Source organism: Novacetimonas cocois (assembly GCF_003311635.1).
Classification (GTDB): domain Bacteria; phylum Pseudomonadota; class Alphaproteobacteria; order Acetobacterales; family Acetobacteraceae; genus Novacetimonas; species Novacetimonas cocois.
In genome coordinates, this window is sequence record NZ_QEXL01000015.1 from 1 (window position 1) to 55,839 (window position 55,839).

The window sequence follows — 55,839 nt, forward strand, 5'->3', positions numbered from 1 at the left end:
ACGGGGATATACGGTCACCAATCACCACCGTCAATCAAAAAATGAAAGTTTTTTGGGCCCATCGCCTGCAAAAGGACACACATCCGCAGTTTTCGGCCATTTCAGACTGTTATTTTTTCTCCGCAGATTCACCGGCAGATTCACCGGCAGATTCTGGCGCTTCCTTGCGTCGTTATAATATAACAAAACATTTCCATTGCGATAACTGCTATAACTAAAATCAGAGCAGACCGCCCCTCCCCTCCCCCTTAATGTGAGACCAGACAGAGGGCGGCTCCTTTTTCCTGTCATGAAGGGCCATTCATCTCATTCACGATTCCAGCAGACAAGAGACGCACACCCCAATGCAACCGGCTCCCAAGGCAACCTTTCTCACGCGGCTTAATGACCAGATCGCGGTAAAGATGACTTTCCTTTTTGGAAGCATCTGGTGCGTTTATGCTTTCTTCGTGTTCTCGCTTATCCCGCTTGCGGCCCCAGCCTGGCAGAATACCCTTTTATACATCAGCAACTGCATCCAGCTTGTGGCGCTTCCGGCGCTGATGGTCGGCAATGCAGTGCTGAGCCAGGCATCGGACCAACGCGCGGCGGAAGACCATCAGGCGCTGGTCGAAATCCTTAATGACGTCCGGGCAGAGGTCGCGGCACTACGGACAATGACCAGCGGTATCGCCCAGAAGACAAACGAGGCCAGCAAGCATCCTTCATCCGAAATGATTTCCTTCGCCAATGAGGCCATCATCAATCTGAATGACGAACCGGGCGAATCTGCCCCATCCGCCCCGCAGTCGAAATAACGGCGGCTACTGCAGGCCCGCCAGCATCGACAGTTCGTCCAACAGCGCTACCCCGAACGAGCCTGTGCCGACGGTTCTTGCTCTGGCCCGTTCGGCAGCGGCGGCATAGACGGCATGCGCGGCACATGTGCCCTCCACCACCGTTTCGCTGACGGGAAGGAACGCCGCGACCAGAGCACCAAGCGCGCATCCCGCACCGGTTACGCGGGTCAGGCGAACGTCCCCCCCTTTTACTGCGAACAGGGAGGATCCCGATACGATGTAATCCGTCGCGCCACTTACCGCGACGACCGCCCCCGTCCGACGGGCGAGTGTCTGGATATGCGGGATGGCATCATGCGAGCTTTGCGTGCTTTCCACGCCCTTACCCCCCGCTTCCGCGCCTGCAAGGGCCATCAGTTCGCTGGCATTCCCCCGGATCACGCTGGGGCTGAAATCCAGAAGCTGCCTTACCAAACCATCATATTCCGCGCAGCCTGCCCCAAATGCCACGGGATCGAGCACCCATGGCACCCCGGCATCCTGCGCGCCACGCACTGTTTCCTGCAGATCCCGTGCCGAAGACGCCATCAGGGCGGCCGTATTGACCCAGACAGCGGCGGCCCCCCGGCCGAAAGTCGCGGGCCAGCCCGGCGCGCTTCCGATGGCGGGCGCGGCCCCTACTGCCAGCAGGACATTGGCGCTGAGGGTGGCGGCCACATAATTCGTCAGGCCATACACAAAGGGAGAGCGTTTGCGGATTTCAACCAGTCTCGCGCGCACGACCGGATCGTCCCATGACACCGTGATCATCGACATTCTGCTTCTCCCTTGGGCTTCATGAGGATACATCCAGCCATGCATCGTGGACATCTGCCAAAAAGCTTCATGAATTCATTGTCATATAACGCTGATTGATGCGGTGTGAACGGATCGGCACTTGCCTTTTGCCGATGCAGGCCCGACAAATAGGATACTCTCCAGTCTTCGAGGCTGCGAGGGGGCGTTCCGTCCTTCCGCTGCGTCACCATTCCCCATCCGTGTTTTTCAGGAACATATTGTGCGTCCAGTCCTTTTCCCCATGTCTGCCCTGATGCTCGCAGGCATTTTCACGATCCCGACCGCCCGGGCCGATGATGCGCTGGGGCAGCCCATGGCCAGACTGTGTTTTTCCGTGAAATCCATCGCGGTGGCGGGTGGCTATACCTGGGGCAAAGGGCAGCTGCTGTACGGAACGCATTCCTATCCGGTCAGGATCCGGGGCGGCGGGGCGGTGGGGATCGGCTATTCCCATATTCGTGGGGATGGTTCCGTCTATAACCTGACACGTCTGGGGGATCTGAACGGGACCTATTGGGCGGTGAAGGCGGAAGCCACCATGGCGCGGGGTGGAAGCTGGGCAGTCATGGAAAACAACAACAACATCAATATCAAGATTTCCACCCATAACAGCGGCGCGCATCTGTCGGCCGCGGTCATGCGCCTGACCCTCAAGGTTGATCCGAACCGGGGAAAGACCCTGTCGGGAGAAGGGCTGTCCTGCCGGGCGATCCTTGCGCACCCATAGGGACGGACATCCCCTCCATCCGCCAACGGTGATATGATGGAGGTTTCCATCCCCCTGACCAGGAACAGGCTCCGTTCATGAGTATTTCGCCCGAGACACTGAATATCCGCAAGATTCTTGGTGGACAGCCGTCCCCGGATGGCAGGGACGTCATCCTGAAGGTCGAGGATGCGGATGGCACGATACGTCATCTGTCATTTCCCCCCGGGCAACTGGTCAACTGCCTGCCCCTGTTTTCCAAGCTGGCCTCCGACTGTCAGGCCATTGGGGGCGGCCAGGCCAATCCGGCCTATGAAATCACGCAGTGGGAACTTGCCACCGACCGGACGCGGCAGGAGGTTTTCCTGTCGTTCAGCATCCCGCCGGGCGGAAGGCTGACCTTTCACCTGCCCCAGCCCGCCCCGCAGGGAATTCATGAAACGCTGGGGGAAATGCTCAAGGCACAGGCGAAGGCTACGACGTCTCACTAAGAGGCTGCCTGAACAGGCAGACCCGATAACATACTGAAATTATAAAAGTTTTTGGCAAAGCTTTTTGCAAAAAGCTTCAGAAGAAGCCGTCTTTTTGAAAAAAGACGGCACCCAGAAACTTTTGTTATTTTATCAGGAGGCTGTTTCCGAACACTCTCTCCAATGCTTACGAAAGCGGCATCCCTGATGCGCGGAGCGTTTCGCGACCGCCTTTCCGCCCTGACGGTTACCGGACCAATGCCACAGCGTCCTGCTGCATCAGGACATCGCGATAAATGCCCGGCATGTTTTCCAGTTCCGACATGCTGCCATCCTGAACGATGCGGCCATGATCCATGACCACGATCCTGTCAAAGCCCTGCAGGGTGGACAGGCGATGCGCCACGGCGATCACGGTCCGCCCGGCCTTGAGGCGGTCAAGGGCTTCCTGCACATGCTTTTCGCTCTGGCTGTCCAGCGCGCTTGTCGCCTCATCAAGGATCAGGATGGGGGCGTTGCGCAGGAAGGCGCGCGCGATTGCGATCCGCTGGCGCTGCCCCCCTGACAGCATGACGCCACGTTCCCCCACGATGGTGTCGAACTGCTGCGGCATGGCCATGATGAAGTCATGGCATCCCGCAGCGGACGCGGCGGCGGCCACTTCGGCATCCGTCGCATTTTCACAGCCATAGCGGATATTGTCGCGCACCGAACGTCGCAGCAATGCGACCTCCTGCGCGACCACGGCCATGCAGCCCCGCATGCTTTCCTCGTCAAGCTGCAGGATGTCGATCCCGTCGATCAGGATCTGCCCTTCCTGCAGGAAACGCTGCCGCTGCAGCAACGCCAGCAACGTGCTTTTCCCCGACCCCGACTGTCCCACCAGCCCGACGCGCGTGCCCGCCCCGATTTCGAGATTGAAATGCGACAAGACAGGCCTGCCGCCGGGATAGGAGAAACATGCGTCGCGTATGCTGATGCGCCCGTGGCTGCGCGGCAGCAGGCTGCGTGATGGCAAGCGGGAGACGGTTTCGTGGGGCAGCAGGAGCCGGTCCAGCGTTTCCGACAGGCGGGAGACATGCTGCACGGCCTCCACCAGGGCAAAGGCAAGGTCGCGTGTGCAGTTCAGTATGACAAACCCCAGCGTGGTCACCATCACCACGTCGCCGATGGTGGCGCGATGCAGACGCCACAGCATCACGACCCATATCAGCAGTCCCGCGGTCATGAGCATGGTCAGGCCGGCATGAAACATCCGCAGCTTTTCAAGATAACGCAGCGACCGCCGGTGCAGTCCCGTCTCATGCCGGATGCGCTGTCCCATGTACAGGCATTCACGCGCGGTCATGCCATAGGCGCGCACAAGCGGCATGTTGTTGACGATATCGAGCATTTCGCCATCGTTTTCCGCAGCCTGCGTCGCATACGCACGATGCAGGGTGCGTCCCTTCGTCCCCAGAAGGAATATCAGGCACCCCGCCCCGACTGTCATGCCGACGATGGACAATGCCATCCACGGGCTGACGGTCATCAGCATGCCAATCGACATGATGATGTTCAGGCTGGATGGCAGTAGGGTCCATGCCGTCAGGTTTTCAATGCTGAAGACCGCATTCGCCGCCGTGGAAATCCGCGCGGACAGCGCACCGGACATGCGTTGGGAAAAATAGGCCGCCGAATGGCCTGTCAGGTACCGGAACAGATCGCGCCGGATATCTCCCCCCACCTCCACGAACACGCCCGACGCCAGCCATCCCGCCACCCGCCAGGCACAACCGTCAATCAGGATCACGACGCAGAACACGATGACCATGGCCCAGACCACCGATATGTCCGGCGCCGGGGATGCCGCCATCGCATTGACCAGCCGGCGGATGATGTAGGACGTGCTGACCCCGCAGCCCATCGCAAGGACGATTGCCCCCATGATCAGGACATGCACCCCCAGATGCCGCCTGACGTAACGCGTGACAAACGACACGGGCCGCTGGCGCAACCGCGCCATCAGGCCATCGGGAATGGTCACATCGGTTTCCTGCGTCATGTCCGCGACATTCCTACCTGCTGACGCCACTCGTTTCCTGAACCGTGGCGGTGGCAAGATGGGTACTCAGCGCACTGCGCACGCGCAGATCCCCGTCAGTGCTGGCCTGCGCGCGCGTGACGTAAAGCATTCCCTGGGGAAATGCCATGAGAACCTTCCTGTTGCGCAGGAAATCCATCCCCAGCAGGTTGTACTGCGCCTTTTCCACATTCACATCCAGCGACTGTCCCTTCCATTCACCAATCGTCACGTTGTCAAAGTGATGGCGATGGCCAAGCAGGACGCGCCCGACCACGGTCCGGACACGCGGATCGTCACGCAGGACGGCGTGCGTGATCCCCGCCGCGCGCGCATCCTTCTGCCGCACGACAGAGGCGTTGGAGCCGGGTTCCACCTCCATATGAAGCGGCACATTCCCGGCCGTGACCTCGATTCCCGTCCGCACCCCGCGCTCATTGGCCTGCAGCGGCAAGGATACGGCATCCGGCCCCAGCCACTGCGACATCGCGCGGCAATCCTGCGCCGTCTCCGAAAGACGGAAAAGAATCATCTTCTTTCCCACGAAGTCGAGCAGCACATCGTAATTGCTGAGGATACTGTAACCGACAATCGCCAGGACCGGCCTGTCGCCAATTTTCTCTATCGTGTCGCCCACCACGCATGCAGGCACATTTTCGGCCACACCCTGCGCAAGGTGGAAGGACCTGACCACGGTGGAAAATGAATAGCTTCGTCCCCCGATGGTCTGGATGGGGTACACCTGCCCCTTGGGATAATCCATCCCGCCGAGGAAAACGCCCACCTCTTCCTGCGTGAAGCTGACATACGCCAGACCTGACGTGCCATTGACCTCGACCGGCACCACCGGGCTGCCGCTGTGCGACATCAGGGGGACGGTCATGACATGCGCCACGCATCGCGCGGGCAGCACGCCATCAATCATGTCCTCGCCCAGGGCGGCCCCATGCCACGCCCACACGAAAAAACACGCCACGAGGGAACGGACCGACCAGCGGATGCGCCCGGCGCCAGAACACAGGAATGACGGGACATTGCGGCCCGGACAGGCGATAGGGCTGGGGTGCATGCTGTGTGACGGGACTTTGCTGCGTTTTTAGACCGCCAGAACCTAGCATGGAATATGCGCGGCGGCAGGCCATGAAATGACCCGCCGCCCCCACGCTATCGCATCTGCGCCTGTTCCATTATCGGACGGGCATAGGCGCAGGCCTTCGTGTCGCCAGACATATGCACGTCCGCGCGGGACGGCTGCCCCGCATGATCCGGCACGAACATCACGATCGAAACCGGAGAGGCAGGCGTGGCATAGGCATTGCTGATGCCCCCGGAAAAAAAGAATCCCAGCGTGCTGATCGCCATGCATTTCATGTCGTGATACCCCTTGTCTGGAATGAAGGTATCTCCACACAACGTCGCATCATGAAAATCGTTCAGCCCGGCAGGCAAAAATCCCAATCCGGCCGGCCTTATCCCCGTTTGCGAAACATGCCCCTGATGGCGTCGGATATCTTCATGCGCAGCGCAAGCAGCCGGACCTGAAGGCTCCACCCCCGCGCCTGATGGCTGAACGGGCCGCGCCCGCCCCGAACCCGCACGGAAGGCTGGAACAGGGTGGGTTCGCACAAATCGACCGCGCGGTCATCGCGTGTCAGCTGGCGTTCCATTCCCAGCTGGCTGACGCACCAGCCAATGACGCCCGGCATGAAGCGGGTGGCCAGCGAAAACAGTTCCGTGGTGCCCGTGATGAAAAGCTCGGAATGGTTGCTGCGCGCCGCCAGCCATATCCCCTCCGCCGCGACCTCGGGCTGATAGATCGGCTTGGCAGGGCGCGCGGGCCATCCCATATGGCTGAGCGCATGGCTGAAGAAGGGCGTATTCATGGCGGCGGGGAAGACGGAACAGATCCGCACCGGGCTTTTTTCCAGACGCAGTTCCCCACGGATCGCCTGGGTAAAGGCGCGGACCGCCCCCTTCGCCCCGGCATAGGACGACAGCAGCGGTACCCCGTGGAACGCGATGGCGGAACAGACATTGACGATGGAGCCATGCCCCTGTCGGCGCATGTGCTCCAGGGCAATGCGCGTTCCGTTGACGGTGCCATGATAGGTCACATCCGTCACGCGCTGGAACTCATCTTCACGCACATCGCTGAAACGGCCATAGATCCCGGTCCCGGCGCAGTTGATCCAGACATCGACCGGTCCCAGCGCCGCGATGATGGCGTCGGTCGCGGCCTCCAGCGCGGCGGTATCCGTGACATCGGCCTCGGCAATGGCGGGGATGCCCCCATGTTTGCGCACGTCCTGCGCCGTTGCCTCCATCGCGGCCTGTCCCCGGGCGATGATGCCGACTTTCCACTGATGGGAAGCAAACATCCGGGCAGTGCATCGACCGATCCCCGAGGACCCGCCGGTGATGATGACAACTTTTTCTCTAGAATCGTGCAATTTATCAACCTTGACGCGTTTTACAGACGGGACGTGAAAAAATTGTCCCATGGGAGATAGTCATATCTTCGGGGCATTCACAACCTGATGATCCCCGAAACAGAAGGGGCAGACCAAGTCTGCCCCGCGTTCACCATTCATATGGAAATAAGGTGGAAATTATGGCTGTTCACCCCGGCAGGGGCCGCACCACCATCCGGGCGGTCACATCGGGCCGGCCGCCGGTAATCACGCCGACAGGGCGTCCCTGACGTGAAAGGGTCGCGGTGAAATCGAAATGCTCCAGGTCCCCTTCGATTTCCACATGATCGAATTCCTCCTGATACCCGGCATATTCCAGCTTTTTTCCAAACTGCTGGGTCCAGAACCATGGAATTTCGTCAAATTCGTCCTCCATGCCGACAATCGCACGCGCCGCCACGCGTCCCTGTACCTGCGCGGTGCGCCAGTGTTCGATGCGCATGCGACGGCCCCCATGCATGAACCGGGCGGCATCGCCCACGACATGAATGCCGGGCAGGACGCGCATCCGCCCATCCACATCGATACCACCATCCCCAGCCAGCAGGGATTGCGGCAGGAAGTCCGTCGCGGGCCGCACCCCGATGCCCGCGACCACCGTATCCGCAGCAAGGCTTTCCCCATTATCAAGGATGACACCACCGACGTGATCGTCGCCCACTATTTTCGCAACGCGTCGTCCCCCGCGATAGACAACGCCGTTTGCTTCATACAGCGCACGCAGACGCCCGCCGATTTCCACGCCCAGCACGTTTTCAAACGGTATGGCGGGATCTGCCACGATGGTAACGTTCGCGCCATGCTGCCTCAGGGCCGCGGCCGCTTCCATCGCGATGAAGCTTCCGCCACAGATCACCACCCGCCAGTCCCTGCGCGCCCGTCCGGATGACAGGATCGCCTGTGCATCGCGCGAAGTACGCAGCGTAAAGACGCCCTTCAGGTCATGGCCCGGAACATCCAGCATCCGTGGCGTGCTGCCGGGCGCCAGGACGACATGATCAGCCGACAGGCTTTCACCATCCGCCAGTCTCAGCGTGCGTGTTTCGGGCTCCATCGCCACGACACGGCCCACGCGGCAGACGACATCATGCGTTTCATAAAAATTTTCCGGGCGCAAAGGCGGCGGGGCATTATGTTCGGCCTTGCCTGCCAGCACGTTCTTGCTCAACGCCGTCCTGTCATAGGGGGCGCAGTCTTCCTGACCGATCAGGGTGATCCGCCCCGCGAAACCTGCTTCGCGCAGGAAGACCGCAGTCGCCGTTCCGGCAGCACCTGCCCCGACGATGATAACGGACCGGGTCTCTGCCACCCGTGGCGAAGACGGTGACGGCTCCACATGGGGTGCGACCTCCACCCTTCCCTGCCTTACCCGTGTCGGGTAACGCGGCAGCGGGTCCAGTGCGAGCGGTTCCAGAAGACGCCCGTCATGCGCCGAAAACTCTGCCTTGTGCCAGGGACAGACGATGCGCCCTTCACACACGATCCCTTTTTCAAGGGGCGCGCCCTTGTGCGGGCAGGTGGCGGCAAATGCCCTGACCTCGCCCTCCTGCGAAACCAGGACCATCGCTGTCCCGGCGACCTCCACCCTGACAGGACGCATGCCGCGCACTTCCGATACCGCAATGACATCGAACCATGTGTTTTCAGTATCGGAAATATCATGCATGGAATTTCTCCTGTCAGGATCATGATTTTGCATGACGCGTCACGTCACAGGGGGATGTTTTCCTAACGTCATGATGCTCCGCGTGGTTGCGCACCTGTTCCGTGATGCTCCCTCTTGCGGTTCCATCCGTCAGGTCGCGGCGATGTCCGCGCGGCTGTCGGCGACCGCCGAACGCCAGAGCGAAAATGCCACCGCGATGACCGCCGGCCCGATAAACAGTCCCAGCAGGCCACAGGCATGCAGTCCCCCCAGAATTGCGGTCAGGACGGCAAGAAACGGGATTTTCGTATTCCCGCTGATCAGCTTGGGCCGCACGAAATGATCGCCGAAAAAATACGCCATCGCCCCGACAAGCCCGACAATCAGGGCGGGCGTGCCACCACTGGCGGCAAAGGTGGTCGCCAGCGCGGCAGCCAGAACGACAGGACCACAGAACGGCACGATGCTGACGATCGCGGTCAGCAGCATGAACAGGGCGGGATGCGGCGTTCCCGCCAGGAAATAGCCGATCCCGATGATGACGCCCTCACCCATTCCGACCAGCACCAGCCCCGCGACCGTTCCACGCACCGAGCCCACGATATTGTCGATGGCATCGGTTGCGCGACGGCCGAGGAATTTCTTGCCCACCGCGCGGATGTCACCAATCAGGCTTTCGGCCGAAACCAGAAAGAAATAGACCGACAGCACCGCGATCATGAAGGTTTCGACGATTTCCATCAGGTGATGCGTGACGGATTTGCCGTCACTGCTGGCGAATGTATGGGTCACCGATCCCAGCCAGCTTCGCAGTTCGTCGGGATCCGACAGGTATTTCTGCCACAGGGGCACGATCCTGCCCCCGGCCGGCAGGTCCTTCACCTGTTCAGGGACGGCAATTCCCGTCTGGGACGCGGATTTTACCCAGCCGTAAAGCGAGGGCAGGTCATCCACCGCCTTGGCCACCATGACCACCATCGGCACAGCAAGCAGCGCGAAGATCCCCACGCTGATGATCAGCGAGGCCACCATGTTGCCGCACCCGCGGGCACGCAGGGCCAGGTACAGGGGAAATGCGGTAATGGACAGGATGATGCCCCATACGAACGCGCCCAGAAAGGACTGTTCGATATACAGGGACGCGATGATGACCAGACATACGAATATGCCGGTGGCGACATACTGGACCCGGGACGTATTTCCCATGAATGATGGCTTCCTGATGTTTTACCGAGGATGGTGATATCCAGACATACAATCACCATATCCCCGGAACATACAGAAAACCCTTAACGGCGAAACTTTTCACCGCGCCTTATGTTTCCAGATCCCCCCGCCCGACCGAAAGATAGGTAAAGCCCGCCGCGACCGCCTGTTCCGGGATGTAGATATTGCGCAGGTCCACCAGAATCGACTTGTGCATCAGGCCATGCATCTTTTTCAGGTCCAGCGCACGCAGGGATTCCCATTCCGTGACGATCGCCACCGCATCGGCCCCGGCCACGGCCTCGTACGGGTCCCGGAAATACGTCACGTCCCCCAGTACCTCGCGCGCCTGTTCCATTCCAGCAGGGTCAAAGGCATGGACGCGCGCGCCCGCGTCATGCAGCGTCTGGATGATGGCAATCGAAGGGGCCTCGCGCATGTCGTCGGTGCGGGGCTTGAAGGTCAGGCCCAGCACGGCAATGACGCGGTCGCGTATGTCGCCGCCGCACGCGGCGATGATCCGGCGTCCCATCCTGCGCTTGCGCCGTTCGTTGACGTCGGCCACCGCCTCCACGATGCGGCTGGGAACATCAAAATCCTGTCCGGTCTTGATCAGCGCGCGCACATCCTTGGGAAAGCACGACCCGCCAAAACCGGGACCCGCATGGAGGAATTTCGGCCCGATGCGTTTGTCCAGCCCCATGCCCCGGGCCACATCCTGCACATTGGCGCCAGTTTTTTCGCAGATATCCGCCATTTCGTTGATGAAGGTGATCTTCGTCGCAAGAAACGCGTTGGCCGCGTATTTCGTCAGTTCCGACGACCGGCGGTCGGTAAACAGCGTGGGCGCCTGATTGAGGAACAGGGGGCGATAGACTGCCGCCATCACCGCACGCGCGCGGTCATCCTCCACCCCGACCACGATACGGTCAGGGATCTTGAAATCCCCGATCGCCGCCCCTTCACGCAGGAACTCCGGGTTGGAGGCAACGGAAAACTCGATTTCAGGACGCAGCGAGCGCACCAGACGTTCGACCTCGTCACTGGTGCCGACCGGCACCGTCGATTTCGTGACGATGACGGCGTATCCCTTCAGGTGGGCCGCGATTTCACGCGCCACGTCATAAACGAACGTCAGGTCGGCATGCCCGTCCTCCGGTCGGGAGGGAGTGCCGACGGCGATGAAGATGACTTCCGCGTCCCGGATGCCGGTCGCCAGATCCTGTTCAAAAGACAGCCGCCCCGCCGACACGTTGGCCGCCGTCAGTTCGGCAAGGCCGGGCTCGTAGATCGGCATGCGCCCGGCCCTGAGGTTCTCGATACGACGGGGATCCCTGTCGATGCAGCAGACCTCATGGCCAAAATCGGCAAGGCACGCACCTGACACAAGACCTACGTAACCCGCCCCGATAACGGCGATCTTCATCCGCTGCCCGCTCCTTTCCGGTCAAAATATCGCTGTTTAAACAGCACGCTCTCCACCCTTCTGACAAGTGGTTCCGGCGATGGGGGAATTTCGCCGCCCTCCTGCCTGAACGCCGCCCGCGCCCCATGCGTTAGCGGACGGATGGCCCGCGGGATCTTTCCACCGATCGCGTGCGGGCCGACATTCACGGGGAAAGTCGCGCGGTCATGGCCCATGTGCTGAATCTTCTGGGGAACATGCTGTTCGGCCTTGTCGGACTGGTGATCGCCGGGATCGTGCTGATCGAAAGCTTCATGGCTGCCATGATGGACTCTGTCGGCCTGCATGGTCAGGTCCAGCGCGTCGTGCTGATCATCGTGCTTGTGCTGCTGGTGATCGGGGCCTTTCGCGCGTTCGGCCGGGCATTCGGCCTGCTTGCGGCCCTGTTCCTTATCCTTGTCCTGCTGCAGGCCCTGTTCGGCAGGCAGGCGGACGGCGGCATGGAAACGGCATGGCAGCTCCGTCAGGCGGAGGCATCCAGCGCAGCCTGGAGGATGTAGGCCGCTGCCATCTTGTCCACCACCTGTTCACGCCGGCGGCGGGTCATGTCCACATCGTGGATCAGGATGCGGTTGACCGCCGAGGACGACAGCCGTTCGTCCCAGAGTGCCGCAGGCAGGCCGACCTGATGCGACAGGTTCATCAGCCAGTCACGCGCGGCCTGCGCCGCCGGGCCAAAGCTGCCATCAAGCGAAAGCGGCAGCCCCCCGACCAGTCCGCCCACATCATGCTGGCGGACCAGTTCCCCGATTTCCGCCGCGACAAGGGAAAGCTTGCGCCTGCGCACCGTGGTGCACGGTGAGGCCAGCATGAGCGAGACATCGGACAGCGCGATTCCGATCGTCTTCTGGCCGGGGTCGATTCCCATCAGACGCTGTCCGGGCCGCAGGGCAGAACGCAGTTCGGGTATGTTGAACAGGGGCATCGTCTGGGGCTATTGTCCTTGGCATTCCTGCGCGCAGGATATTCTGACACTGTCACGATGGAAAGTTATTGCTTCATGTCGCTTGATCCCGCGACCGTCCGCCGTATAGCCCGGCTGGCACGGATTGGTATTGACGAATCCGACCTGCAGTCCCTGCAAGGGGAGCTGAACGGCATCCTCGGGTGGATCGAACAGCTGGACGAGGTGAACGTCGATGGCGTCGCCCCGATGGTTGGCACCGAACACGCGGTCCTGCGCATGCGTGACGATATCGTGACCGACGGGAATATCCGTGACGCCGTCCTGTCCAACGCCACCGATACGGTTGGCCCCTATTATACCGTGCCGAAGGTGGTTGAATAATGCTGACCGAACTGACAATCGCCGCGGCGCGGGACGGATTGCGACGCCGTGAATTCTCGGCCGTCGAGCTGGTGAAGGCACATGTCGATGCGATCGACCGGCTGAACGGGCGGCTCAATGCCTTCATCACCGTGACGTCCGAAGACGCGCTGAAGGCGGCGGAACGCGCCGACGAACTGCTGGGTCATGGCGATGCGCCGGACCTTGCGGGGATTCCGCTGGGGATCAAGGACCTGTTCTGCACCAACGGTGTGCGCACCACCGCGGCCAGCCGGATGCTGGAAAATTTCATTCCCCCCTATGAAAGCACCGTGACGGCCAACCTGCTGCGCGATGGCGCGGTGTTTGTCGGCAAGACGAACCTTGACGAATTCGCCATGGGGTCGGCCAACATCACCTCCGCGTTCGGCAATGTCGAAAACCCGTGGAAGCGTGAGGGAGATCCGCAGACGGCGCTGGTCCCCGGCGGGTCGTCGGGCGGGTCCGCCGCCGCCGTCGCCGCGGGACTGGCGATGGGGGCCACCGGCACCGATACGGGCGGTTCCATCCGCCAGCCCGCCGCCTATTGCGGGATCGTGGGGCTGAAGCCGACCTACGGGCGGTGCAGCCGCTGGGGCACCATCGCCTTTGCCAGTTCACTGGACCAGGCCGGACCGATGGCCCGCACGGTAGAGGACTGCGCCATCATGCTGCAGTCCATGGCCGGTTTCGACCCCAAGGACAGCACCAGCGTCGATCATCCCGTCGATGACTATCGCGCCGCATGTTCCGGCAGCCTGAAGGGCATGCGCGTCGGCATCCCGCGCGAATACCGCGTCGAAGGCATGCCCGCCGAAATCGAGGCGTCATGGCAGAAGGGCATCGCATGGCTGCGTGACGCGGGCTGTGAAATTGTCGATGTCTCGCTGCCGCATACGAAATACGGACTGGCGACCTATTACATCGTGGCGCCCGCCGAATGTTCGTCCAACCTTGCGCGTTATGACGGCGTGCGTTTCGGCCGCCGGGTCGAGGCACCGACACTCGACGAAATGTATGAAAAAACCCGGCGCGAGGGGTTTGGCGCGGAAGTGCGCCGTCGCATCATGATCGGCACCTATGTCCTGTCGGCGGGATATTACGATGCCTATTACCTCAAGGCGCAGAAGGTGCGGTCGCTGATCCGTCGTGATTTTACGGAAGCTTTTGAAAAAGTTGACGTGATGCTGACCCCGACTGCCCCCTCCCCTGCCTTTGCGCAGGGTGAAAAGACGGATGATCCGGTCCAGATGTATCTTAATGACGTATTCACCGTTCCCGCCAGCATGGCGGGGATGCCCGCCATGTCGCTACCGGCCGGGCTGAGCGAACGCGGGCTGCCGCTGGGCCTGCAGCTGATCGGCCGTCCCTTTGACGAAAAAAGCCTGCTGGCGGCGGGACACGCGCTGGAACGCGCGGCGGCATTCACGCACCGGCCCGCCATCCGTGCGGAGGGCGTGTGATGTCCTACCTGATCGAAGGCAAGACCGGAACGTGGGAGATTGTCGTCGGGCTGGAAGTCCACGCGCAGGTCATCAGCAAATCCAAGCTGTTTTCGGGTGCATCCGCCACCTATGGCGGCGAGGCCAATACCCATGTCAGCCTTGTGGATGCGGGTTTCCCCGGCATGCTGCCGGTCATCAACCGCGAATGCGTGGCGCAGGCCGTGCGCACCGGGCTGGGCCTGAAGGCACGCATCAACCTGCAGAGCCGCTTCGACCGCAAGAACTATTTCTATGCCGACCTGCCCACCGGCTACCAGATCAGCCAGTTCACGCATCCCATCGTCGGCGAAGGGACCGTGGAAATCGAACTGTCTGACGGGACGGTGCGCCAAATCGGCATCACGCGGCTGCATCTGGAACAGGATGCGGGCAAGTCGATGCACGACCAGGATCCCAGCCGGTCCTTTATCGACCTGAACCGCGCGGGCGTGGCCCTGATGGAAATCGTCAGCGAGCCGGACATCCGCTCCCCCGAGGAAGCCGGCGCCTATCTGCGCAAGCTGCGCATGATCCTGCGTTACTTGGGCACCTGCGATGGCAACATGGAGGAAGGCTCCATGCGCGCGGATGTCAACGTCTCGGTCCGCAAGAAAGACGAGCCCTTCCGCACGCGGTGCGAAATCAAGAACGTCAACTCCATCCGCTATGTCATGCACGCGATCGAGGCCGAAGCCGCGCGACAGGTGGAAATCTGGGAATCAGGGGGTTCCGTCGATCAGGAAACGCGCCTGTTCGATCCCTCCCGCAACGAGACGCGATCCCTGCGCAGCAAGGAAGACGCCCACGATTACCGCTATTTCCCCGACCCGGACCTGCTGCCGCTGGTGATCGAGGAAGAATGGGTGCGCAATCTGGAAAAGTCCCTTCCGGAACTGCCTGATGACAAGCGCGACCGCTTCGAAAAGGAGTACGGCATCCCCCATTACGACGCCAGCGTGCTGGTGGCGGAACAGGCGATCGCCGATTATTACGAAACGGTCGCGCATGGCCGCGATGGCCGGCTGGCGGCCAACTGGGTGACGGGCGACCTATTCGCGGCCCTGAACAGGAGTGGACGCGATATCCAGGACAGCCCCATTTCAGCCGAAGCGCTGGGGGGCATGCTGGACCTTGTTTCCGACGGCACGATCAATGGCAAGATTGCCAAGGAAGTGTTCGAGGACATGCTGGAAACCGGCGACAGCGCCGCCGACATCGTCGAACGCAAGGGCCTGAAACAGGTCACGGACACCGGCGCCATCGACAAGGCGGTGGCGGACATCATGGCCCGCCATGCCGACAAGGTTGAAGAATACCGGGACGGCAAGGACCGTCTGTTCGGATTTTTCGTGGGTCAGGTCATGAAGGCGATGGCCGGCAAGGCCAATCCGGCCCTGGTTAACGAGGCGCTGAAAAAGGTTTTGTAAAAACTGAATATTTTTTTCATCTGAGCATTTGACGGCGCTGCGGGAACACGCTACAAGCAGCGCTGCAAACGCCGTGTAGAAATATACGCTTTTCCCCGGCGGAGGGGTGGCCGAGAGGCTGAAGGCGGCGGTTTGCTAAATCGCTGAACGGGGTAACTCGTTCCGTGGGTTCGAATCCCATCCCCTCCGCCAATTTTCCCCGACATACAGCGACAACAGGTGACAGAACCTGCAGGTTTCTGTCGTTTTATCGCCTTCTGGCCCGACATGCGGCGACATGGAAAGAGGTCGAATGATGTATGTGATAGGGTATTAGGATCCGGCGCCTCTCCCCGATGATGCACCCAGTCGGCAATATCCATGATTGGCAATGTCATGGACGCCGCCCGACAGCAGCACCGAACCACGGGTCACTGCGTAATAAAGGGGAAATATCGCACACAGAATCGGACGGATACGCTGCGTACCTGTATCCGAATCTTTACACCGTCTGCAATGGTGTAAAGCGTCCCAGCGCCACGCTTTTTACAGATGACCAGAAGCGCGATCATTGTGGTTGTCCGCGTCCTGTCGCCTATCCTGCCAGAGGTTCATTCTCTGATCATTGATAAGCGCTATGACAAAGGTCATGGTCAGGAAGTATCGACCACGCGCGGCATTGCGGTCTGTATTCCTTCAACAAAACACGAAAAAAGGCGACTGCCTTACGGCAGACATCTTTACGGATAGCTGCATAGGGACGAGACTTCTTCAGCAAACTTGAAAAGTGGCATGGTATCACGACGCGTTACGATCGTTGTGCCCATACTTTCTGCTCAGCCATCTGCTTCGCGGCTATTTTCATTTTCTGGAAACCATAAAGAGGTCTGCTCTTGTCATAAATGAGAGACGACCGAAAAGCAGATCGATTACGCCTCCAAATGCTCAATGGAAAAAACATCCCAAAGACGCAATATCTCTGATAAAGACAGCAAGCCGACTCTGACTGTTTACATCGAGTTTATAGAATATATCCTTGAGTATGGTTCTGGCATACTGTTCCGATATTCCAATCAGTTCCGCTGCTTTACGTGGTGGGCAACCAGATCCGACAACACTGGCAAGACGTGCCTCTGATTTTGTCAGACCCAATGTCTGCATGATGTTCGAAACATCAAGCAAAGGCATACCCAGTTTTTTAGCAAGCAGAACGATACCTGACCGTTCCCATTGCCGTGGCGCTACAGTTATATATGTCGCCCCCATTATATTTCACGCTGATCAGGCTATCGCCAAAGCGCGATAACAGACCCCACGTCATCAGATCTGTCTGAAGAACAGGCGTTTTGTACCCATCCACAAAAAAACCGGAGATTCCTGCAACATTGAAATTCCTACAACCAATTTTAATGATGCAGGAATCCCATGCCGGTCTGCATGGCGGTACGCAGCACTTCCGACCAGATCCCGCCACCTCCGGGGCCGCCCCTACCCCCGCCTGGCATACCGCTATTTTCTGACCCGTCGGTAACAGGCAGGCCGTCATCATCCAGAGGCTGCCTGTGTCCGGCACAACCGGCAAGGATAAACAGACACCCGGAAATCATCATGAATCGGGACAGGAAACGCGTCATCTAATTCGATCCGCCAATCCGGATCCTTGATACGTCCACGTCATCATGCGCTTCCCCGGCCGATGTTGCCGGTCCTGCCTTGCCACCGCGTGGTATGGGGGGCGGACCGCAGCGGCTGGCGGACTGATCCATATCTGCTGGAGGGCCCCTATGCCCCCCGAACCCGCCATCAGGTGGCCCGTCGCCCCCCATGCCTCGTCCCATCATGCCACCGAGCGTACCGCCGCCGGGCATCATGCCGGCCATCCCGCCACCGGGTCCGAAACCGCCCCCGAAGCTTTCCGACAGGCCACCGTGGAATCCTCGCCCCAGACCGGATCGCATGCCCGATGGCTGCTCCCTTCGACAGGTGGCATCCGTGTCATAACCGTGCCCATGGCAGGCACCCAACATCAGCGGAAGCAACAGGCATATGGGCGCGATAACCTGACGGGTGGGGATCATTCGGGTTCAACAGTCGTTTAAAGGTGTCCCGACATTATCAGCCCGTCCGTTTCATTATTTGTTACGAAGTTTTATTTAATGATACTGACTGTATGTGCAACTGGATCAAGCGGAACACACTTCTCCGCCCCACAGCAACCTGTCTCACGCCGGATGACATTCCATGCCATGACTTGGCCGCTGCGTTATGGAATGCCCCTTTGCATGCACAACAGATACAGGCGGTTCGCTGAGAAGAATGCGCATACGCATCAACGCCCCCGGCAGGGAATATGATCACCTGCGCAGTATTCACATGCTCTGCGATCTACAAATATACATGGCTTTTTATTAAAATCAGGACTGAATCCCAAATATCCTTCCAATACCTGCCGTCACCATCATTGCCATGATCCCCCAGAATATCACCCGCAATGCAGGACGCATGGGCGCGGCCCCACCTGCGCGGGCCCCGACAATCCCCAGAATGGCAAGGCCGATCAGCGAAATCGCGGACACCGTCCACGCGACCATCCCGGGTGGCGACACCACAGCCGTCAGCACGGGCAGTATCGCACCGGACGAAAACGCGCCCGCAGATGCAAGGGCAGCCTGCACCGGACGCGCTGCCGTCGCCTCGGAAATACCGAGCTCGTCACGGGCATGGGCACCCAGCGCGTCATGTTTCATCAGCTGAAGGGCAACTTTTCGCGCCAGAAGATCATCCAGTCCACGCTGACGGTATATTCCAGCCAGTTCGCTTACTTCAGCATCCCAGCTACTGCCCAGTTCCTTCTTTTCGCGGGCAAGATCCGCTTTTTCGGAATCCGCCTGTGAACTGACGGATACATATTCCCCCGCCGCCATGGACATCGCACCGGCCACCAGACTGGATATCCCGGCCAGCAGGATGCTTCCCTGTGTCGCATGTGCGCTTGCAACGCCCATGATCAGGCTGGATGTCGACAGGATACCGTCATTCGCCCCCAGAACAGCCGCCCGCAGCCAGCCAAGGCGCGACGTCGCATGCCTCTCCACGGTACGAAGCGGGGAACTATTTTCCATATCCATCGGATACATCTTTCGTCATCAGCATTCTTTGAAAAACATCATCCCTGAGAATGAAGTAATGAAAACACGCGGCCAGCGCGTGCCCCGTTGCCAGCAGCATGATCAGCCAGCCATTCCAATGGTGCAGCCATCGCAGCAGGCTGACGGTCGATGCCGGGAACCTGCCAAAGGGCGGCATGATCTGCAGGGATACGAAGCTCATGGCCTGTCCGTTTCCCCACCGCCACAGATAACCCAGGCAGATTTCCAGCAGGGTCAGCCCGTACAGGCCATATTCCACGCTGCGCGCCATCACGCAGTCCAGCCAGCGATCCGATGCCCGGATCCACCGTCCCCACTTCAGGCGCCACAGCAGACGAAGGGGCAGCAGCACGCCCAGCACCATGCCCATTGTCAGATGCGCGACCACAAGCTGATGATGCAGCGGGTTGCGAAACAGGCCCCATAAATTGGCACTTACGAACTGCAGCACGATAATGACGGCGCAGCTCCAATGGAAAAGGATCGTTGTCGTGTCGTAACGCGGGGCGGAAAGACGGAGCGTCTGTTTCATTCCTTTGTTATATATTCCCCACATGACGCGGACCTGAACGCAGATGCCCCGTCTATTCCCCTTCCGGTGTCATCATGATGATTTCCGGATCGGGAAAAAGAAGGGAGACGCCAAACCCCCGGTCTGATCCTGCAAGAGGTGAGCGCAGTTGCAGGCGGACATCCATCTGTCTGGCGATATTGTTCGCGATCGCCAGCCCCAGTCCGCTGCCCCGGACGCTGGATCCGCCACGAACGAACGGACTGGTCAACCGCGCCAGCGTGGCGGGCATCAGGGCGGGACAGTCATTGGTTATGTCAATGCTGCCATCGGGCAGTACGGTCACATGCACCGCCGCGGCGTCTTTTCCATGCAGCAGGGCATTTTCAAGAAGGTTGCGGATCAGAATGCCGGTCGCATCCATGTCGCCATGAACAAATATGTGGCTGATGCCATTCGTCGTCATGTCCATGCTGCGGCCATCCCTGGGATTATGCCCCAAGTCATCAACCAGCACATACAGCACGGCCAGAAGATCAAAACGGTCGCGCCGGAAGGCAACGCCAGAGGAAGCACGGGAAAACTGCAGCAGTTTTTCCACCGTCCGGCCCAACCTGCGGGTTCTGTCGACAATGACGTCCACCCGCCGGCCCGCCTCTGATTCCGCAGGCACCATGCGGCCCAGCATCTGCACCTGCGCCAGCAGGGCAGCCAGCGGGTTGCGCAGTTCATGCGCGGCACTCGCAGCAAAGGCCCGTTCGGTGGACAGCGCCGTCTCCAGCCGCGACAGTAGGGTATTGACGGCATGCTGGATGGAAATCAGCTCGACAGGCAGGTCCAGTGACGGGACAGGACGCAGGTTGCCACTGCCGCGTGACTGCATCTCGTCATGCAGGCGGTCCAGCGGGCGCAGGGCGCGACGCACGATCAGGCGCACCAGCAGCCAGATGACCGGCAGGAAAACAAGTATCGGCACGACCGCTATTGCCGTCGCGCGCAACGTGGCGCCGCGACGATGCAATGTCGGCTCCCCCACCAGCACGCGATAGGCCGTCGTGGTCGGGGCCGCGACATAGACCCGGAAATTCGGCGTATCGGCAAATCCCGTGCGCATGTCGGGCACGAAAGGATCGACCGGGGCATTCTGGGAACGCAGGACAACGTGGCCGGCCGGATCGACAACCTGATAGGCCAGCGTCCGTGGCCCGACGTCGGGCACCCATGCGACATTGTCCGAATGTGGTTCATGCGGCCGGGTCGCGATCGTGGCCTGCAGGCGTTCGGACACTTCCTGAAGGGAATTGTCCAGCCGTTCCGTGATCTCGTACCGGGTAAAACCAGCCACGGCGATACTGAGGGCCAGAAGACTGACGGTGACCACCGCCAGCACACTGCTGACGATCCGGGTGGCGAGGCTCCAGCTCTTCATGCGGCGGCGCCATGGGCCAGGCAGTATCCCCGGCCACGGACCGTCCTGATGACGGCATTGCCAACCTTCTTGCGCAGGCGGCTGATGAAAACCTCCACCGTGTTGCTGTCCACGTCATGGTCCAGCGCGTACAGGGCCGTGTCGATCTGCTGGCGCGAATAGATCCGGCCGGGATTGCGCGACAGCAGTTCCATGATGGCCCATTCCCGCGCGGTCAGGTCCAGCATCTGTCCATTGCGTGCGACGGAACGGTTTTCCCGGTCGATCGTGATGTCGCCGATCTGATGACGCGCCTGCCTGCGTGGCGCCGCGTACCGCCGCGACACCGCCGCGATGCGGGCCACGAGTTCGTTCAGGTCATACGGCTTGACAATGTAATCATCCGCGCCATCGGACAGGCCCGCAATCCGGTCGCTGACCTGATCCTCCGCCGTGGTGATGAGGATGGCGATATCGAACGAAGTCCGGCGGATTTCACGCAGCAGGTCCCGGCCGTTCCCGTCCGGCAGGCCAAGATCCAGCAGCATGAAGTCGTAATCCACGGTCGCCACGGCCGCGCGCGCATCCTCCAGCGTCGTAAACCAGTCCACGGCATGCCCGTCCAGCCGCACGCGTTCCTGCACCGCCGTCCCAAGGTCATGTTCATCTTCCACAATAAGGATACGCATCAGTCCTGAACCTTCTCTCGCATCACGCGGGCATACAATGTGGGCAGCACCAGCAGGGTCAGCAGCGTGGACGTGACCAGCCCCCCGATCACCACGCTTGCCAGCGGGCGTTCGACCTCCGCCCCGGCGCTCTGGGAAAATGCCATGGGGAAAAAGCCCAGGCTTGCCACCAGTGCCGTGGCCATGACCGGACGGAACCGCGATTTTGCTGCGACAAAGGCCGCCTGCGCCACCGCCATGCCCCGTGCCCGCAGGGCCGCGATCTCGCTGACCAGCACCACCCCGTTCAGGATGGCCACCCCGAACAGCGCGATGAAGCCGATCCCCGCCGAAATGCTGAACGGCATGCCCCGCGCCGTCAGCGCCATCACCCCGCCGGTCGCCGCCACCGGCAGGTTGACAAAGACCAGCAGCGCGGGCCGGACCGCGCCAAACGCCACCACCAGCAGCACGAAAATCAGGCCAAGGGCCACGGGCAGCACGATTTCCAGCCGCCGCATGGCCGACTGCAGGTTACGGAACTGCCCGTCCCACTGCGTGGTATAACCCGACGGCAGCCTGACATCATGGGCCACGCGGGCCTGAGCCTCGGCCACAAAGGAGGCAAGGTCGCGACCGCGCACGTTGGCCTGCACCACCATGCGCCTGCGCACGCCATCGCGGCTGATGCGCGGCGGCCCGTCGACCTCGTGCACATGGGCCACCTGCGACAGCATGACGCTGCCCTGCCCGTCCATGCGCCGGACCTGCAGGTTTCCGATGGCCGCGGCAGAGGCAACATTACGGGGATCAAGGCGGACCTGCGTGCCGATGATGGCGTTGCCCACGATGACCGGCCGGCCGATATGCCCGCCCACGGCCTCCACCGTATCAAGGATGTCCTGCACCGCCACGTCGCGGCTGGCGGCCTGCGTGCGGTCGATGTCGGCCACGATCAGCGGCACGGTGCCATCCCCCGCCGCCGCGACGTCCGCCGCCCCCCTGACCGCCGATATGGCGGCTACCACCCGGTCGCCCAGATCGGCAAGGGTGGACAGGTCATCGCCAAAGATCGACACGGCGATCTGCGTGCGCACCCCCGACAGCAGGTCATCCATGCGCATCTGCACCGGCTGGCTCCATGAATAGAGCGCATCGGGCAGTTCACGCCGCAGGGTGTCGTCCATCGCGGCCACCAGCCCGGCCTGCGTGCGGGCGGTTTTCCAGGTGGAAGGCGGATTGAGGAAGATGAAGCTGTCGGTTTCGTTCACCCCCATCGGGTCGGTCGGGATGGCGGACGTTCCGGTATTACTGACCACGGAGCGGACCTCGGGAAAGCGGCGCAGGATCTGCTCCTGCCGTGTCACCGACGCCAGCACCGTATCGAGCGAGGCCGAGGGCAGGCGCGTGGTGGTCACCGTCAGCGCCCCTTCGTCAAGCTGGGGAATGAACTCGCCCCCCAGCCGTGTCGCAAGCCCGGCGGAGACGACCAGCACCGCGAGCGTGCCGCCGAACAGGATACGCGGATGGCCCTCCCCCCATGTCACCATGCGTGCATAGGGACGGCGCAGGAAGGCGATCAGCCGCGTATCGCCCACGGGCCGCACCCGCCCGAGCGCGAGGGCCGCCAGCACCGGCACGCAGACAAAGCAGTAGGCCAGCGAGGCCAGCAGCGCCATGATGACCGTCTGCGCCATGGGACGGAACATGTGTCCCTCTATCCCCTGCAGGGTCAGGATCGGCAGATAGACCATGATGATGACCAGGATGGCAAAGCCGACCGGACGCATGACCTGCTGCACGGAGGAGATCACCAGCGGGATGAATTCCGCCTCCGGCTCCTCCCCGCGTCGCGACAGGACATGTTCGATCACCACCAGCGAGCCATCGACGATCATGCCGAAATCAATCGCGCCAAGGCTGAGCAGGTTGGCGGAAATGCCGAACTGCCGCATGCCCGCCATGGCGCAGACAAGGGCGACCGGAATGACGGAGGCGATCACCAGCGCCGCCTGCCAGCTTCCAATCACCACCACCAGCACGCCCGCCACGAGTACCGCCCCCATCAGCAGGTTGTCGCGCACGGTGGCGATGGTCTGCCCGGTCAGCGTGGCGCGGGTGTAATAGGGCTCCAGCGTAACGCCCGCGGGCAGGGCCTGCCTTATGCCCGGCAGGGCGCGGTTGATGGCGGCAAGGGTGGCGTCGGAACTCGCCCCGCTTTGCATCATCACCACGCCGATCACGATCTCGCCCCGCCCGTCGCGCGTGACCGCCCCCAGACGCGTGCGCGCGCCCGTGGCAATCCGCCCGAGGTCACGCAGCCGCACGACGGAACCGTCGGCGTTGGTCCGCACGGCGATATTCCCGAAATCCGCAAGGCTGCCCACCAGCCCGCGCCCGACCACGCTCTGCTGTTCGGCATGGTGGGTGATCCACCCGCCGCCCGATGCCGCGTTGTTCGCGTCTACCGCACGATAGACCTCGCCCACCGACAGGCTGGCCGCGATCAGCCGCGCCTGCTCCAGCGTGACTTCATACGTCTCTTCCGCCCCGCCATTGACGTTGACATCCACCACGCCGGGCACCAGCCGCATCTGGGGTACGACGGTCCAGTTCATGATGCGGTTGAGTTCCATGAGCGAACGCCCCGCACCCCGGATCTGGAACTGCATGATCTCGCCCATGCCGGTCGCCAGCGGCCCCATTCCGACCGTAATGCCGGGCACCGATATGCTGGCGCGCGCCTGCTGTATGCGTTCGTTCACGCGCGTGCGGTCCAGGTTGATGTCGGTATCATCGGCGAACTGCACATACACCACCGATACCCCCCCGCGGGAGACGGAGCGCAGGTCGGTCATGCCGGGAATGCCGGTCATGCTGGCCTCGACGGGAAAGGTGATGAGCTTTTCCACCTCCTCCGTCGCGAGGCCGGGCGCCACGACGGAGACGAGCACCTGTTTGGGCGAAATATCGGGCACGGCCTCCACCGGCAGCCCCAGCACCACCATGATGCCTGCGGCCAGCAGCAGCCCGAGACCGCCCAGTACAAGCACCCGCGCGCGCAGCAGGGCCTCAAGATACCTGCGCGCCATCAGTCCGCATCCATCCCGGCCAGGCCGATGACCGAAAGCAGGGCGAAGCTGCCATGAGCCACGACCTGTTCACCCCCCTTCAGGCCGCCACGCAGCACCGCCCGCGTCCCGTCATCGAACGCCACGTCAACCAGGGCGGGCCGGTAATCCGTCCCGTCAATCCGCACGAACACGATGCTGCGCCCGTCAAGCCGCTGGATCGCCTCGGCAGGGATGACGATGCCCGCGATGCTATCGCGTTGGGCCAGTGTCGCATCCAGCACCATGCCGGGCACCAGCGCGCCCGTGGGGTTGGCGACACTGCTGATGACCCGCACCAGCCCCGTCAGCGGACTTGCCATGCCATCCACCGTGTCGATACGCGAGATGAGCGGCCCCGCCGCCGCCTGCGTCACCTGCTGGTCCCCCGGCGCGATACGCGCCGCCTGATCGGGCGCAATGTCGGAGACGATCCATACGCTGGACAGGTCCGCCACGCTCGCCACGTCCATGGCTGGCTCCAGATCGCCCGCGACGGATGTATTGATCGCCTGCACCATGCCATCGATGGGGGAAATCAGGGTCGAGGTCTCGTCCTGCCCCGCGCGTCCGCCCTGTTCGGAGACGGAATTGAACTCCTCGTCAAAACGGTGGCCCAGCGTGTCCACGTCCGCCTGACGCGCGCGCATGGTTGCATCGGCCTGCGCCAGCGCGTCCTGCCTGCGGCGCAGTTCGGCAATGGATATGGTCTCGCCCGCCAGTTCGCGTGCCCGCCGCACCGCGCCCGCCGCGTCGTTCCTTGCGGCGATGGCGGCCATCAGCGCGGCATGCATCTGCGTGGCCTGCAGGCGCGCGACATGCAGGGAATGGTCCTGATAACGCAGCAGCGCCTGCCCCTTGCGGATGGGACTGCCCGGCCGCACCAGAACCGCCAGCACCTTGCCACTGCCCGCGGGATGGATATGCACGACGCGCGTCGTATCGGGCATGACCCGGCTTATGACCGGCAGCACGGGCGCAAGCCGACCGGTCATGGCCGTGGTGGTCGTAATGCCTTCGTTGACGACGGCGGCCGCATCCAGCTTCACGACCGGGGGCAGCGTCCCGTCCGCGCCGTAGGCCGGCAGGCAGGACAGGCCCATGACGAACATGGCGGCGACGACAACGCGCATCATGGCACGATGCCTGTTGCGATCAGCATGCGGATGCTGGCGACATGCCATTCCACATCCGCCCGGACGCTGGCCCGCCGGGCCGTGCATGCCATCTGGCGTGCGGCCAGCGCGGTATCCAGACTGACCTCCCCCACACGCCATGCGCGTTCCTGCGCCATTGCCCGTGCCTCCATGCTGTCGGCGGCGTTCCGGGTGGCCTGCCGCGCCGTCGTGGCCGCGATCAGGCGTTCACGCACGCGCATCATTTCCAGATGCACCATGCGCCGTGCCTGCGTTTCCTGACTGCCTGCCGCAGCCAGCCTGTTCCGGGCCTCGGACATGATGGGGGCGTTTCGGACCTCGCTGGGCAGGGGAATGCTGAAATTCACGCCCACGCGGTTGTCCCACGGACTGCCATACTGCTTTTCATGGATCGCATCCACGCCGATTTCCGGGTTGGGCATGAAAGAGCGGTGCGCCAGCTTCATGTTGGCTTCGGCGGCCTCCACGTTCCGGTGCGCGGCCCGGACGCGCGGATCGTTGTCTTCCATGTCACGCGGGGCGACGAAACGGGCCTTCGTCACGTCGCTGCCGCCATAACGGTCAAGATCGGGCACGACCGGACGGCCCAGCAGCACCTCCAGCGCGGCGGTGGCATTGCGGGCCTCCTCCTGCGCCAGGGCCAGTTCGCCACGGGCGTTCTCCACCGCCGCCTGCGCCATCTGGCTGTCGGCGGAGGCCAGTTCCCCGCCACGCACCGCGTGCGCGACGCTGGCGCTGATCCGCGATGTCGCCTCGTACAGTTCGCGGGCGACGTCCGCCCGCGCGCCTGCGATCCGGGCCGCGGCACTGGCGTCAAGCACCCGGATCGACAGCGCCAGATGTTCGACATTGAGCTGCTCGTCAATGGAGGCCGCCTCCGCGCTGGCGACCTGCCGGGTGGCGCTTCCCTGTCCCGGCAGCCACAGCGGCACCGACACCCCGCCCTGATAGGTCGTATAGCCTTCGTTACTGCCCAGCATGTGGTCATCCATGTATTCGCCCGACAGGACGGGGCCACCGGCGAACCATGACCCCGCAGCGCTGGCGCGGGCCCTGGCGGAATGGTGGCCCACCTGCAGTTCGGTGCGCACGGGATCGATGGCCCACGCCATGCCGACCGCCTCATGAAACGAGGGGGCGGGCCGGGGCGCCTGCGCCTTTACGGGAAAGGTCCAGATCATGGCGCAGGCCATGGTTGCCAGCAGGATGGGGAACATGCGGCTGATCACGCGTTTCGCGTCATGGAATGACGGAACCGCCATGAACGGTCCGGGCGGCAAGATCACTCCACAGCCGCGCCATCATGAGACTGATGTCGGATGTTACCGAAAACGGGGACTGGGAATGCGCGAGGGGCGAAAGGGACATGCGCTCCCCGATGACAAAGTGCCCCTGCGCGAACAGGCGGGCAGAAATCGATCCCTGCTGCCCCTGCCCCATGGGCCGCATGACGGCAATACGCAGATGGGGCGACGGGGTGGCAATCTGGCTGAAAGCGTGCAGTTCCCCCTCGCTGGACGGACAGGCGACGCCCTGAAGCACCGCATCACGCAGGACGGAATGGGGATACCCGCCATACATGCCATCGACATGCAGCCGGATTCCCTGACGGACAGTCATGCATATGCCCTCAGTGCCGCTTTCCGCCCGCGCGGCCGGCAGGGTCAGGAAGAAGGCACACAGCGCATGCAGGCCGGCCAGAAATATCCATCGCATAATGTGTGGCCATTCCCCAGCATATATGGAACCTGCGTCATCATCATGATGACGGCATGTTGATAACAGGGAAAGCTGACGCGAACCTGAACGGATTTCCTACAGATGGGAAGTTCCGTGAAATCTTATTATGAAAATGATTATCATTACAATAAAAATTGTCCATACCGACAGACAAGCCGGGGCGATTACTTCTTTCGTCCTCTCGGCCACGCCCCTGCACGCGGCCGTAACTGCGGACAGGACATGCGCGACATGAAAAGCCGGGCCGGTTGAACAGCCCGGCCATACCTTCCCGCTCAGGATTTCCGCCGCGTGGCGACCTGATTGCCGACATGGGTGTAAAACGTTCCGGACCTCAGCGCGGTTTCAATTTCTTCCAGCGTGGTTCCGGCGGTTTCAGGCACGTATTTCCACACGAACGCAAAGGCCGCGACATTTATGAAACCGAACAGCCAGAACGTGCCCGTCGTGCCCAGCGCCTGCACCAGCGACAGCGTGACGAGGGAGACGAGCGTATCGGACAGCCATACCGTCGCACTTGCCATGCCCATTGCCTTGCTACGGACGAAAAGGGGAAAGACTTCGGCCGCGATCAGCCATACCGCCACGGAAAGCGACCCGAAATTAAAGAAGATATAGCCCAGCAGCGACACGACCATCAGGACCAGCCGCACCCCGACCAGCGGCGCGGAACTGAGGAACACGGCCCCCAGCACGAACAGCGACAGCGCCGCGACCGGCAGCATGCACAGCATCATGCGCCGCCGTCCGACACGATCTATCAGCGCAATGCCCATTGCCGTCGTGATCGTGGATGTGACGCCCACCGAAACCGATGTCAGCAGTGCCGCCGAATGGCCAAGTCCTACCTGCGACAGGATGATGGGGGCGTAATAGACGATCACGTTGGGGCCGGACAGCTGTGAAAAGGCTGCAACCCCCAGCGCTGCGATCAGGGCCGGACGGATCCAGCGCTGCCGCAGGATGGACCCGCCGGTCCCGGCGGCCTGCCCCGCATCGACCGTCAGGACATCATCCAGTTCCTGCCGGACGATATCCTTGTGCCCGCGCAGCCTGTACAGGATCGAGACGGCATGCTGTTCACGTTCATGATGCAGCAGCCAGCGCGGGCTTTCCGGCAGGAAGAGCATGCCAAGGGCAAGCAGGATTGCCGGAATGGCCCCCAGCATGAACATCGCCCGCCATGATTCGGCACCGCCGGAGAGTTCATACCCGACGAAGAAAGCCAGAAGCAGGCCAAGCGAAAAGACAAGCTGGAACAGCGACACCAGCCCGCCACGCCGGGACGCCGGGGCCAGTTCAGCGACATAGACCGGCACGATCTGCGTCGTCGCGCCAATCGCCACGCCCAGCCACAGGCGCGCGGCGATCAGGGTGCTGACGTCCGGCGCAAGCCCGCATCCCAGCGACGCCGCGATGAAGATGCCGGCAGCCCCCATGATGGCCGGCCGGCGGCCCCACCGATCCGATATGGGGCCACTGATCAGGGCGCCGAAAACCGCCCCGATATTCAGGGCCGCCGCCACCCATTCCTGCCCCGCCGTGGACAGGGAAAAGGTCTGCGTCACGAAAATCAGGGCAGAGGCGATGATCCCGGTATCATATCCGAATAACAGCCCCCCGACGGCGGCAACCGCAGCGGCGATGGAGACATAGCGGCGCGCGGAAAGGGTCTGGTCTCCCCGGTGCACGATGGTCGCCAGGGCGGACAGCGCACGTTTATGGGTATGGTAACGCGATGTGTCCTGAATATCCGGGATCGTGGACATGCCGGGGTTCCTTTTTCCCTGTGGCAAATTTCCCTGCGGCAAAAGGGGCCGTTAATCAGCCTGCGTCGGATGCACCGAAAATATCGCGCAGGGTCTGTTTCATCACGCCCGCGTCAAGCGTCCTGCCAAGCCACAGCTCCACCCCGATCACGCCCTGATTGACCAGCATGCCCAGGCCATCAAGCGGCGTGCAGCCACGCTGCCGCGCTTCGCGCAGGAAGCGGGTCATGGGGGGATTGGGAATGACGTCCGCCACGACCTGCCCCTTTGCCAGCGTATCCAAATCGACCTCCACCATGGTGTCGGCATCGCCCAGCCCCACCGATGTGGCGTTGATGACGATATCGGTGCCTTCGGGAACGCGGGCATTTCCCACCCATGGGCGGGCGGTCGCGTCGCTTTTTGTATTGTCGCGCACCAGTGCGGCGATGGTTCCGGCTTTCGCCGGGTCACGATTGACCACGGTGATATGGGCGACACCCGCCAGTCCCAGTTCCACGGCAATGGCCCGGGCCGCGCCACCGGCACCAAGCAGGAAGACCTTTTTGCCCGCCGGGTCGATCACCTCCCTGAGGGAGGCAAGAAACCCCTTGCCGTCCGTATTGTTGCCAACCAGCCTGCCGTCACGAATGGCAACGCAGTTCACGGCGCCGATAATCCGCGCGGCCTCGGCCAGTTCGTCCAGATATTCGATAACGGCCACCTTATGCGGCAGGGAGCAGTTGAAGCCCACCCACTCCATCGCCACCGCCCCCCGGACCGCCGCGGCCAGGTTACCGGCCTTGACGTCACAGTTGATATAGCGCGCATCGATCCCGGCATGGCGGTACGCGGCCTCGATCATCGCGACAGTGGGATTGTCGGCGCAGGGCGTGGAAAATGATCCGGTAAGGATGCTGCGGAAATTCTGGTTGCTCATACGGCGTTCCCGATGGATGAAGAATCAGATTGCATAGCTATGCAAAACAAGACGCTTTTTGCGTCCGGGCGCAAGCCCTAATCATTCAGTCGCCGCAGGCCGTGCTGCCGCGTTCGATCAACTGCGCGTCAACGACATGGGTGCGTGAAAGGGGGGTATCCTTCGCCCCAAGCGCCTCATCAAGCAGTTGCATGGCGCGTGCGACCATCTGTTCGGTATGCTGGTCAAAGGATGTCAGGTCATAACTGCGCCATGCGGCCTGGGGAATGTTGTCGTACCCCATGATGACGACATCACGCGGACAGAGCAGGCCCATGCGTTCGCGCAGGGCATCAATCACGCCACAGGCCATCATGTCATTGCTTGAAAAAATACCATCCGGCCGGATATTGCGTTTCCACAACCCGATGACGGCGTCGTACCCGCTGTCATATGTATCGTCGCCCTGCAGGCGGGTCAGGTCGGCCACTGGCATGCCTGCCTCGCGCAATCCGTGGCAGAATCCCTCCCCCCGCGCGCGGGAAGCCGTGTTCCGGACAGGACCGGCCAGCCATACGGGACATGTCACCCCACGCCGCGCCATCAGTCGCGCCGCGACAAGGCCCGCGCCATGGTTGTCGGAATTCACGGTTGAAATCCACGGTCCCACCAGGGACGAATTGAAGCAGACGACCGGGATGCGAAGCTGGGACAGCGCCCGCGCCACCGACTTCGAACCGATGGCAAGGGAGGTAACGACGGCATCGATCCTGTAGCTGAGCAACTGGTCAAGCGCACTGTCGAGAGTCAGGGCGTCATCCACATGCATGAGCAGCACCTGAAGGCCGCTTTCACGCAAAGCGATCGCAAGACGTTCAAGCGCCGTGGCATAGAATGGATTTTCCAGCCCCCCGATGACCACTCCCACCATGTAAGACCGACCCGACAGCATGATGGCCGGAATGCGGTTGGGCCGGTACCCCAGGCTGGCGGCAGCGGCCAGCACCTTCTGCTTGGTGCGGGCCGAGATGCTGGCATCAGGCGAAAACGCACGCGACACGGCCGACTGGGACACCCCGGCTATGCGGGCGACGTCGGTGGAGGTCACGGCGCGAACGGCGGTTTTCTCCTGCTTGTCAAGGCTCATGCAACTCTCCCCGCGGCATCGTATCGCCAACCGCCCGTTCCGTCAGTGGATTTATTGTTCAGGGAAAAGATATCCACTTTTCGACACATGCCGGAACGTTGGAGATAACCGGACCTGTGGTGCGCGGCCCGGGGACCGCGCATGAAAGAGACTGCGGCATGATGATGGATCGCACAGGCGGTATCGGGTTCTTTCGGTCCTGAGAGATTCATTCATATGATTGTTCAATAGGCAGACAGACATCCTGATTGGGGAAAGATGACAAATCCTGCAAAAAATCCAGAAGGACATTTGAAAACCACAAACACAATATTCGTATTTCCTCTTATTGCGTTCCACCATTTTCATGATGGGAATAAATTCGAAGTTCCATGTTCGTATATTACGCGTTCAGGAAATATTTCGCGTTTGTCGGAAGTGTATCCGAACTACAGTCCTTCAAAAAATAAATGGAATATATCCTGTAATAAGCGGAGGTTTCCCCCATTGGCCTGAAATCAGGAAGGCATACCCGACCATTGGCACGCACACGTGAAACGCCCCCACAAAGCTGCGGCAGCTTCGATCAGAAAACCTTCCTGACAAATCCCTCTTTTGCGTCAGCCGCCGGGCTGTGATCTCGAAAGATCACATTGCCGATCATGTGCTGCCAGTCATCGGTCAGGCCAAATCCGAACCATGTTGTCAGCACGACATCCCAACCGCGCCGCGCAGCGGCGAAACCGGACAGGATCGGACCCTGTTTTCCGTAATGCTCCCGCATCTTCCGCCATGGACAGCCAGCCAATACGCAGGCCACAAGCCGATTGCCCGTTTCACATCCATCAGGTCGCCATGCATTCATGGGTCTTCGCAAAGTTCCGCGATGAATCATCGCCTGCATCAACCTGAAAAGATTTCCGGCCAGCAAATGACCGGGCCGTACACAGGGCAGCCACGTCCGCTGCTCATGGCTATCGCGCCATCGCCAGCAACCGTGAAAACCGGCCTGCTCTTTTTGTATTTACGCTCATTCACCTATATTTTAACCTACCTGTCACTGAGCGCACAGGACATTATATATAATGTTCCCTCATCGCCCTGATGAGATATATGAACATAGGACAGATCATCATGCCTCTTGATCAGATGCGTCGGAACATGTCGGAAAATAAGGGTTTTATCGCGGCCCTGGACCAGAGTGGCGGCTCGACGCCGGGCGCGCTGCGGCATTACGGCATCCCCGACAGCGCCTATAGCACCGATGCGCAGATGTTCGCCCTCATGCATGAAATGCGGGTAAGGGTCATTACCGCCCCCGCCTTTACGGGCAAGAAGATCATTGCAGCCATCCTGTTCGAGCAGACCATGAACGGGCTGGTAAAGGACACGCCTGTTCCCACCTACCTCTGGAAAGACAAGGGCGTCGTCCCGTTCCTGAAGGTTGACAAGGGTCTGGAGCCCGAAGCGGGCGGCGTTCAGCTGATGAAGCCCATTCCCAATCTGGAGGCCCTCCTTGATCAGGCGATCAGCAAGGGCATTTACGGCACGAAAGCACGTTCCGTCATCCGCCTGCCCGAACGCGAAGGCGTGGCGGCGATCGTCAAGCAGCAGTTTGCCCTTGCGGAGCAGGTCGCGGCGCGGGGACTTGTGCCCATCCTGGAACCCGAAGTCCTGATCAAAAGCCCGGACAAGGCCGGGGCGGAAACCCTGCTGCATGATGAACTGCATCGCGGGCTGGACGCGCTTCCCGGCGACTATCAGGTGATGATCAAGGTCTCGATCCCGGAAAAGGCGGACCTTTACCTTGACCTCATCAAGCATCCGCGCGTGCAGCGTGTGGTGGCACTTTCCGGCGGTTATCCGCGCGATGAAGCCTGCCAGCGCCTGTCGGCCAACCACGGCATGATCGCCAGCTTCTCCCGCGCGCTGCTTGAAGATCTGCGTTACACCATGACCGACGCGGAATTCGACGCGGCCCTTGCAAAGTCCATCGACCAGATTTACGCGGCTTCGACCCAGAAAAACTGAGATTTGCCGCCGGTGGGTTAAATCGTGCCTTTACGGTAAGGGCACGATGCGAGCCGACGTGAAGGCTGGCGATGAAAGCCAGCCTTCATGGGGCATCATTCGGAATTTTGTGTGCCTGTCGTTATCGACAGTTCGAATGTCCCCAATGGACATGGGGATGTTTGCCTTACCTTGAAAAAGCATTTCACATAACCCCGTGAAATTGTAAAAGTTTTTGGTGAAGCTTTTTCCAAAAAGCTTCAAAGAATGCAGCCGTTGTGGATATCGGGGTCATCGCCTCGGCAAGGGTATAGTGGCGACAACTCCCCTGCCCCATCGGTATGATCGTCGCTATTTTCCACATCATTACGTTCCCTCTCCCGCAGGTCGCATTTTTTGAACCAGACGACCTGACACCTCAATCCATTTTGGTTTGCGAACAATAAGTCACCGCCATATCATGCCGGCATGAAGATATTCCCACGGCCCACCACCCGACGCCTCCTTCTGGCTTTCACCGCCGCCTTCGCCACAATGGGAGCAGGTCCCGCACCTTCGCTGGATTCCCTTGAAAAGGCGCATTTCAAGGCTGAATGGGCGGCAAGTCCGGTTAGCTCCACCCAGCTTGGCATCCATGATACGGACGCAAAGCTCGACAACGTTTCAATCAGCGCCATAGACGCGCAGACGAAGCGCCTTCATCGCGAACGTGACGCGCTGGACGCGCTCGATGTCTCCGCCCTGCCGCAACGCAGGCAGGATGATCGCGATATCCTCAAGGCGGATATCGATCTGGAACTGATCACAAACGAGCGCATACAGCCCTTTCGCCACAACCCGGATTTTTACATCACCCTTGCCACCGACGCGCTCTACAGCCTGATCGACCGTGATTTCGCGCCCCTTCCCGTCCGGATGAAGGACGTCATTGCCCGTGAAAAGCAGATCCCGGCGATGCTGGCCAGGGGCGAAAAACAGCTTGAGCAGGTTCCCGCGATTTTCATCGAGATTTCCAAGGAAGATCTGGAAGGCACGATCGTTTTCGTGCGTGACAACGTACCCGCCGCCTTCGCCAGCGTGAAAGATGACAGGCTTCAAGCCCAGCTTAAGGCCAGCACGCAGGCGACGCTTGCCGCCCTTTCGAAATTCCAGACGGCGCTCAACGCCATCAAACCGTCCGGCACCTTCGTGCTTGGCGCTGATACCATCCGCGCGATGCTTGCCGCCGATATGGTCAACACGCCTATCGACACTGTCATCAAGGCTGGCCGCGCGCAGCTGGCCCGCGATCAGGCCGCGTTCCATGCGGCTGAACGCCAGATCGATCGCCGCCATCCAGATCAGGCCCTGGCCGAAATCCGCAAGGACCATGTCGCGGCCGATGCCCTGAACCAGCTGGTGCGCACCCAGCTTACGGATACTCAGGGCTTCGTGATGTCACATAACCTCGTGACGTTGCCCAACACCACGCTGCCCGTGGTCACCGATACGCCAGGTTTCGAACGTTCCATGATCACGGCGGCAACGGACTGGCCCGGCCCGTTCGAAACCAAGGCCACGACATCCTTTTACTACGTGACGCCGATCGACCCGAAACTCAGCCCGGCGAAGGCTGAGGAATCACTCGAAGATGCCAACACCCCGTCCATGCTCAACGTTACCGTGCATGAAGCCATGCCGGGCCATTTCGTGCAGGGGCTGTACCTGCGCGCCAATCCCGACTGGTCGCTAACCCGCAAGGACGGCCGGTCCTATGCCACCACCGAAGGGTGGGCGCATTACACCGAACAGATGATGATCGAGCAGGGATTCCACGCACAGGATCCCAAACTGCATCTTGCGCAGTTGCAGGACGCCCTGCTGCGTGACTGCCGTTTCCTCGCATCATTCGGGATGCACACCCAGGGCATGAGCCTTGCCGATGCAACAAAACTGATGCAGCAGGAATGCTACCAGTCCTCTGTCATGGCTTACAAAGAGGCTCGTCGAGGCACGGCCGATCCCGGTTATTATTCCTATCTGCTCGGCAAGCTCATGATCCTTCACCTGCGTGACGACATGCGCAAGAACGAGGGCAAGGCATTCTCCCTGAAGGCATTCCATGACGGGCTGCTTGGCTCCGGCCTTGTGCCCATGCCCATCATCCGGCGTGAAATGACCGGACGGAATGACCCCATGCTGTAAAAGAACTGCCCGACAAAAGGGCACAAAGGTTTCGAGATGTCGCCTTTTTCCACAGGAGGCGACATTTCCTGAAGCTTTTTGAAAAAAGCTTCACCAAAAACTTCTTTATGATGACAGGCTTTTTCGAAGACGGGTTTTCAGAAGCATCCGTGCATATTCAGCCTGATTTTCCCTTTTTATCGGCGGTTACGACATTGACCGCCTTATCTCTTCTGTCCACGACAGACACATGCGTCGTAAAGGTCTGCGTGAAATGGAGGTGGTGTCCCTCGGGCCTTGGGCCGGCCCTAGTTGACTTGAAGTAAAAACGCCCATGCGGATAATCAAACAGGACAATGCGATCTGCAAAAAAAGGCATTCCGATATGCCCGGTCATGATATCACGTTGCAGAACGACAGTATCGTCCTTGATGCGTTCTCCGCCAATCTCGAAATCTTTAATTTTTGCTTCCCGTCCCGCTGTCAGGAACCTGTCAAAACGGGTAATCGTCTTTTCCGCCCTGACAAGGGTCGGATGGGCAACTTCGGGAAGGTCATCCCAGCTTGTTGGCACGGAGGTCACGTCCAGATCCGGGTTCATGGAAAACCATCGTTTCTTTCCATCAATGAAAGCCGGGATCTGAAAATCCCCGTCCAGACGGACGGAACGCGCCCTGTCCCCCAGGATCTGCTGGCCGACATCGTCACAGTCCGAATTATTGCTGGTGGTGATATACATCACCTCGCCATGAGGCATATCAAGCAGAATGAGCATGCGTGAAAGCACCATCTGCCCGATGACGCCAATCACGGGACGTCCCCCTGCCGACTGCACGCTGCCCCCCCGGATCAGGACGCCATTGACCGCGCCCAGATCCGCCCCGCCAATCTGCAGATCCCTTATGCCGATATAATCCACTTCCTCGGAATGATAGCCATTCAGGTCCAGCGTGGCTGGCATTTCCTTATCGGGAAAGCGGAGATCCCGTGTTTCACGGACATAGATTTTGTCGTAATCGGGACTGATATACATTGCGACGTCATAATCGTTGACACGCACGGGAATAATGGGGCCATCCCCTGCCCCGCCCAGTAATGGCAGGACGACACTGCCGGTGACGCAGCGGGAAACATCCTGTGCCCCGGCATGGGCAAATGGCGTCATGAACAGGCCGAAAACAGAAAAGGCCATAATAAATCGGCTGCGCATTGCCCTGTCTTTCCGATATGGTCCGGGCTGACCGTTACAATATGATTATATTTTTCCCTTGTATTGACCAGAGGGAAAATGGAGCAGCCTGCAGCATTTTCTATCCCGCCGAACCTTCCCGATGATGCGACGTTGCATCCCGCAGTTAGCGGGAGGTTTTCATGAAACGCGTTTTCGGTATCTTCATCCTGCTGCCGCTTGCCGCCGCCGTTGCGGGCTGCCATGACCCGCATCGCTCCCGCCATCCCATCTACTGGCACGAGGGATATGACCACGGCACGTCGTCACGCCAGCAGCCCGGAATGACCCGGCGATAAGGGCAGGCTCCTACGTCATGTTCCTACGGTTCCGGCTCGTAGTGGTGGATCATGAACATGCCTTCCAGAACGGACGTAGCCGCAGGCCTGACCTTTACACACCGAAAATGACACGCATGCGCCCTTTTCCGTCCGTTCCTGTCGCTCTCACCAATCGCGATCAGACAGGCACGAGCACCGGTGCCACGGGCACTACCGGCGGGCGGGCCTGCCAGCGTCCTGAGTCCACATCCGCGATTTCCCGGTCAATCTCACTCACAACCCGCCGTGAGAACGGCCCCAGATGCAGGTAAAGCGCGCTTGTCATGACCACGTATGGCAATGCTTTCGGATTGTGGAGGGTGCAATCCAGCAACATGCGCCAGAACTGCACCGCCGTGCCGGGTCCCGCGCGATGAATGCGTGAAAGGAGCCGGAAAAAGCTGCGCAGGTCCCCGCGTATCATCCGATGACCACGCCCGCGCCTGAGCATCCGGCCAAGCCGCCGCACACGGCCGAAATAGGCAACCGGGTCATAGATTGCCTGAAGGACCGTCCTGTAATCGTTCAGCACGTCACGCCGTGGCCGCTTCGTCTCGAAATTCAGCCCGGCGGTGCACTGGTCCCCTGATTGTGTCTGCTCCCCGCCGGAAAAGAGGCGACCTTCGGCCAGCAGACGCCGTGTAAGCTGCGTTGTGGGCAGGGCATACAACAGGCCGACCATACAGACCGGAATTGCCGTATCCTCGATACATTCGATCATGCCGGCCGCGACACTGCCCTTTTCGCTGTCGAACCCCACGATGAAGCCGGCATTGACGAAAATCCCGGCCTTGTGGATTGTCTCGATGCTCTGTTGCAGGCTGCGCCTTGTGTTCTGCTTTTTCTGCATCAGGACGAGGGAGTCCGTATCCGGGCTTTCGATACCCACGAATATGGCAAAGAAATTGGTATCCGACAGGCTGCGCAGCAGGTCGGCATCATCGGCAAGGTTGATCGAGGCCTCGGTTGAAAACTCGAACGGGAAATTTTTCCTGTCCTGCCATGCCTTGAGGTCCGGCAGGAATTTCTTGAGCGCTTTTTTGTTGCCAATCAGGTTGTCATCGACAAAATCCACATGCCCGCGATACCCGAGGGCATACAGGGCATCAAGTTCGGCCATGACCTGTTCATTCGTCTTGGTGCGTGGCACCCGGCCATACAGTTCGATGATATCGCAGAATTCGCAGCTGAACGGACAGCCACGCGAAAACTGGACGCCAACATGCAGGTACTGGTCCAGCTTCAGCAGATCAAAACGGGGCAGCGGGCTTTTTGTGACGTCCGTCTTTCCCATCGGCGCTTCGAACACGCCCTGCCTGTCACCGCGACGCCATGCCGCGATGAAATCGACCATGATTTCTTCCGCTTCGCCCAGAACCTGAAAATTCGCAGCGCTGTAGAGCGCCGGGCTGGATGTGACATCAGGACCGCCGACCACCACCGGCGTGCCGGCCGCACGGCACATTTCGATAATATGGAGGGCATCGTTGCGCTGCGGCAGCATGCCGCCCGTCATCACGATATCCGCCCAGCCGAAATCCTCATCGCTCAGGGTTTCGGTATTGCGATTGACCAGCCGGACCTCCCAGTTTTCGGGAAGCAGGGCGGCAACCGTGATCAGCCCAAGCGGCGCCGCCGGATAACGTGCACCCGCCAGATCACAGGTTTCCTGATAGTTCCAAAACGAATTCGCGTTGAAGCGCGGGAAGATCATCAAGACCTTGCAGGTATCGGTCATCGTAAAACGATCCCCCCAGCCACCAATCGGCTATGGGCGGAACGATCTTGTCCCCTGGCGACAGGAAATGGACAGATGGACGGATCCACCTCTGGCGAAACGGCGGTAGGCCAGCGAACAGTCGTCACTATGGATGCTCCATCTGGATGAACCGACGCTTCTACACCCACAGCCTTGCAATAGCGATAGAACCGCACCGAACGGATGGCTGCTTCAGAAGACGATCCACGAAATATCCCGAAAATCATGATGAATTTCGTGGCAAGACTATTTTAAAAAAACTTATATGAATGTCGTTTTTGAGAATTCGACAGTTCGAGAGCCAGAATTTTTATTATTTTCCATCAGTGACCGGATTCATCCAGTTTCCGGACTGATGACGACAGACCCTAACGGCTGGCCATCCGATGCCCCAGTTTCGCCAGTTCAGCCATGATGCCGGACAGGACATGCTGCAGGCTGGAAAATCCCTGATGCCGTTGCAGCGTGCATTCATCCATATAGAGATGACGGCTGATTTCCATCTGCAATGCATGCACGCCTTTGCGGGGACGACCATAATGTCGTGTGACATATCCGCCGGCAAAGGGCATGTTGCGGACAACACGGTAACCGTGTGCCGTCAGGATATCCTCGACCGTTGCCGTGATCTCTGCCGCGCAGGAAGTTCCCCAGGCATTCCCCAGAACAAAATCCGCCTGCTCGCGCTGGCCCTGTCGCGGCATCGAATGTCCGTCCAGCAGGATACATACGCCGTGTTTTTCCAGACTGCCGTCAATCAGCGAGGCCAGTGCGGCATGATATGGATACCAGCAGCCACGGATGCGGTATTCAGCCTCCTCGAAATCCAGCGGACGGCTGTAAATCAGTCCGCCACTTCCTGCCAGGCGCGCAATCGTCCCGAACCCTGCCTGCACCTTTTTGCTGGAGGTGTTACACCACTCCGGCAGCATGTCACGAAACATGCTGGGATCGAGTTCCCACGCTTCCCGGTTCGCATCACAATAGGCACGGGGAAAAGTGGCATGAAGCAGGCTCGCCCCATAATCCGGCGCATGTTGCAGCAGTTCCTCGACAAAGCAGTCCTCGCTACGGCGCAAGGCAAAGGGCGTCAAGCGCGACTGTTTCAGAAAGTGGTCGGTATAGTTCCGTCCGGAATGCGGCGACGCCACCACCAGCGGCGCATTCCCATGCCGGGGATGAATGATCTCAAAAGGGGCAAGGACGGCTAATGGCATGAGAACACAGGGGATTCAGGAAAACTGACCGACAGGACGGGATAGGAACGCATATCGGGCATAGGCGCAGCACGCAGGATTTTGGTCAATGTGAATTTTTTTGAAGAAAGGGGGTTGCACCACGCCCCAACGACAGCTAGAAGCCATTTCACCGAAGCGAATGGGCGCATAGCTCAGCGGTAGAGCACTACCTTGACATGGTAGGGGTCACAGGTTCAATCCCTGTTGCGCCCACCATTCGCTTCGCAGATTTCCGCCAAAAACTTGTGTTATGTGTGATAATCCCCTAATGGGGATCATCCATTAGCGTCCACCAGAATCCGCGCTGACCCTCCCCGATCCGTGGAAAATCCGTGAAGTGTTTTTGGCTTGTACTCTGCCCCTCCCTCCCCTAGAATTTCACCTGCTGCGGCGGCGTGGATGGACACGCATGGGAAAATCAACCGGCGGAAAGCACTGCCCCACATCGCGGAAGCGGTGAAACGGATTTGGGATCAAGCGGAGACAGCTAACGACACTCGGAGTGCCACAAGAGCCGGTATCAAGCCCGGCCCGCAGCAATACGGTTCAGAGCGGCAGGGCCTTCGCAGGTTCCTGCCGTTCTTATTTCCGACACCCTTTCTGCAGGCAGAACAGCCAGTGAAGCCAGCGCCGAATCACGGCGCAGGCGCCCCCAGCCGTTCGCGCACGTAGCGGCGATGGTCGGCGCGCTGCACGAAAAATATCACCCATCCCAGCGCCATCTGCCCCGCGATGATGCCAAGCACCGCCCAGATCATTCCATCCGCCCCTGCCGCCAGCAGTCACGCGCAAACGCGATGAGCAGGTAGCCCACCGCGCACGCCGCCCCCAGCACGAAGCCGAGGGCGATGCCGGTGTAAAAGTTCACGACGCCTGGATGGCCGCGTTGTCGGCCTTGCACTTGGCGTAAATCGCCTCGATGTCGGCTGCGGTGGGGCCGCTGGACGATGCGGTATCTTCCACCGCCGTCTTGATCGTAGTCCATGCCTCGGGGCCATATTTCTCGATCAGGCCGAGGACGAGGCTTGTACCGTTGACGATGGCGCTCAGTTCGGTTGCGTCCATATCAGTTGCTCCCCGTGGTCGTGGTGGTCTGGGCGATGGACAGGGCGGACTGAAGCCCGGCCAGCGCGCTTTCGGCTGTCGCCAGTTCCGATGCCGTGACCGTGTTGCCATTGGACACGGCGGTATCCAGCGTGGTCAGCGGCACAAGGGCGGCGGCGGATGCCGTCTTGATATCGGCCTTGACGGTGGCGTTCACGCTGCCGGACGCCAGATAGGCCTCGGCCCCGGTGGCCGCTACGTGATAGGCGCTCATGGTGTCGAACGCGGCCTTGCGCAGGTTGGTCTGGTTCGCGCAGGCCCCAAGCGTTGCCAGCGAGAGGATCGCGGCACAGGCCGCGAGGCGGGATCGTTTGGTCATGTCGGTTCCTTACGGCCAGATCAGGGCTGGCGTGTAAGCGGTCCACGTGTTCTGCGCCATGCAGACGTAGATGCCGCTGGATGCGAAAATGATGGTGCCGGGCGTGCCAGCCGCATCAGACGACGCGGGCGCGGTCCCGATGGTGACCACCAGATTCCCCGCCGTATCCATGCCGGGGGCGCTGGTGGCGATCATGCGCTGCGTGTCGCGGCGCGTGGGATACAGGCCCGGGTCGAACCGGCCCGGACGCCGGATGGGGTTAGGCGTTCCCATTGGCCGCCTTCTCTGCCTGGCCCTTTTTGTTCAGGACCGGGATGCCCGCCGCCGCGACCGCTGCTTTTGCCGCGGGCTTGTCGGCCACCGACACGCGCACGGCGGTCTGGCTTGGCTTGAAATGGTTTTCCGCCCATCCGATGTTCAGCCCGATGGTGCTCATGACCTGATAGGCCACGGCCCACCGGCTGCCTGCGTGCGGCGGCGGGATCATCGCGGCTGCCGCCCCGCATGCGAGGATGAACAGCGCGACGTAAAAGGCGTACTGTTCCGGGACGAACTCAAGCATCCCGGCAAATGCGGCCCCGAGGCCGGTCAGTTTTGCGGCTGTATTCATCTGCCGTCTCCGTTCAGGCCAAGGCGGTAGAAATCCTGCCGGCCGATTGTCTTGATGAAAAACCGGGGAATGGCCCAGCGCGGCTTCATGCTGTCATGGGCGAAATAGCTGTCCGCGCCGCCCGTGATGTCGGCCAGACGCCCGGCCACCAGCTGAGCGGCCAAAGCGCACGCCACGCGGAACTGCGGGTCATCCTGCGTGACGGCCCCGAGTTTCGATGCGTTGGGATCGTCCTCGTTCCAGCAGGAGAACTGCCACGGGCACAGGCAGACACTGCCGATCGAGCGCCCCCACCATCCGGGGGATGCCGCGCGGTTGCCGATGACATTCAGGACCGCCTGCATTCCCGGCAGGCCATCCCCCCCTCGCCTCGCCCCATGCGGTGCGTGCTGCGGTGTCCATCGAGCTGGCGTCGGTCATGGCCCATATCCGAACGCGCGCTTGCAGAATGACCACGCCGCATCGCCAATCTGTCCCCAGCCCAGCAGGCCGGTCGCCAGCACGATGAAGGTCATGGTCACCCACGATGTCAGCTTCATGCCGCCTTCGATGCGGGCCAGACGTTCCGATATCTCTCCATCACGCTGCGACGAACGGTCATTCATCTCGGAGATTTTCTGCTGGGTCTGGATCGCGTTTTCCTGAACCTCATGCGTGATGTCGCGCCGGAAGTCCGAGAACTGGCGGTTCAGGTCCTGCATGTCGCCGCGCAGGTTGTCGTGACCACCTTCCATTTTAGCCACACGCTCGCGGACAACAGCCACTTCCTCGGCTGTTGCATATCGGGGATCGGTCATCAGTGGGATACCGCCTCACCCGACACGCCTGTCCATGCGCTGCCGTTCCACAGCACCAGCACGCCCCTGCTGCCGCTGCCGATATAGCAGTCGGTGCAGCGGATCACCTGGGTGCTGGACGCGGGCAGGTTGGCATAGGTGGAAGACGGCGGCGCATAGGCCGCCAGGTCGGATCGCGTGGCAAGCCCGGACGCCGAAGGTGGGAACGCCCCACCATCAAACAGGCCGTGCTGCTCCGGCGACGTGGGCGCAGCATGCGCCTGCACCGTGACAAAGAGGCTGGCCGCTGCCAGAAGGTGAGAGAAGCGCATGCCGTCCCCGAAACTGAATGGTCAGGATTTCGGGGTATGGGAAGTTTGTTAGTACGGTGTGGAACGGCGGACCTTTTTTTGCCCGCAACGTAAAGCGCAACTTGACGCCTTCTGCGTAAAGTCATACTTTACTTCCGATGGAAATCGAAAGCATCAAGCACAAAGGGCTGCGCCGGTTTTTCGAGACAGGCAATCCGAAGGGAATCGTCGGAGACGTCGCCCGCCTACGCAAGATGCTGGCCTTTATCGACGCCGCGGCATCGCTGGATGAACTGTCGGTTCCACCCAATTACGGCCTGCATGCCCTGTCAGGCGACCGCGCCGGCACATGGTCCATGACCATCACCCGCAACTGGCGCCTGACCTTTCGGGTCAATGACCAGGGCGCGCTGGAAGACATGGATATGGAGGACTATCATGGCACTTAAGATGCACCCGTCCCTCGCCGTAAACGTGGGTGACTGGATCCGGACGGAGCTGGTTGAGCCCCATGGCCTGAAGATCAAGGACCTGGCCGAACATTTCGGGGTGTCGCGGCAGGCGCTGAGCGCCCTGCTGAACGGTCGCGCCCACCTGTCCGCCGATATGGCGATCCGGTTTGAAATGGCGTTCGGAGTGAAGGCCGATACCCTGATGCGCATGCAGGTGGCGTGGGACATGGCGCAGGCCCGCACACGAGAGGCGGACCTGCATGTGCGACCGCTTGTTGCGGCGTAGGCATCAGGCGGCATCCCCTCCCCGCGCAGGCAGGGAGGGGACATGGTGCCTACCGGCCTAACTGCCGGGTTCGCTCCTGCTTGATCCGCTGCACGTCATTCCACATCTGCATGATGCCGTGCGCCGCTTCCCGCAGGCTGCGTTCGCAGTTGTCGGTATTGGCCCGGTCAGGCTCGTGATAGATGCGGTCGCATACCGCCAACGCCTTGCCCAGTTCACCCGCAACTTCATTGGCAGACAGGTGCTGCGCGTCTTCAAAGATGTCCACTTTCTGGGCCTGAAGACTGACGGCCGATGCCACATCCCTGGTTCCGATATACCGCCCCAGCACTTTCACCGCGAACAGCACCCGCTCGCCAAACGGATTGACCGTCCAGATCAGCCCGGCGCGCGTACGGGCCAGACGTTCCCATTCCGCCGTGGGTTCCAGCCGGGCGACGGTGATCCTGCCTTTCTCATTGACAATCACGGCCTCCGACCCCGGTGGCAGGTGGCAGTCGTTCGCGTCGAACAGGATCATCCTGCCGTCGATCTGGATTGCGCCAGTCACGTGGGTGTCGCTCCCCCCGGTTGCGCGAAAGGGCGCGGGGCGGCCTTCTTGACCTGACTAACTCAACGATCAATCTTCTTCCTTACGAGCCCATGGCGGTATAACTACCGCAGATCTTACATTAATAGTATTCACATCAGAAAATTCTTTTTCTTTTGGTGTGCGCTTTTTGTATTTCCCACTATCTGCCCTCTCAATGGGCGAATCTTCTTTTTGAGTTATCCGCCATAACCGGGTTGTTAAATTTTTCCGTGCATCTGTGCCACCTGGACTGAATCCGTCACGCCGTAGAGCCTTGTATATTTCGTCGGCATCAATCTCATCGTCCCATATACCATCATCTATCATGGTTATAACAAACTGAACGAGTTCATCATCAGATATGCGCTTGGCATTCACCGATTCAGGATCAGAGTCCTCTTGAGGCTGGGCACTCGCATTATCTGGACGCCCCACGCCCATTAAGTCCGATAATGCGATACCTGCGATTTTAGCCATCCGGCACAAAACATCGTCTATTTCTTTCAGTTGGTTTTCCAAATCCCTACGCTTACTCAGGATTGAATCCACAATATTTTCAACGGTCTTTGTCATTTATCCACACCCCATAACACCAGATATTTTCGTACCTGAAAATATGTATATGTCATTCTGAGTGTGCCTTGAATAAAAAAATGAACCGGGAACAGATTTATGGGTTGCGTTGATATTCAGGGTACAGCTATTGGAGGGAAGAGGCCAAAAACACAAAGGCCGCTGCCAAGCTGGAATTTGGCAACGGCCCTCGTATTTATGGTCGGTGATCTGTCTGCAATCGTCAATTAAGGCGGGGCAAACAGAGCCGAAGGGAGCGCAGAGGCTCCTATCGTCTAGTCATTGACGTGATGGTGACGATAGTACATGTGCGCTTCCTTTTCAAGCCCTGCCGTGTTGGCGCTTGAAAGGAGACCCTTATGGTTTTCGTTCACGCATACACGCGCATCCGGTTTGGGCGTCTTGAGCACGTTTGTGCCCATTATCGCTCGATCCCGCGTTAAAACTCTAAAATAGAGTTGTTCCAAGGGGAGGCAGGAAACTGCCTCCCCGGCTTTTTCTTCTATTAAGCTGAACTTGCTGTCAGGAACAGCCTATGACCTACACCCCCGAAGACATAGAACGCCTAGCAGAAAAATTCTTCAAGCTGCATCTATTCACCCAGGCCATGGAACGGTCAGACGATTGCGACAAAACGCCAATTCGGAGCTGATTCCGTCATATCCGAAGATTACGCAACGCCAGATGAGCAGGCGCATTTCCGCGCGCTGGCGCGGGAGCAGTTGGAAAAGCCGCTGTAAAATTTGACAGCGGAAGACCGTTCGAATCGAACATACAAATTGTATCTACAATTAAATTGATCTCGCACCTTTTATCGTATATACAATCTGAATGAGATACGATTGGGACGAAGCCAAGCGCCTGAGCAATATCGAAAAGCATGGCGTGGACTTTGTTGCCGCTGAGGATTTCGCATGGGATGAGGCGCTCGTCACAGCCAGCCGCTCCTCGGATGAACCTCGCCTTGTCGCGCTGTCTCCAATCGGTCATCGCCTGCACGTTCTGGTATTCAGCGTTGAAACCCGGATCGTACGCATCATCAGCCTGCGGAAAGCGAACAAAAGGGAGGTAGCATTCTATGTCTCGCAAAACTGACATCATTATGCCAACCGATGTGGAAGATGCCGTCATCAATCGAGGTATTGCCAAGGATGCGGATAATCCCGAACTGACGGATATGGACTTTGCCGCCATGTGTGCGTCAGCAGATTCCGTTCCCGACCTGGCCCGCGCCCGACGCGTTCGTGGCCCCCAGAAAACTGCAACCAAAAAGCTGGTCTCCATGCGTCTGGACCCGGATCTTGTCGAGCGTCTGAAAGCTGACGGTCCCGGATGGCAGCGGCGTGCAAACGACATGCTCCGGCAGGCCGTGGGGTTATAAGCAATGGCAAGAATGACACTGGCGGAAATCATGTCCCGGCCCGGCACGATTGACTGGGACAAGGTGAACGCCACCACAGAAGCCGACATTGACCGCCAGGCAAGGGAAGACGGCACGGATGACGCAAGTCATCTGCTTCCGCTTACCGAGGTGCCATCTTCCCCTTTAAAAATTTCTTATTCCCCTGATACAAAATGAGATTATCCAGACACGTAGCTGATACGCATGCTGGTTAAATCTCCTCTCATCTGAAGGGAGGCATGCATGATCAAGAAAATCATCTTTCTGGCGCTGGCAATGCTGGGGGCCGCTGTGGTCAGTTATCCAACAATCAGCAATGCCCATCGGGCCGTTGGGTCGGCTTCTCTTTTTGACCAATAGCAGGGTGCGTTGACCCGACTCCTGCGGGTCTGGGACGGTTGCAAGATGAGCAGCCAACCATTCACCGGCGAAATTTATAAAACCTACTGCGTTCTTGACAGGGGTGGGGCACCACACGCAATTCATATTGCGGATTTCATTTACATTGACGGCGCACCTTATGCCGTCATCGAATGGAGGCCTGCGCCTGGTGGTGAACATCCAGAGATTCTTGTTCCCTTGGATGCTTCACAACTGACCGCCATTCCTGATCCCAAAGCGACGCATAGTTATGCAGGTCCGCCCGTGGTAGATCCTCGCCGACATAACTGAGGCAAGTGGCCGCGCTCTCAAAGTTTCCCTTTCTGATATTCAGCGCCGCGCAGAACCTGTGGAATGCCCTGATATCTTCCGGCTTGCTACTGATGAATTTCATTCCTGATCTTTTCATCAGTTCCCTCCCATCGCCTGATAAGGGTTCCAGCTAGGCGACAGCCAGAACTTCTGCCCCTGGTTCTGCTGGATGCCCAGTTCGTAGCGCCTGAGGTATCCGGGGTTCATCATCTCCTGCAGGCGGTAGAACACCAGATAATCGAGGGCGGCGCGGGTGTAGAATAGGTTGCCAAACGGCAGTTCCCGCCGTGCTTCCTGCAGCAGGTTCATCTCGAACGTCTTGCCCTTGGGGGCATCCGCGCTGCCGAGTGCCGTGTCGCGGCTGTTGGCGAACATCTTGAACAGGCTGCTGGCGTCGGAAAAGGTCGGGCCCGCCAGCGTTTCAAGGAACGAGTTGCCCATGCGGCTCTGTTCGCCGAATAGGAAATCACCGTAGATCCGTGCCCCGCCGCCCTGCTGCATGGCAGCCAGAACCGTGCGCCAGTCGGCCGGGTTGCGCGGTTCCTTCCCCACGGCCATCGCCTTGAGGCTCATGGCGACATAGCCCAGCACGGTTGTCGCCACGATCAGGTGCGCGATGCCGGCCACGTCCGCGCCGTCGCGCGTGATCTCCCTGCCCCACACGCACCGGATATGCGTCAGCGGGAAGGACTTGAACTGCATGAACATCCGCATGGCCTGCTCCAGTACCGGGTTCACACGGTCGGCGGCGGCGTAGCTGCCCTGCATCAGGGCCTGCGTGCGCGGGTCGATTTCGGTCATGCCCTCGCGCACCTGGTCGATGATGTAGGATGACAGCTTCGATTGCAGCTCATTGCGGGCTTCATCATGCGTGATGTTGTCGCGCAGCAGGGGGTTCAGGTCGTCCTCGGTCAGGTGGTCCAGTTCGGCCGGCAGGATGTGCATGTTGCCGTCCGCCGCTTCCTTCGCCGTGGTGCGCAGCACGTCCCATTCCGCCGCGTCGATGCCATAGCGCGTCAGGGACTGCCGCAGTTTGGGGTGCAGGGCGTCGAAGTCCTTGCCCGCGTTACGCCCGAGATTGTGGGTCAGCATGGTGCCGAACCCTTCCTTCATGGCGTCGGTCCAGTATTGCAGGCCGTTGAGCCGGTGGAAGAACTGCACCGTACGCCCCATCCTGCCTAGCGGCCCGTCCTCGCCATGGAAGCGCGTCATGATCGCGCCCAGCGTGCCGTCGATCCCCACGCCCATCATGTGTGCGATCTGGCGCCGGTTGCGTGTCCCCTTGCTGAGCGTGCCAGGCACCACGCTTTTCAGCGCGTTCATGTAGCTTTCCAGCAGCGGGATGCCGTTGTGCCGGGCGACTGATGCCGTAACCGCGATATCCGGCAGGGATGACAGCACCACGCCGCCCAGCTTGGTGATGGCCTGGTAAGAGCGCAGATAGGCCCCAATGGAGGCAATGGTCTTGTTCTGCGGCGCCGCGGCCCGGCCCGTCACCACATCGACCAATGCACCATCCTTCAGCGCCCGCAGCCTGTCCACGGTCCTGAAGTCGTTGCGGTCCTTGGCCGCCGATATGGCCCGGTCCGCCACATGGTCGAACATGGCACGCGGGTTGGTGCCCAGCGTGCGCATGACGGCGGCGTTGCGCGCGCCGCGCTCCATGCCCTGCATCACGCTGTCGAGCACGTTGCCCTGCCCGAACTGCTCGTTATAGGCCAGCCAGTCATCGGCGAATTTGAAGATCAGGCTGCGTTCCTGGCTGGCGCTCTTGGCGGCATTGGCCGGGCCTTTGAACCCGGACAGCCAATCCGAGCCGTTGGCGCTTTCATGCACGCCGGATGACAGCGCCTGCCATGTGGCACGCAGGTAGTGTTCCTCGCTGGTGTCGGCATCCAGCCGGTCGAAGGTGCGCGGGTCCAGCTTGGGCAGGATGCTGTCGCGCCATGCGTGGTAATCTTCCTCGCCCCCGTTGCCACGGATCTTCCACATGTCGTGGCTCTGCCGGGTGACGTAGTGTTCCTGCTTTCCGATCCATGCCCCGGCTTCGTTCTGCAGGGCGCGGACCTTTTCCTGATGGCGGTGCAGGATTTCGGCGGCCTGTCGGGCGTGTTCGTTCCCTGTTGCTGCGCCCGATGCCGGATCATCCAGCCGCCACATCTCCCGCGCGATGTCGCGGTCAAAGTCATGGTTGCGCCGCGTCACAGCCCTGAGCAGCCCGGCACGGTCGAGGTCGGTCACCAGCGGACCCATCACATCCGCGACCAGCGCGTGGGTCGTGGCTGCGACCGATAGGGCGGCCCCGCGCTGCGTGTTCTCACGCCCGGCGATGATGCCCTCCAGCGCCTGCACCTCCTGTCTGGTTGGAAGGGTGTCGGGGTGGCGATCCGGTGGCTGTCGCCTTCTTTCTGCAAGTGGACGATACCGGAGTCGTGTTCTGCGTCCGATGTATTCAGCGGTCTGCACCGGACAAAGAAGAACGGTCCGTTATTGTGGTCACGCCGGCTTTCATCTGAATGCGCCAGAATGTCGCGCACGTAGCTTTCGACATCGGAATAGCCGAGGGCACGGATCTGCGGCCCATACCATAATCCGTCATGAAATCGTGCCAGACCTCCTCTACGTCGATCGGAAGAGACGGCTGACTCTAAATGTGTTTTGGGAAGGTGCCCATCCACACCGGCGCATCTTCGATGCCACGCTGGCGATCACGGCTAGTTATCCATGCCAAGGTCTGATTAATTTCTTCACCTATGCGGAAAAATCTTCTGCGATATTGCCGACAACGGAACAAATCCAGGACCGAAGCAGGCGAATGCAGCATGCACGCCAGCAGCCCCTTGACGGGCCGGGATCATGCCCGGCCCGCAGCATCAGATATTCAGCCGCCCGAATACCTGATCAGGCTTTTGCAGGAACCTCTCCCTGCGGGGTCTGGGCGTTGACTGCGGCCGGAAGCAGATGCGCAAGGACGGGAAGGATTGTGTCGGCTGGCAGGCCAACATGATCGACAAGGGCCTGCACCTGCTGATTGCCAAGCAGCGAGCGGAGTTCATCCGTCGAAATCGGCAGATTTTCGCCCGAACCGATCCATGAGCGGACCTTGTCGGTCAGTCCCGCCTGCTGGGCCTGGTCCAGAAGGGAAGAAATCGTGGCGGGCGTCAGCATCTGCGACAGATAGGAATGGATCTGCCCCGACAGTCCCGAACTGGCAGCCAGATCGGTCAGTTTTCCCATCACATCGTCGAAAATACCACTCATGATCATATCCCTGAAATTCGCTAAGGCGTTTTCTTAATATAATCGATCTTGGATAATTATAAAAAAATATAATAAGCCAGATCAAAAAAAAGCGGTGCATGTGCACCGCTTGAGTTTAGGGAGGAAACGTCCAAGAAGCAGTTGCCAAGGCAAATCTGCTTCCCGGTTTTATGATGTACCTCACGCTTATGTGTCAACAGGAAAATCGCCATTGATTTTCCCCACCTTCCCCTTGCGGGCCAGATAGAGATGATAGGACAGGACGGTCTTGGCATCCGTTCGCCCGATCGTGGGCAGATCATGCAGCGACAGGACATGCAGACGGATGTTTTCGTGTTCATTGGCCAGACCTGTATGACGCCCGTCCATTGCATGAAGGGCCTCGGCCCTGACCTCCAGCTCCGCGTAATACAGGGCGATTGCTTCGTCCGTGCCGCCGGGTGAAAGCCAGACGGTATCCAGCAGCACCAGATCCGTCTTGCGGACCTTCAGATCCACGCCGACCTCTTCGGACAGTTCACGCAGGGCGGTACTGACGAACTCCCCTCCGTCCAGCATCCCGGCAGGCAGCGCCAGAAGATCGGGACAGGCAATCGGAACACGCGCCTCCTGCGTCAGCACCGTGCGTGGAGCCTCCCCCGGGCATGTCAGGACCAGCAGGACAGATACCGAATCCCCGCGCAGCATCGCGGCACCGGGCACGGGCCTGCCATCATGCAGCGCATCCGCCACGGCGAATATGAACCCCACGCGCGTGCCGAACATGACGACATCATGCACGTCGATGCGGCGGACATCGAAGCGGGCACATAACCCGTCACGCCAGCGGACAAAATGGGGCGCTTCAAGCACGGCCGCCTGCCGCTCGGGCGGGATCAGGGAAGAAAAGTGGATCTGGACCGCATCGGACATGCCTCGCATTCCCCCTTATCGAACGTCCCCTGCCCGGCCTGTCAGACGCGATGACGGACAGGCGGTCGTTTTCTGTCCACAAACCGGGCAGACAGCCGGACAGGGAACGTCCTGTCCGGCCGGAGCAATTTCTTTACCGCAGGATACCGGTATGCCCGATCGAATACCGTCCCGGCTGCGGCCAGACCGTCAGGCCATGGGGTTCCTGCCCCACCGCGATTTTACGCACCGCGCCGCTTGTCGTGTCAAATGCGTACACCACGTCATCGAACCTGCCCGACAGCCATAATGTCTTGCCGTCGGCGCTGACATTGCCCATGTCCGGGCTGCCGCCATGCGGGATGGGCCACTGCCTGACCACTTTTTGGGTGGCGAAGCTGACAACGGACACACCGCCGGCCTTGCCATGGGGCGGGCCATGAATCTTGTGCGATCCACGGTTGGCAACGTACATCATCGTGCCATCCCTGCTGGGATACAGGCCGTGGGTGCCAACACCGGTCGGTATGAAGCCCGTTTCACGGAAGCTGTCGCCATCAATGATGAACACGCCATCCGCATGCATGTCCGCAACATAGAATGTATGACCATTCGGCGCCGTCAGGATATCCTGCGGCATGCCGCCACTCGACAGCTTGAGATAGCCGAGGACCGTGTGGTTCACGGTATCCACTTTCGCCAGATAGCCACCGAATTCGCATGTGAAGATGGCATAGCGTCCGTCAATCGAGAAATCGGCGTGATTGACGCCCTTGCATTGCGGCACCGACACGGATGTCTGCAACTGCATGGTATGGGGATCGCGGAAATCCAGCCGCTCCCGCGCTTCGGCCACCGTGATGGCCGATTTCCCATCCGGCGTGAAATACATGTTGTAAGGATCATCGACCGCGACCTCCGGCCCCGGCAGGGTCGTGCGCGGATCGATCGGCGTCAGCGTGCCGTTGGTCGTGCCTTCGGCGTTGTTGGTGACCCACAGCGTCCGCAGGTCCCATGAGGGCACGACGTGCTGGGGACTTTTGCCCACGCGGAAGCGGTTGACGACCTTATAGGTCTGGGGGTCGATGACATAGACGTTGTTCGACCGGAGGTTGGGGACATAAATCCGCGGCGGGTCCTGCGCCACCTCCGGCGCGATGTGATCCGACGTCGTTTCGGTATAGATGTTGCGCGGATCCACCACCGGCGGCATGCCCGGTATTGTCTGCACCTGCTGTGCCCGCGCCGCGGACGATCCACCCCACGCCAGGCCCGCCATACACAGCCCGGACATCAGAAACAGTTTTTTTACGGTCATGCAATCCTATCTCCTGCCGCCCCTATAGCACGCGGCAAAAATCTGGCAATCAGGGAGAAACCGGACCATTTTTATCGGTTTCCAGCGCCCTGAGGGCCGCCGCCACCTGCATGTCCGCCCCCACCTGTCCCAGCGCGGCGGTGGCGGGACGGGGGTCGCCGCCATACACCCCCTGCGACGCCCCCGGAAGGGCGGCGTGCCGCAGGGCATCCTCACGCACCATGTCCGGCTGAATCGCCAGCATCAGGGACGTATCGCTGATATCGGCATGCATGCCCACATCCGCGCCCAGCCCACGCCTGCGCAGGAAACCGGCATAGGCCCCGGCGACGACGTCATAGTACGCCGCCAGATAGACCACATGCGCCCCCGTGCCGGCCCATTTGCGGTTCAGCGCCTGCGCCACGGCCTTGAGATCCTTCTGGTACCCGCCGTGATCGCCCAGAAGGATGACACGCCGGAACCCCTGCACCCGCAGGCTTTCGGCAGCACCGCTCACCATGTCACGAAACACCGCTGGCGGAATGCTGATCGTGCCGGGAAAGCGCATGTGCGACGTACGCGGCACGGTACCCCCTTCGGGCACATAGGCAATGGTCGGGGCAACCAGCATATGCCCGGCCTTCTGGGCGATACGCTGCGCCAGCACGGTGGCGCGCACGTTATGCTTTCCCACCGCGATGAACGGGCCGCTCTGTTCCGTGCCCCCCACCGGGATCACGATGCTGGTCCAGCCCTGCGCCAGCGCGTCACGGATTTCCGTCCATGTCAGCTGTGCGAACTCGACACTCCCTGGCGCGGCCGTGGCATGGGCATCCGCATGGGCGTCTTCCGGCGATGCCAGCGCCATTGCGCCCGCGGCCATGCACGCGCACGCCAGCCGCCGCCAGCCCACAACCTGCCGTCGCGCGGCCTTACCTGCACCGCCCGCCGCGCGGCCCGGATGGCCCACGCCGGAACCATCGCGCGGACATCCCGTTAGTTTAGCGAACATTTTACCCCCGCCCTGCCAGTATCGGCGGGTCGGTATAAAGGAGAAGACGCGATGAATGCCAGCGCCATCCCGCATCCGCCCCACAGCCGGACAGGCACGGGCGGGGAAACCCATCAGACAGCGGATGACGCTGATATCCCCACCCTGACCACCCAGCAGGGCACCCCGGTCGCCGATGACCAGAATACCCTGCGTCAGGGCGCGGATGGCCCCGCCCTGATGGAGGATTTTCATTTCCGTGAAAAAATCTTCCACTTCGATCATGAACGCATTCCCGAACGCGTGGTCCATGCGCGGGGATACGGGGCCCATGGCTATTTCGAGCTGACGGATTCCCTTGCCGATGTCTGCCATGCCGACATCTTCGGCAATGTCGGCGAAAAGACGCCGGCCTTCGTGCGCTTTTCCACCGTGGCGGGGGCAAAGGGATCATCCGACGTCGTGCGCGACGTGCGTGGCTTCGCGGTGAAGCTTTATACGAAGCAGGGCAACTGGGACATTGTCGGCAACAACATACCGGTCTTCTTCATCCAGGACGCCATCAAATTCCCCGACTTTGTCCATGCGGCCAAGGAAGAGCCCGATCGCGCCTTTCCGCAGGCACAGACGGCGCATGACAATTTCTGGGACTTTGTCTCCCTCTCGCCCGAGGCCACGCACATGGTCTGCTGGGCCATGTCGGATCGCGCCATTCCACGCTCTTTCCGTTTCATGGAGGGGTTCGGCGTCCACACCTTCCGCCTGATCGATGCGCAGGGACGTTCCACCTATGTCAAATTCCACTGGAAGCCGCGCCAGGGCCTGCAGTCGGTGGTCTGGAACGAGGCGCTGAAGATCAACGGCGCGGACCCCGATTTTCACCGTCGCGACCTGTGGAACGCCATCAACGCGGGCGATTACCCCGAATGGGACCTTGGGGTGCAGCTGTTCGATGACGAATTCGCGGACCGGTTCCCCTTCGACATCCTGGACGCGACCAAGCTGATCCCCGAGGAGCTGGTACCCATCCGCCGTGTCGGCCGCCTTGTGCTGAACCGGGTGGTGGACAATTTCTTTGCCGAGACCGAACAGGTCGCCTTCTGCACCCAGAACATCGTGCCCGGCATCGATTTCACCAACGACCCGCTGCTTCAGGGACGGAATTTTTCCTATCTCGATACCCAGACCAAGCGCCTCGGCGGTCCGAATTTCACGCATATCCCGATCAACGCGCCCAAATGCCCGTTCCATAATTTCCAGCAGGACGGGCACATGGCGATGCACAACCCGAAGGGACGGGCGAATTACGAACCCAATTCATGGCCCCAGCCGCAGGGCGGCCCGCGCGAAAATCCCCGCACCGGCTACCGTTCCTTTCCGCAGGAGCAGTCAGGCGCCAAGACGCGTGAGCGTTCGGCCGCGTTCGGGGATCATTACAGTCAGGCGCGCCAGTTCTATATCAGCCAGACCCCGGTCGAGCAGACCCACATGAAGGACGCCTTCGTCTTTGAGCTGAGCAAGGTGGAGACGCCCGCCATCCGCGTGCGCATGCTTTCGCACCTGCGCAACGTGGACGAGGCGCTGGCCCGTGGCGTGGCGGACGGGCTGGGCATTCCCACGCTTCCCGACGCGGCGGTCGGCCCCCTGCCCGTCCGGACGGACCTGCCGCCTTCCGACGCGCTGAGCATCCTGAAGAACGGTCCTGACAGTTTTCGCGGGCGCAAGCTGGGCATCGTGGTGAGCGAGGGCACGGATGCCGCCCTGCTGTCCGCCGTGCAGGAAGCCGCCCATCAGGAAGGGGTGGAGACGGAACTGGTCGGGCCGCGCATCGGCAACATATCCGATGACAGGGGCAAGATCCTGCCGGTCATGCAGAAGATCAACGGCGGCCCGTCGGTCCTGTATGACGCGGTGGTCCTGCTTCCTTCCGCGCAGGGCAGCACGCTGCTGCTGGGCGAGGCGACGATGCGCGATTTCATCGCGGATGCCTTTGCCCATGCCAAGTTCATCGGATATGCCGCGTCTGCCGAACCGCTGCTGGATGCGGCGGGGGTGGGTACGGCCGAACGTGACGACGGCATCCTCAGGCTGACCAAGGCCAAGGATGCGGCTGCCTTTATCAAGGCCTGCGCCGCGCTGCGGTTCTGGCCGCGCGAAAAGCGCGTGCATGCGGTCTGACCCACGCCTGCCGGCCTGATACCCGGTCCG

General features: G+C 60.6%; 58 protein-coding genes and 2 tRNA genes. 20 read left to right on the forward strand and 40 right to left on the reverse strand.

All coding sequences use genetic code 11. The features are described from left to right. Together NJLHNGOC_RS16170 and NJLHNGOC_RS11430 are read left to right on the forward strand one after the other, a co-directional pair. Positions 1-218: hypothetical protein (locus NJLHNGOC_RS16170; protein WP_206059782.1), on the forward strand; the 218-nt coding region annotated here is incomplete at its 5' end. A 126-nt stretch (positions 219-344) separates the two neighbouring features. Beyond that, entirely contained in the window at positions 345-797 is a 453-nt protein-coding gene (locus NJLHNGOC_RS11430; protein ID WP_113596479.1) for a hypothetical protein, read from the forward strand. A 6-nt stretch (positions 798-803) separates the two neighbouring features. Here NJLHNGOC_RS11430 and thiM read toward each other — a convergent pair whose 3' ends face one another. Then, entirely contained in the window at positions 804-1,595 is a 792-nt protein-coding gene (gene thiM, locus NJLHNGOC_RS11435; RefSeq protein ID WP_239021492.1) for a hydroxyethylthiazole kinase, read from the reverse strand. A 241-nt stretch (positions 1,596-1,836) separates the two neighbouring features. On the opposite strand from thiM, the gene NJLHNGOC_RS11440 reads away from it, so the two are divergent. Further along, complete coding sequence (locus NJLHNGOC_RS11440) at positions 1,837-2,343, forward strand: hypothetical protein (RefSeq protein ID WP_239021493.1); 507 nt, start codon at positions 1,837-1,839, stop codon at positions 2,341-2,343. 77 nt (positions 2,344-2,420) lie between these two features. Then, positions 2,421-2,813, forward strand: a complete 393-nt coding sequence (locus NJLHNGOC_RS11445) for a hypothetical protein (RefSeq protein WP_113596480.1) — start codon at positions 2,421-2,423, stop codon at positions 2,811-2,813. A 226-nt stretch (positions 2,814-3,039) separates the two neighbouring features. Here the strand turns inward: NJLHNGOC_RS11445 and NJLHNGOC_RS11455 are convergent, their stop codons facing one another. The 7 genes from NJLHNGOC_RS11455 to NJLHNGOC_RS11485 all read right to left on the reverse strand — a co-directional run bounded on the left by NJLHNGOC_RS11455 (position 3,040) and on the right by NJLHNGOC_RS11485 (position 11,602). After that, complete coding sequence (locus NJLHNGOC_RS11455; RefSeq protein ID WP_113596482.1) at positions 3,040-4,836, reverse strand: ABC transporter ATP-binding protein; 1,797 nt, start codon at positions 4,834-4,836, stop codon at positions 3,040-3,042. A 13-nt stretch (positions 4,837-4,849) separates the two neighbouring features. Further along, positions 4,850-5,923 carry a retropepsin-like aspartic protease gene (locus NJLHNGOC_RS11460; protein WP_113596483.1) on the reverse strand — a complete coding sequence of 358 codons (1,074 nt, stop codon included), beginning with the start codon at positions 5,921-5,923 and terminating at the stop codon, positions 4,850-4,852. A 95-nt stretch (positions 5,924-6,018) separates the two neighbouring features. Then, a complete protein-coding gene (locus NJLHNGOC_RS11465; protein ID WP_113596484.1) occupies positions 6,019-6,216 on the reverse strand; it encodes a hypothetical protein in 198 nt (65 codons plus the stop codon). A gap of 107 nt (positions 6,217-6,323) precedes the next feature. After that, positions 6,324-7,355 (reverse strand): SDR family oxidoreductase, encoded by a 1,032-nt coding sequence (locus NJLHNGOC_RS11470; protein WP_113596485.1) that lies wholly within the window; start codon positions 7,353-7,355, stop codon positions 6,324-6,326. Between the two features lie 118 nt (positions 7,356-7,473). Next, positions 7,474-8,991 carry an FAD-dependent oxidoreductase gene (locus NJLHNGOC_RS11475; protein ID WP_239021494.1) on the reverse strand — a complete coding sequence of 506 codons (1,518 nt, stop codon included), beginning with the start codon at positions 8,989-8,991 and terminating at the stop codon, positions 7,474-7,476. 129 nt (positions 8,992-9,120) lie between these two features. Beyond that, positions 9,121-10,176 carry an AI-2E family transporter gene (locus NJLHNGOC_RS11480; RefSeq protein WP_113596487.1) on the reverse strand — a complete coding sequence of 352 codons (1,056 nt, stop codon included), beginning with the start codon at positions 10,174-10,176 and terminating at the stop codon, positions 9,121-9,123. Between the two features lie 109 nt (positions 10,177-10,285). After that, positions 10,286-11,602: a UDP-glucose dehydrogenase family protein gene (locus NJLHNGOC_RS11485; RefSeq protein ID WP_113596488.1), complete on the reverse strand. Its 1,317-nt coding sequence runs from the start codon at positions 11,600-11,602 to the stop codon at positions 10,286-10,288. A gap of 206 nt (positions 11,603-11,808) precedes the next feature. Here NJLHNGOC_RS11485 and NJLHNGOC_RS11490 point away from each other — a divergent pair, with 206 nt between their 5' ends. Continuing rightward, positions 11,809-12,141: a hypothetical protein gene (locus NJLHNGOC_RS11490; protein WP_133258736.1), complete on the forward strand. Its 333-nt coding sequence runs from the start codon at positions 11,809-11,811 to the stop codon at positions 12,139-12,141. Here NJLHNGOC_RS11490 and ruvX read toward each other — a convergent pair. Next, positions 12,105-12,566 (reverse strand): Holliday junction resolvase RuvX, encoded by a 462-nt coding sequence (ruvX, locus tag NJLHNGOC_RS11495; protein WP_113596490.1) that lies wholly within the window; start codon positions 12,564-12,566, stop codon positions 12,105-12,107. The genes NJLHNGOC_RS11490 and ruvX overlap by 37 nt on opposite strands. A 75-nt stretch (positions 12,567-12,641) precedes the next feature. Between ruvX and gatC the strand changes: the two genes are divergently transcribed. From gatC to NJLHNGOC_RS11515, 4 genes are all read left to right on the forward strand, one after another. Next, complete coding sequence (gene gatC / locus NJLHNGOC_RS11500; protein ID WP_113596546.1) at positions 12,642-12,929, forward strand: Asp-tRNA(Asn)/Glu-tRNA(Gln) amidotransferase subunit GatC; 288 nt, start codon at positions 12,642-12,644, stop codon at positions 12,927-12,929. Further along, a complete protein-coding gene (gatA, locus tag NJLHNGOC_RS11505) occupies positions 12,929-14,410 on the forward strand; it encodes an Asp-tRNA(Asn)/Glu-tRNA(Gln) amidotransferase subunit GatA (RefSeq protein WP_113596491.1) in 1,482 nt (493 codons plus the stop codon). The genes gatC and gatA overlap by 1 nt, the downstream gene beginning before the upstream one ends. After that, on the forward strand, positions 14,410-15,858 hold the full coding sequence (gene gatB / locus NJLHNGOC_RS11510) for an Asp-tRNA(Asn)/Glu-tRNA(Gln) amidotransferase subunit GatB (protein WP_113596492.1): 1,449 nt from the start codon (positions 14,410-14,412) through the stop codon (positions 15,856-15,858). Before gatA ends, gatB begins: the two co-directional genes overlap by 1 nt. 100 nt (positions 15,859-15,958) lie before the next feature. Continuing rightward, positions 15,959-16,050, forward strand: a tRNA-Ser gene (locus tag NJLHNGOC_RS11515). Positions 16,051-16,782: 732 nt separating this feature from the next. Here NJLHNGOC_RS11515 and NJLHNGOC_RS15715 read toward each other — a convergent pair. The 13 genes from NJLHNGOC_RS15715 to NJLHNGOC_RS15720 all read right to left on the reverse strand — a co-directional run bounded on the left by NJLHNGOC_RS15715 (position 16,783) and on the right by NJLHNGOC_RS15720 (position 32,277). Continuing rightward, positions 16,783-17,103 (reverse strand): helix-turn-helix transcriptional regulator, encoded by a 321-nt coding sequence (locus tag NJLHNGOC_RS15715; protein ID WP_133258737.1) that lies wholly within the window; start codon positions 17,101-17,103, stop codon positions 16,783-16,785. A 1,148-nt stretch (positions 17,104-18,251) separates the two neighbouring features. Further along, the gene (locus tag NJLHNGOC_RS11530; protein ID WP_113596547.1) at positions 18,252-18,959 is read right to left on the reverse strand and encodes a VIT1/CCC1 transporter family protein; all 708 of its coding nucleotides are present in this window, start codon (positions 18,957-18,959) and stop codon (positions 18,252-18,254) included. Then, complete coding sequence (locus NJLHNGOC_RS11535; protein WP_113596495.1) at positions 18,949-19,518, reverse strand: cytochrome b; 570 nt, start codon at positions 19,516-19,518, stop codon at positions 18,949-18,951. Before NJLHNGOC_RS11535 ends, NJLHNGOC_RS11530 begins: the two co-directional genes overlap by 11 nt. Positions 19,519-19,570: 52 nt before the next feature. Further along, positions 19,571-20,926: a sensor histidine kinase gene (locus NJLHNGOC_RS11540; RefSeq protein ID WP_113596496.1), complete on the reverse strand. Its 1,356-nt coding sequence runs from the start codon at positions 20,924-20,926 to the stop codon at positions 19,571-19,573. Next, positions 20,923-21,594, reverse strand: a complete 672-nt coding sequence (locus NJLHNGOC_RS11545) for a response regulator transcription factor (RefSeq protein ID WP_113596497.1) — start codon at positions 21,592-21,594, stop codon at positions 20,923-20,925. The genes NJLHNGOC_RS11540 and NJLHNGOC_RS11545 overlap by 4 nt, the downstream gene beginning before the upstream one ends. Beyond that, positions 21,594-24,665 (reverse strand): efflux RND transporter permease subunit, encoded by a 3,072-nt coding sequence (locus tag NJLHNGOC_RS11550; RefSeq protein WP_113596498.1) that lies wholly within the window; start codon positions 24,663-24,665, stop codon positions 21,594-21,596. Before NJLHNGOC_RS11550 ends, NJLHNGOC_RS11545 begins: the two co-directional genes overlap by 1 nt. Beyond that, the gene (locus NJLHNGOC_RS11555; protein ID WP_113596548.1) at positions 24,665-25,816 is read right to left on the reverse strand and encodes an efflux RND transporter periplasmic adaptor subunit; all 1,152 of its coding nucleotides are present in this window, start codon (positions 25,814-25,816) and stop codon (positions 24,665-24,667) included. The genes NJLHNGOC_RS11550 and NJLHNGOC_RS11555 overlap by 1 nt, the downstream gene beginning before the upstream one ends. Beyond that, on the reverse strand, positions 25,816-27,057 hold the full coding sequence (locus NJLHNGOC_RS11560) for a TolC family protein (protein WP_113596549.1): 1,242 nt from the start codon (positions 27,055-27,057) through the stop codon (positions 25,816-25,818). The genes NJLHNGOC_RS11555 and NJLHNGOC_RS11560 overlap by 1 nt, the downstream gene beginning before the upstream one ends. Positions 27,058-27,079: 22 nt before the next feature. After that, a complete protein-coding gene (locus NJLHNGOC_RS11565) occupies positions 27,080-27,556 on the reverse strand; it encodes a hypothetical protein (RefSeq protein WP_239021495.1) in 477 nt (158 codons plus the stop codon). A gap of 299 nt (positions 27,557-27,855) precedes the next feature. After that, positions 27,856-29,349 (reverse strand): sugar porter family MFS transporter, encoded by a 1,494-nt coding sequence (locus NJLHNGOC_RS11570; protein WP_113596499.1) that lies wholly within the window; start codon positions 29,347-29,349, stop codon positions 27,856-27,858. Between the two features lie 55 nt (positions 29,350-29,404). Next, entirely contained in the window at positions 29,405-30,268 is an 864-nt protein-coding gene (locus tag NJLHNGOC_RS11575; protein ID WP_113596500.1) for a shikimate dehydrogenase family protein, read from the reverse strand. An 85-nt stretch (positions 30,269-30,353) separates the two neighbouring features. Continuing rightward, positions 30,354-31,394, reverse strand: coding sequence for a LacI family DNA-binding transcriptional regulator (locus tag NJLHNGOC_RS11580; RefSeq protein WP_113596501.1), 1,041 nt, complete (start codon positions 31,392-31,394; stop codon positions 30,354-30,356). 565 nt (positions 31,395-31,959) lie between these two features. After that, positions 31,960-32,277, reverse strand: coding sequence for a hypothetical protein (locus NJLHNGOC_RS15720; protein WP_133258739.1), 318 nt, complete (start codon positions 32,275-32,277; stop codon positions 31,960-31,962). A gap of 230 nt (positions 32,278-32,507) precedes the next feature. Between NJLHNGOC_RS15720 and NJLHNGOC_RS11590 the strand changes: the two genes are divergently transcribed. Further along, positions 32,508-33,404 carry a fructose bisphosphate aldolase gene (locus NJLHNGOC_RS11590; protein ID WP_113596551.1) on the forward strand — a complete coding sequence of 299 codons (897 nt, stop codon included), beginning with the start codon at positions 32,508-32,510 and terminating at the stop codon, positions 33,402-33,404. Between the two features lie 447 nt (positions 33,405-33,851). Next, positions 33,852-35,567 carry a DUF885 domain-containing protein gene (locus tag NJLHNGOC_RS11595; protein WP_113596503.1) on the forward strand — a complete coding sequence of 572 codons (1,716 nt, stop codon included), beginning with the start codon at positions 33,852-33,854 and terminating at the stop codon, positions 35,565-35,567. Positions 35,568-35,724: 157 nt separating this feature from the next. On the opposite strand, the gene NJLHNGOC_RS11600 is transcribed toward NJLHNGOC_RS11595, so the two are convergent. Further along, a complete protein-coding gene (locus tag NJLHNGOC_RS11600; RefSeq protein WP_113596504.1) occupies positions 35,725-36,738 on the reverse strand; it encodes a hypothetical protein in 1,014 nt (337 codons plus the stop codon). A 179-nt stretch (positions 36,739-36,917) separates the two neighbouring features. On the opposite strand from NJLHNGOC_RS11600, the gene NJLHNGOC_RS16020 reads away from it, so the two are divergent. After that, positions 36,918-37,073: a hypothetical protein gene (locus NJLHNGOC_RS16020; protein ID WP_165837930.1), complete on the forward strand. Its 156-nt coding sequence runs from the start codon at positions 36,918-36,920 to the stop codon at positions 37,071-37,073. Between the two features lie 160 nt (positions 37,074-37,233). On the opposite strand, the gene NJLHNGOC_RS11605 is transcribed toward NJLHNGOC_RS16020, so the two are convergent. Continuing rightward, positions 37,234-38,832, reverse strand: coding sequence for a B12-binding domain-containing radical SAM protein (locus NJLHNGOC_RS11605; RefSeq protein ID WP_113596505.1), 1,599 nt, complete (start codon positions 38,830-38,832; stop codon positions 37,234-37,236). 389 nt (positions 38,833-39,221) lie between these two features. Next, positions 39,222-40,070, reverse strand: coding sequence for an N-formylglutamate amidohydrolase (locus NJLHNGOC_RS11610; RefSeq protein ID WP_113596506.1), 849 nt, complete (start codon positions 40,068-40,070; stop codon positions 39,222-39,224). A 162-nt stretch (positions 40,071-40,232) separates the two neighbouring features. Between NJLHNGOC_RS11610 and NJLHNGOC_RS11615 the strand changes: the two genes are divergently transcribed. Continuing rightward, positions 40,233-40,307: transfer RNA gene (locus NJLHNGOC_RS11615), tRNA-Val, on the forward strand. Between the two features lie 419 nt (positions 40,308-40,726). Here NJLHNGOC_RS11615 and NJLHNGOC_RS16620 read toward each other — a convergent pair. From NJLHNGOC_RS16620 to NJLHNGOC_RS11650, 8 genes are all read right to left on the reverse strand, one after another. Beyond that, complete coding sequence (locus NJLHNGOC_RS16620; RefSeq protein WP_275399462.1) at positions 40,727-40,849, reverse strand: hypothetical protein; 123 nt, start codon at positions 40,847-40,849, stop codon at positions 40,727-40,729. 106 nt (positions 40,850-40,955) lie between these two features. Beyond that, the gene (locus tag NJLHNGOC_RS11620; protein WP_113596507.1) at positions 40,956-41,156 is read right to left on the reverse strand and encodes a hypothetical protein; all 201 of its coding nucleotides are present in this window, start codon (positions 41,154-41,156) and stop codon (positions 40,956-40,958) included. 1 nt (position 41,157) lies between these two features. Further along, positions 41,158-41,514, reverse strand: coding sequence for a hypothetical protein (locus NJLHNGOC_RS11625; RefSeq protein ID WP_113596508.1), 357 nt, complete (start codon positions 41,512-41,514; stop codon positions 41,158-41,160). A gap of 9 nt (positions 41,515-41,523) precedes the next feature. Further along, positions 41,524-41,787 carry a hypothetical protein gene (locus tag NJLHNGOC_RS11630; protein WP_113596509.1) on the reverse strand — a complete coding sequence of 88 codons (264 nt, stop codon included), beginning with the start codon at positions 41,785-41,787 and terminating at the stop codon, positions 41,524-41,526. Next, the gene (locus NJLHNGOC_RS11635; protein ID WP_113596510.1) at positions 41,774-42,124 is read right to left on the reverse strand and encodes a hypothetical protein; all 351 of its coding nucleotides are present in this window, start codon (positions 42,122-42,124) and stop codon (positions 41,774-41,776) included. Before NJLHNGOC_RS11635 ends, NJLHNGOC_RS11630 begins: the two co-directional genes overlap by 14 nt. Further along, positions 42,121-42,468, reverse strand: a complete 348-nt coding sequence (locus NJLHNGOC_RS11640; RefSeq protein ID WP_239021496.1) for a cell wall hydrolase — start codon at positions 42,466-42,468, stop codon at positions 42,121-42,123. Before NJLHNGOC_RS11640 ends, NJLHNGOC_RS11635 begins: the two co-directional genes overlap by 4 nt. A 72-nt stretch (positions 42,469-42,540) precedes the next feature. After that, complete coding sequence (locus NJLHNGOC_RS11645) at positions 42,541-42,921, reverse strand: hypothetical protein (protein ID WP_113596511.1); 381 nt, start codon at positions 42,919-42,921, stop codon at positions 42,541-42,543. After that, entirely contained in the window at positions 42,921-43,232 is a 312-nt protein-coding gene (locus NJLHNGOC_RS11650) for a hypothetical protein (protein WP_113596512.1), read from the reverse strand. Before NJLHNGOC_RS11650 ends, NJLHNGOC_RS11645 begins: the two co-directional genes overlap by 1 nt. Before the next feature lie 137 nt (positions 43,233-43,369). Here NJLHNGOC_RS11650 and NJLHNGOC_RS11655 point away from each other — a divergent pair, with 137 nt between their 5' ends. Together NJLHNGOC_RS11655 and NJLHNGOC_RS11660 are read left to right on the forward strand one after the other, a co-directional pair. After that, on the forward strand, positions 43,370-43,660 hold the full coding sequence (locus NJLHNGOC_RS11655) for a type II toxin-antitoxin system RelE/ParE family toxin (protein ID WP_113596513.1): 291 nt from the start codon (positions 43,370-43,372) through the stop codon (positions 43,658-43,660). After that, positions 43,650-43,949, forward strand: coding sequence for a HigA family addiction module antitoxin (locus tag NJLHNGOC_RS11660; protein ID WP_193713332.1), 300 nt, complete (start codon positions 43,650-43,652; stop codon positions 43,947-43,949). The genes NJLHNGOC_RS11655 and NJLHNGOC_RS11660 overlap by 11 nt, the downstream gene beginning before the upstream one ends. Positions 43,950-43,998: 49 nt before the next feature. Here the strand turns inward: NJLHNGOC_RS11660 and NJLHNGOC_RS16390 are convergent, their stop codons facing one another. Both NJLHNGOC_RS16390 and NJLHNGOC_RS15725 read right to left on the reverse strand, forming a co-directional pair. Next, positions 43,999-44,499: a hypothetical protein gene (locus NJLHNGOC_RS16390; protein WP_239021497.1), complete on the reverse strand. Its 501-nt coding sequence runs from the start codon at positions 44,497-44,499 to the stop codon at positions 43,999-44,001. Positions 44,500-44,568: 69 nt separating this feature from the next. Further along, positions 44,569-45,093, reverse strand: coding sequence for a hypothetical protein (locus tag NJLHNGOC_RS15725; protein ID WP_133258740.1), 525 nt, complete (start codon positions 45,091-45,093; stop codon positions 44,569-44,571). Between the two features lie 831 nt (positions 45,094-45,924). On the opposite strand from NJLHNGOC_RS15725, the gene NJLHNGOC_RS11670 reads away from it, so the two are divergent. The 4 genes from NJLHNGOC_RS11670 to NJLHNGOC_RS15730 all read left to right on the forward strand — a co-directional run bounded on the left by NJLHNGOC_RS11670 (position 45,925) and on the right by NJLHNGOC_RS15730 (position 47,167). Further along, on the forward strand, positions 45,925-46,188 hold the full coding sequence (locus NJLHNGOC_RS11670) for a BrnT family toxin (RefSeq protein ID WP_113596515.1): 264 nt from the start codon (positions 45,925-45,927) through the stop codon (positions 46,186-46,188). Then, positions 46,172-46,474 (forward strand): BrnA antitoxin family protein, encoded by a 303-nt coding sequence (locus tag NJLHNGOC_RS11675; RefSeq protein WP_239021498.1) that lies wholly within the window; start codon positions 46,172-46,174, stop codon positions 46,472-46,474. Before NJLHNGOC_RS11670 ends, NJLHNGOC_RS11675 begins: the two co-directional genes overlap by 17 nt. 12 nt (positions 46,475-46,486) lie before the next feature. Beyond that, positions 46,487-46,672, forward strand: coding sequence for a hypothetical protein (locus NJLHNGOC_RS16395; RefSeq protein WP_239021499.1), 186 nt, complete (start codon positions 46,487-46,489; stop codon positions 46,670-46,672). 228 nt (positions 46,673-46,900) lie between these two features. Then, on the forward strand, positions 46,901-47,167 hold the full coding sequence (locus NJLHNGOC_RS15730; protein WP_133258741.1) for a hypothetical protein: 267 nt from the start codon (positions 46,901-46,903) through the stop codon (positions 47,165-47,167). A 117-nt stretch (positions 47,168-47,284) separates the two neighbouring features. On the opposite strand, the gene NJLHNGOC_RS11690 is transcribed toward NJLHNGOC_RS15730, so the two are convergent. The 5 genes from NJLHNGOC_RS11690 to NJLHNGOC_RS11710 all read right to left on the reverse strand — a co-directional run bounded on the left by NJLHNGOC_RS11690 (position 47,285) and on the right by NJLHNGOC_RS11710 (position 53,523). Further along, on the reverse strand, positions 47,285-49,540 hold the full coding sequence (locus NJLHNGOC_RS11690; protein ID WP_113596518.1) for a hypothetical protein: 2,256 nt from the start codon (positions 49,538-49,540) through the stop codon (positions 47,285-47,287). Between the two features lie 549 nt (positions 49,541-50,089). Next, complete coding sequence (locus NJLHNGOC_RS11695) at positions 50,090-50,449, reverse strand: YidB family protein (RefSeq protein WP_113596553.1); 360 nt, start codon at positions 50,447-50,449, stop codon at positions 50,090-50,092. A 186-nt stretch (positions 50,450-50,635) separates the two neighbouring features. Next, the gene (locus tag NJLHNGOC_RS11700) at positions 50,636-51,361 is read right to left on the reverse strand and encodes an NUDIX domain-containing protein (protein ID WP_113596519.1); all 726 of its coding nucleotides are present in this window, start codon (positions 51,359-51,361) and stop codon (positions 50,636-50,638) included. A gap of 133 nt (positions 51,362-51,494) precedes the next feature. Next, positions 51,495-52,619, reverse strand: a complete 1,125-nt coding sequence (locus NJLHNGOC_RS11705) for a YncE family protein (RefSeq protein WP_239021507.1) — start codon at positions 52,617-52,619, stop codon at positions 51,495-51,497. Between the two features lie 88 nt (positions 52,620-52,707). Next, entirely contained in the window at positions 52,708-53,523 is an 816-nt protein-coding gene (locus NJLHNGOC_RS11710) for a creatininase family protein (protein WP_113596521.1), read from the reverse strand. Between the two features lie 180 nt (positions 53,524-53,703). On the opposite strand from NJLHNGOC_RS11710, the gene NJLHNGOC_RS11715 reads away from it, so the two are divergent. Beyond that, the gene (locus tag NJLHNGOC_RS11715; RefSeq protein ID WP_113596522.1) at positions 53,704-55,809 is read left to right on the forward strand and encodes a catalase; all 2,106 of its coding nucleotides are present in this window, start codon (positions 53,704-53,706) and stop codon (positions 55,807-55,809) included. Positions 55,810-55,839 lie beyond the last annotated feature (30 nt).

Bases quoted from the DNA above. Each gene is read 5' to 3' on its own strand.
- NJLHNGOC_RS11695 (WP_113596553.1), bottom strand. From the start codon at position 50,449: ATGAGTGGTATTTTCGACGATGTGATGGGAAAACTGACCGATCTGGCT.
- NJLHNGOC_RS11710 (WP_113596521.1), bottom strand. From the start codon at position 53,523: ATGGCCGCGGGCGCAATGGCGCTGGCATCGCCGGAAGACGCCCATGCG.
- NJLHNGOC_RS15725 (WP_133258740.1), bottom strand. From the start codon at position 45,093: ATGACAAAGACCGTTGAAAATATTGTGGATTCAATCCTGAGTAAGCGT.
- NJLHNGOC_RS11605 (WP_113596505.1), bottom strand. From the start codon at position 38,832: ATGACCGATACCTGCAAGGTCTTGATGATCTTCCCGCGCTTCAACGCG.
- NJLHNGOC_RS11555 (WP_113596548.1), bottom strand. From the start codon at position 25,816: ATGCGCGTTGTCGTCGCCGCCATGTTCGTCATGGGCCTGTCCTGCCTG.
- ruvX (WP_113596490.1), bottom strand. From the start codon at position 12,566: ATGCCCCTGTTCAACATACCCGAACTGCGTTCTGCCCTGCGGCCCGGA.
- thiM (WP_239021492.1), bottom strand. From the start codon at position 1,595: ATGTCGATGATCACGGTGTCATGGGACGATCCGGTCGTGCGCGCGAGA.
- NJLHNGOC_RS11545 (WP_113596497.1), bottom strand. From the start codon at position 21,594: ATGCGTATCCTTATTGTGGAAGATGAACATGACCTTGGGACGGCGGTG.
- NJLHNGOC_RS11575 (WP_113596500.1), bottom strand. From the start codon at position 30,268: ATGAGCAACCAGAATTTCCGCAGCATCCTTACCGGATCATTTTCCACG.
- NJLHNGOC_RS11595 (WP_113596503.1), top strand. From the start codon at position 33,852: ATGAAGATATTCCCACGGCCCACCACCCGACGCCTCCTTCTGGCTTTC.
- NJLHNGOC_RS11630 (WP_113596509.1), bottom strand. From the start codon at position 41,787: ATGGGAACGCCTAACCCCATCCGGCGTCCGGGCCGGTTCGACCCGGGC.
- NJLHNGOC_RS11620 (WP_113596507.1), bottom strand. From the start codon at position 41,156: ATGGACGCAACCGAACTGAGCGCCATCGTCAACGGTACAAGCCTCGTC.
- NJLHNGOC_RS11655 (WP_113596513.1), top strand. From the start codon at position 43,370: ATGGAAATCGAAAGCATCAAGCACAAAGGGCTGCGCCGGTTTTTCGAG.
- NJLHNGOC_RS11600 (WP_113596504.1), bottom strand. From the start codon at position 36,738: ATGGCCTTTTCTGTTTTCGGCCTGTTCATGACGCCATTTGCCCATGCC.
- NJLHNGOC_RS11460 (WP_113596483.1), bottom strand. From the start codon at position 5,923: ATGCACCCCAGCCCTATCGCCTGTCCGGGCCGCAATGTCCCGTCATTC.
- NJLHNGOC_RS11480 (WP_113596487.1), bottom strand. From the start codon at position 10,176: ATGGGAAATACGTCCCGGGTCCAGTATGTCGCCACCGGCATATTCGTA.
- gatC (WP_113596546.1), top strand. From the start codon at position 12,642: ATGTCGCTTGATCCCGCGACCGTCCGCCGTATAGCCCGGCTGGCACGG.
- NJLHNGOC_RS11565 (WP_239021495.1), bottom strand. From the start codon at position 27,556: ATGCGATGGATATTTCTGGCCGGCCTGCATGCGCTGTGTGCCTTCTTC.
- NJLHNGOC_RS11570 (WP_113596499.1), bottom strand. From the start codon at position 29,349: ATGTCCACGATCCCGGATATTCAGGACACATCGCGTTACCATACCCAT.
- NJLHNGOC_RS11700 (WP_113596519.1), bottom strand. From the start codon at position 51,361: ATGTCCGATGCGGTCCAGATCCACTTTTCTTCCCTGATCCCGCCCGAG.
- NJLHNGOC_RS15730 (WP_133258741.1), top strand. From the start codon at position 46,901: ATGAGCAGCCAACCATTCACCGGCGAAATTTATAAAACCTACTGCGTT.
- NJLHNGOC_RS11645 (WP_113596511.1), bottom strand. From the start codon at position 42,921: ATGACCGATCCCCGATATGCAACAGCCGAGGAAGTGGCTGTTGTCCGC.
- NJLHNGOC_RS11650 (WP_113596512.1), bottom strand. From the start codon at position 43,232: ATGCGCTTCTCTCACCTTCTGGCAGCGGCCAGCCTCTTTGTCACGGTG.
- NJLHNGOC_RS11430 (WP_113596479.1), top strand. From the start codon at position 345: ATGCAACCGGCTCCCAAGGCAACCTTTCTCACGCGGCTTAATGACCAG.
- NJLHNGOC_RS15715 (WP_133258737.1), bottom strand. From the start codon at position 17,103: ATGGGGGCGACATATATAACTGTAGCGCCACGGCAATGGGAACGGTCA.
- NJLHNGOC_RS11660 (WP_193713332.1), top strand. From the start codon at position 43,650: ATGGCACTTAAGATGCACCCGTCCCTCGCCGTAAACGTGGGTGACTGG.
- NJLHNGOC_RS11610 (WP_113596506.1), bottom strand. From the start codon at position 40,070: ATGCCATTAGCCGTCCTTGCCCCTTTTGAGATCATTCATCCCCGGCAT.
- NJLHNGOC_RS11485 (WP_113596488.1), bottom strand. From the start codon at position 11,602: ATGAAGATCGCCGTTATCGGGGCGGGTTACGTAGGTCTTGTGTCAGGT.
- NJLHNGOC_RS11580 (WP_113596501.1), bottom strand. From the start codon at position 31,394: ATGAGCCTTGACAAGCAGGAGAAAACCGCCGTTCGCGCCGTGACCTCC.
- NJLHNGOC_RS16620 (WP_275399462.1), bottom strand. From the start codon at position 40,849: ATGATCTGGGCGGTGCTTGGCATCATCGCGGGGCAGATGGCGCTGGGA.
- NJLHNGOC_RS11560 (WP_113596549.1), bottom strand. From the start codon at position 27,057: ATGTTCCCCATCCTGCTGGCAACCATGGCCTGCGCCATGATCTGGACC.
- NJLHNGOC_RS11715 (WP_113596522.1), top strand. From the start codon at position 53,704: ATGAATGCCAGCGCCATCCCGCATCCGCCCCACAGCCGGACAGGCACG.
- NJLHNGOC_RS11445 (WP_113596480.1), top strand. From the start codon at position 2,421: ATGAGTATTTCGCCCGAGACACTGAATATCCGCAAGATTCTTGGTGGA.
- NJLHNGOC_RS11535 (WP_113596495.1), bottom strand. From the start codon at position 19,518: ATGAAACAGACGCTCCGTCTTTCCGCCCCGCGTTACGACACGACAACG.
- NJLHNGOC_RS11475 (WP_239021494.1), bottom strand. From the start codon at position 8,991: ATGCATGATATTTCCGATACTGAAAACACATGGTTCGATGTCATTGCG.
- NJLHNGOC_RS11635 (WP_113596510.1), bottom strand. From the start codon at position 42,124: ATGAATACAGCCGCAAAACTGACCGGCCTCGGGGCCGCATTTGCCGGG.
- NJLHNGOC_RS11465 (WP_113596484.1), bottom strand. From the start codon at position 6,216: ATGGCGATCAGCACGCTGGGATTCTTTTTTTCCGGGGGCATCAGCAAT.
- NJLHNGOC_RS15720 (WP_133258739.1), bottom strand. From the start codon at position 32,277: ATGCAGGCGATGATTCATCGCGGAACTTTGCGAAGACCCATGAATGCA.
- NJLHNGOC_RS11625 (WP_113596508.1), bottom strand. From the start codon at position 41,514: ATGACCAAACGATCCCGCCTCGCGGCCTGTGCCGCGATCCTCTCGCTG.
- NJLHNGOC_RS16395 (WP_239021499.1), top strand. From the start codon at position 46,487: ATGACACTGGCGGAAATCATGTCCCGGCCCGGCACGATTGACTGGGAC.
- NJLHNGOC_RS11670 (WP_113596515.1), top strand. From the start codon at position 45,925: ATGAGATACGATTGGGACGAAGCCAAGCGCCTGAGCAATATCGAAAAG.
- NJLHNGOC_RS11705 (WP_239021507.1), bottom strand. From the start codon at position 52,619: ATGGCGGGCCTGGCGTGGGGTGGATCGTCCGCGGCGCGGGCACAGCAG.
- NJLHNGOC_RS11540 (WP_113596496.1), bottom strand. From the start codon at position 20,926: ATGAAGAGCTGGAGCCTCGCCACCCGGATCGTCAGCAGTGTGCTGGCG.
- NJLHNGOC_RS11530 (WP_113596547.1), bottom strand. From the start codon at position 18,959: ATGGAAAATAGTTCCCCGCTTCGTACCGTGGAGAGGCATGCGACGTCG.
- NJLHNGOC_RS11490 (WP_133258736.1), top strand. From the start codon at position 11,809: ATGGCCCATGTGCTGAATCTTCTGGGGAACATGCTGTTCGGCCTTGTC.
- NJLHNGOC_RS11455 (WP_113596482.1), bottom strand. From the start codon at position 4,836: ATGACGCAGGAAACCGATGTGACCATTCCCGATGGCCTGATGGCGCGG.
- NJLHNGOC_RS11590 (WP_113596551.1), top strand. From the start codon at position 32,508: ATGCCTCTTGATCAGATGCGTCGGAACATGTCGGAAAATAAGGGTTTT.
- NJLHNGOC_RS16020 (WP_165837930.1), top strand. From the start codon at position 36,918: ATGAAACGCGTTTTCGGTATCTTCATCCTGCTGCCGCTTGCCGCCGCC.
- gatB (WP_113596492.1), top strand. From the start codon at position 14,410: ATGTCCTACCTGATCGAAGGCAAGACCGGAACGTGGGAGATTGTCGTC.
- NJLHNGOC_RS11550 (WP_113596498.1), bottom strand. From the start codon at position 24,665: ATGGCGCGCAGGTATCTTGAGGCCCTGCTGCGCGCGCGGGTGCTTGTA.
- gatA (WP_113596491.1), top strand. From the start codon at position 12,929: ATGCTGACCGAACTGACAATCGCCGCGGCGCGGGACGGATTGCGACGC.
- NJLHNGOC_RS11640 (WP_239021496.1), bottom strand. From the start codon at position 42,468: ATGCAGGCGGTCCTGAATGTCATCGGCAACCGCGCGGCATCCCCCGGA.
- NJLHNGOC_RS11470 (WP_113596485.1), bottom strand. From the start codon at position 7,355: ATGGGACAATTTTTTCACGTCCCGTCTGTAAAACGCGTCAAGGTTGAT.
- NJLHNGOC_RS11675 (WP_239021498.1), top strand. From the start codon at position 46,172: ATGTCTCGCAAAACTGACATCATTATGCCAACCGATGTGGAAGATGCC.